This is a genomic window from Kitasatospora sp. NPDC058444, from assembly GCF_042721415.1.
Classification (GTDB): domain Bacteria; phylum Actinomycetota; class Actinomycetes; order Streptomycetales; family Streptomycetaceae; genus Kitasatospora.
The window spans coordinates 1-57,671 of sequence record NZ_JBHXLL010000054.1; the positions used below are offsets into that span (position 1 = coordinate 1).

A 57,671-nucleotide genomic window follows, 5' to 3' on the forward strand; every position below is an offset into this window, starting at 1 on the left:
CCCATCCGCATATCTCACACACCATCGGATACAGCCGTCGCAACGAGCCCGTCTGGCAAACCGGGACGGTTCACCCTGACGAGCTGAAGTCAGTAGGCCTGGTCAGGGGACTGGTTGCGAGCCCTCCGGGGCTGATCACCACCCGAGGGTAAAGCACCAGGTCCAGGGGCGTGCACGGCTTGCTTTCGAGTGACCTGCTGCGGCGACTCGGCGGTAGTGCATCGTCGCAGGTCAGGCTGCTTTGGGTCTGGTGCCCCGGCGGGGGGGACGCTGTTCTCGTCGCAGGGCTGGTGGCGGTGCCGTTGTCTCTAGCACACAAGGCCCGTTATTGGTGCAAATTGTGAGGAATGCGATGTCGATCGTTCACGCCCAACTAGCTTGCGGCGTGTTCAGGTTGCGATACGCGGTTCGGGAGTGTGCGGTGCGGGTGAGGGTCGATGTGATGCCGGATGCGCCGAGTGTGCGGTGGGAGGACGTGCACGGGGCGGCGCGGGGTGTGGTGTACGGGTTGCTCAGCGGGGAGGATGAGGCGCTTGCGCGGGCCTTGCACGACGGGGGGTGGCAGGGGAAGCCGTTGAAGCCGGTGGGGGTGGCCGGGCCGTTGTTTCTGGGGGCGCCGCGCAAGAAGGGCGTGTACACCACGTCGCGTGACGGGTCGGTCTGGTTCGGGTCCCCAGTGCCGGAGATCGCGTCGGTGCTGGTGCGTGCGTTGGCCGGGACGGAGGAACTGGCCTGGGGGAAAACGCGGTTGTGGGTGCGCGGAATCACCGTGGACGCGGACGCCGTGCGGCCGGCGGGGAAGGGGCCGGTGGAGCTGGAGACCGTGACGCCGGTCGTGCTCAAGCACGAGGATCGGAACCTGCTGCCGGGCGACGAGCACTACCTCGACCGCTTGCAGCACAACCTGGCGCACAAGGCGGACCTGCTGGGTTTGCCAGCCCCTCGCGGTTTGCGGGTTCTGGAGGCGGGCCCTCGGCGGCGGTTCACGGTGCGCGGGGCGCCGCGGATCGGGGCCCGGGTGCGGGTGGCGATGGAGGCCGACGGCCGGTTCGTGAACGCGATCCGCTCCTGGGGCCTGGGCCTGGACACGATCCAGGGGTTCGGGTGGGTGCGGTGACCGCACTCCTCGCGACCGGCCATCCGTTGCAGCGGGCGGGTGCCTGGGCCGCGGTGGTCATCGCCGAGCGCGACGACCCGCGCCGGGTGAGTGCGGCCGACCTCGACTCCGTCTCGTCCGTCCTGGTGGACGACGTGCTCGCGGCCGCGACGGCGCCCAAGGACAGCAGCCGCTACGACTGGTGGAAGGTGCTGTTCGCGCTCTACCCGAACTCGAAGGCCACGCACAGCAAGCGGCCCTCCGACCCAAACGTGCTGAGGCCGGACATCGAAAGGTTCTTCGCCCGAGACTCTCGGGATTCCCCGGAGGCCGGCCCGATGCGGCCGCGCACATTCTGCAACGCCGGCACCCGCTGAGCGGACTTTTCGCTTATTGAGGCAAGGTTGTTCGACCGTACCCGCTGACATCCCGGATGCCGGCTGAGGCCGACGTCCTGACATGATCCGGGTGCCCGGTCGCCGCGTGGCGGCCGGGCACCCAAGATGGTCGTTCACGTGCCGTGGGTCAAGAGGTACGGTTGTTGGGACGGCGGCACTGCCGAGGTCGGCGTCGTTGTGCACCACTCCGACCCCGCCCCGCCGGACGCAGCTTCGCGGCACGCTCGAACCGAGCCCTCGAGCGCTTCAACTCGGCCACCCGACGCGGCGACCGCCGAGTGCGGCGCGGACGCCGCACGGACGTTTCCACTGCTGTGCCCGGTGGCAGACTCCTCTGTCGGCTGGCGTGGTTCTTGATGAGCTGAAGAGACCACTCCAACACGGTGCTCAGGGCTACTCCCGCGATCTTGATCGAAGTTTCTTCCTGCCAGGGCAACTCCATGAACTGCACTTCTATCCTCCACTGGATCGACAAGCTGGAGGGGCGTGGATCACGCGGCCAGGCTGACACCCGATCTGTGGCCCCCCACCCCGAAACGACCGGCCGCGTCGGTAGGCCCGGGAGCCCGGGGAACCAGCGGCACTTGGAGCCGGGTGACTCCACACGCGATGGCCAGTGGTAACGGCAGATCTTCGGTACCCAACCGCAAGGGGCACGCGGCATCCGGCAGAGGAACTCCTTGGGCCTCCAACTGTTGCCTCGATCCCAGAGCCACCTCAGGTTGCCGACACGCGCATAGGGGGTGAGTGGTTGCGGTCGCCGAATCTGCCGCTCGCGGTGTCACCTCGGATGCGCTGATGTTGATGGGGCTACACGGGCAAAGACCGCGTTCGGCAGAAGGCCCGCCAGCAGAAGCGCGACACAGCCAACAGCGGGTCGGCGAGCCCGAGAACGGATTCAGAGACGTTCACCTTGTCCTCCCTCCACGAAGCAGAGGTTCTTGACTGCGAGTCGCGCGCATCGCTGATGTTCTACGCGCTCAGGTCGGCACCAGTATCGGCGACTCAGCATGGGAGCGCTCTGAGGCTTGCTCGCCGCTGGGAGATAGCCGCTGCTCGCGGACCTGGCTAAAGCAACAGGTGAACGGCTGTGTACCGGACCGTCAGTGTGGTTGGTGAGCGGTGCTTTCTGGAACTAAGGTGCACCCGATCGTGGGACGAGCATCGCAAAGTGCGAGCGTGTGACGCCGACTTGAGAATGACGACTGACCGTATAGCTCGCTCCGAGGAACTATCCTTCGAACGATTGGGAGGCGGCGGCGCCGACTCAGCGCTTTGGTCGCGGAGTACTCGGTACTGGATCGGATGAGCGCCGACCAGCGGCGGCGTCCCCCAGGGGCTTCACCGCCGCTGGCCTCTCGACCGACAGTATGGCGCGCTCATTGCAAGCCCTGCAGGGCTGATGAAGACGAATCTTGCTGGCGCCACGATGGCACCGCACTGGTGTCGGCCCGCCAAGAATAGCGACTCTTGGTGAAGATCATTGACGTCGTATCCTTAAGGGCTGGTCAGTACCGCGCTGGACCATGGCTTCTGCGGCATCGCGTTGGAAGCGATGGTTGATCAGGACGGACGCAATGAAAGATGCCCCAGACCTGTCGCCAGCCTCCAGAGTCAGCTACATGCCGATGCGGTTGGTCGACCTCCAGGGCCGCCTGCCTGCTGTCGTGATCCCTCCGAGGCTTGGTGGCCGCCGGAGTTCGTCCATCCGGCCACCCTGGAGGATGCTGGTCCCGATACCTTCGAGGGGGCGGTTGGCATCTGAAGATGGGGCGTCAGATCCTGAGTGCTGGCGGGCTGCTCGTGCGATGCTGCTGCGGCAACTCGACGGTAGTGCATCGTCGCAGGTCGGAGAGCTTTGGGTTTGATGCCGGCATAGGTGGACACTGTTCGTGCTCCGGAACTGGCCGTGATGCCGAAGCCCTAGCACATGGAGCTAGATCTTGGTGCAAATTGCCACGAACGTTATGTCGATCGTTTGCTTCCAACTAGCTTGCTGAACACTCGGGCTGCGATCCGTAGGTAGGGAGAGTGCGGTGCGCGTGAAAGTTGATGTGACGCCGGATGCGTCAAGTGTGCGCTGGGAGGACGTGCACAGAGCGGCGCGGGGCGTGGTGTGCCGGTTGCTCAACGACCAGGATGGTGCGCTGGCTCGGGCCTTGCATAAACACGGGGGGCGGGGGCAGCTGCTGAAGCCGGTGGGAGTAAGCAGGACTCCGTCTCTGGGGACGGCGCGCAGGGACGGTGTGTATTCCACGTCGTGTGACGGGTCGGTGTGGTTCGGGTCGCCGGTGCCGGAGATCGCATCGGTGCTGGTGCGCGCGTCAGCCGAAACCGAGGAACTCATCTCGGATGACACGCGGTTGCGGGTGCGAGGCGTGATGGTGGACAAGGACGCGGTGTTGCCGGCGAGGGAGGGGCCGGTGGACCTGGAGACGGTGACGCCGGTCGTTCTGGAACACGAGGACCGGAACCTGCTGCCGGGCGGTGAGTATCGCCTTGACTGCTCGCAGCGTGACCTGGCGCACAAGGCGGACCTGCTTGCTGTGGCGGCCCCGCAGGGTCTGCGGGTGCTGGAGGCGGGTCCTCTGCGGCGGTTCACGGTTCGCAGGGTCAGGGTGCTGTGGATCGGGGCCCGGGTGCGGGTGGTGATGGAGGCCGCCGGACAGTTCGTTAAGGGGATCCGTTCCTGTGGTTGGGCCTGGACACGATTCAAGGTTTCGGGTGGGTGAGGTGAGCGCCCTCATCGTGACCAGCCATCCTCTGCAGCGTGCGGGCGCGTGGGCCGTGGCGGTCCTGGCGAAGCGTGCGGACCCGGGACGGGTGAGCGAGTCGGATCTCGATGCCGTCGCGTCCGTCCTGGCAGCGGACCTGGTAGCGGCGGCGACGGCATCCAAGGACAGTACCCGCTACGACTGGTGGAAGGTGCTGTTCGCCCTGTACCCGAACTCGAAGGCCACGCACAGCAAGCGACCTTCCGACCCGAACGTGCTGAGGCCGGACATCGAGAGCCTCTTCGTCCCGGACACTCCAGGCACGGCGACAGTGCGGCCCTGTACGTTCTGCGCTACCAGCACAACGGTGGTGTGGGCGAAGTCGAATCTCCCGCTGTTCGACACGAGCAAGGCCCTGAACGCCCTGCCGCCGGGCGTTCCTGGCTGGCCGGTGTGCCGGGGGTGCCGGATCGCGATGTGGGCGCTGCCCTACGGGTCATGGGTGACGGCCGGCTCGGCCACGGTGCTCTCCTCTGACGAGGCCGACACCGAAAGGGAGTTCGCCCGCCGCAATGTGCTGCGTGCCCGGCGCGTCATGCAGGCCGGCTTCACCGGGTTGCCCGCCGGGGCAAGGCCCGAACTCGTCGTCCTCGTCGCGCTGCGGGACGCGACCGACGGACTGTGCGCGACCACCCTGTTCAGCTTCAAGAACGACAACCAGGAACCCTGGTTGCGCGTCACTCGTATGCGGCGCGCCGTACCGGCCTTCCTTGCCACTGTCGACGGCAACGCGCTACTGCGCCGCGGCTGGCAGCTGCTGCGCCGCGCCCTGAACTGCGACGACGCTCAAGGGCGAACCACCACCAGCGGTGCGGGTGAGGCGGCGCGGCTGCTGTTCGAGGCCGAGGACGGGCGAAGCCGTCCGCTGCTCGGACAGTTGCACCGTCTGCTCGCGGACGCAGATGGCCCGTGGAGCCTCCGTGACCGCGAGGCGCTGGTCCGGCTCGCCTTCACCTACGCCGAGGAGGTCTTCGGAATGGAAACGGATCTCGAACCTGTGGCGACGCTGATCGCCGACTGGATCGCTCAGGGCAGCAGCCCGCGCGGGCGCCTGGCGGAGTACCGCAAGGCCGCGCTCAGCGACTACCAGCTCGGCGCACTCCTGGTGCAGGCCTACACGCGCTTGCAACTAAACGGGCACGAAACCCCGTTGGCGGGTCCCGAGCTGTGGAAGCCGCTGATCCAGCGCCAGCCGCGGGCCTGGGAACAGCGGATGCTCCTGTTCGCGCAGGTGTCGGTAATCCTCCAGCAGCGCGGGGTCCGGGTCAGCGGCAAGACGGCCGACTCGGAGCAGGAGCGCGAGATCAAGGCGCTGCTGGATCGGCCGGCCTTCGCCGAAGACCACGGCGACGAATACGACGGTTACTACGACTACGAGATGGAGCAGTCGTAAATGGCTTACCTGGCAGGCATGATGGTGCTCTCGGTGAACGCGGGCGCACCCAACAACGGGCGGGGCGAGGAGACCATGTCCCGCGTGAAGTTCGCGCGGATCAGGGGCCGCAAGCACCCGTACGTGTCCGCGCAGGCGGCGCGCCGCTGGATCCGGGAGACCATGGTCGAGCGCGGCTCGGTGCCGTCGCCCGTCACCAGGGTGGGCAAGGCCCAGGGCAAGGCGCAGAAGGCCAACACCCAGGCGGATCCGGTCCGTTACGCGGACGACGACCTGTTCGGCTACATGCGGGCCGGGTCGAAGAAGGACGACGCGGCGACCACCCTGCGGGACAGCCCGTTCATGCTCGGCACTCTGATGTCCGTCGAGCCCGTCTACCCGACCGAGGACTTCGGCGTCATGTCCCGTGGGGTGACCGAACCCGTCCTGCACGGCCACGAGTTCTACACCGCCGACCTCGCCGCGCCCTTCCTGCTCGACGTGCCGAGGATCGGCACCTTCACCCTGCCGGGAGCGGACGGGGTGGGCCGGCCGAACTACCTCACGCAGGAGCAGGCGCTTCAGGTGGCGGAGGCGGTCGAACTGGGCGCCGGCACCGCCGTGTTCCGCGACCAGCCGGCCGTGCGGCTGCCGCTGGAGGAGCGCCGGCGTCGGGCGGCGCTGCTGCCCGAGGCGATCGCGCACCTGAGCGGCGGCGCGAAGCAGGCCCTGCATTACGGGGACCGGGTGCCCGCCCTGATGGTCCTGGTCCCCTTCAAGGGCGGCATCAACCCGCTGGGCAACGTGATCGACAGCGACCCGGACACGGGCGTGCGGGTGCGCGGCGACGTCCTGGTCCAGGAGCTCGAAGCATGGGAGGGGGAGTGGGAGGCGCCGGTTCGGGTCGGCTGGCGGCCCGGCTTCCGTGACCAGGCGCGCGAGGACTTCGAGAAGCAGTGCGCGCGGGAGCTGGGCGAGGGCAGCATCGTCATCGACCACCCCCGCACCGTCCTGCTCCGGCTTGCGGACGACCTGCGGTCGGGCCGGCTGGACGGCTGGTTCGACGACCCGGAGCCGCGATGAGCCCGGTGCCACCGGGAGGTCCGGTGCGGGCTGTGCCACCGGGCGGGCCGGTCCGGGCCCTGCGGGCGACCTTTCGCGCGCCCGTCGCATCCTTCCGGGACCCACTGTTCCCCGGCCTCACCCGCATCCTCCCGGTGCCGCCGCCCTCCACCGTCCGCGGCATGCTCGCCGCCGCCACCGGCGCGTACACCGAACCCTTCGTCTTCGGCATGGCGGCCTGGGCGGACGGCCACGGCATCGACACCGAGACCTACCACCCCATCGCCGCCGACGGCAGCAACCCGGCCGCCGGCGGCCGGGTCCGGGCCGGCAAGGGCGGCGCGACGGCCAAGGACCGGCCCTTCCTCGCCGACGTCCACCTGACCTTGTGGCTGCCCGAACCGGAGTCGGGACTGGAGGGCAGCCGGTTCGCCAGGGCGCTGCGCCGCCCGCGCCACGCGCTGCGCCTGGGCCGCTCCCAGGACCTCGTCCACCTCACCGGACTCGCCGAGGTCCTCCTCGAACCCGCCGAGCGGGCGGTCGTCGGGCACGCGCTCGCGCCCGCCGACGGCCACGGTGTGCGGTCCGCCCACACCCACCGCCTCGCCGACACCGTCTCCACCGACCGCCTCACCACCACCTGGTCCGACTACCTGTGGTGCGACGAAGCCGCCGGGGCGGCCCCGGTCCGCGGCGCCTACCGCGAAGCACCCACCGGCAACGACCACCCGCACAAGGACACCCAAGCCGTATGGCTCCTGACCCCCTGACCCCGCCACTGACCCCACCACGACGGCGCGCCCTCACCGACCTGCGGGCCAAGTCCCGCCCCCGCCACGACCCCGAACGCCTCACCACCCACCTGCGCACCGTCCACGCCGCGGTCGCCCAGCTGGAAGCCCGCATCGGAGCCACCGGCGTCATGGCCACCGAACCGCTGTTCTGGACCCTCGTCCGGATCGCGGCCCTGCTGCACGACGCGGGGAAGATCGCCGAACTGTTCCAGCGGCAGCTCGAACCCGGGGGCACCCCCTGGGGCGAGCGCCACGAGGTCCTCTCCCTCGCCTACGTCGACCTGCTGGCTCCCACAGCGGGGTTGAGCGGTGAGGAGCGTCTGCTGGTCGCCACGCTGGTCGCCAGCCACCACCGGCCGCTCCACTCGGCGTCCTCCGTCGGCGGCGGCAAGCCCGCGCTGTCCCGCCAGTACAACGAACAGACCCGCTGGGACGAGGCGTTCGGCCACCTGCACGGCCCGGACGGCCGACGGCCACAGGTCCCGCGCGGCCTGCACCAGGAACTGCTGGCCTGGCTGGCCGGCTTCCTCGGCACGGAACCGGCGCCACCGGGACCGAAGGAACCGGGCCTCGCCGAGCGGGCCCGGCTGCTCCTCCACGACGTGTTGGCCGCCTGGAGGCTCCCCGTGAAGGCCCACCGGGGCCTGCTCGCCGTCCTGGCGCAGGGCGCGCTCACCCTGGCCGACCACGCCGGCTCGGCCCACGTGGACCTCCAGACCCACATGCCGCTGCCGACCGACTACCTCGCCCGGCTCCCGTACCCGCCGCACCGCCACCAGCACGACGCAGGCGCGACCGTGGGCCACCTCGTCCTCGTCGCACCCACCGGCAGCGGCAAGACCGAAGCCGGACTCGCTTGGGCTGCACGGCAGTTGGAGACCATGTCCGGCCTGCCGCGGCTCGTGTGGACCCTGCCCTACCGGGCCTCCCTCAACGCCGCCCGCCGCCGCTTCCAGAAGACCCTCCACCCGGCCGCCGGGGAGCGCGAACCCGACATCGGCCTGCTCCACGGCGCCCTCGCCCGTACCCTCCTCACGGAGGCGCTGGAGGACGACTGCTGTAGCCCGACCCAGGACGACGCCCGCAAGGCCCGCGCCCGGGCCAACGCCATGCGGCTGTTCACCCAACGCGTGCGCGTCGCCACACCGCACCAGCTCCTCGCCGCCGCCATCGCCGGACCCACCCACTCCTCCGCCCTCCTCGAACAGGCCAACTCCCTCTTCGTCCTGGACGAACTCCACGCCTACGACCCGGAGACCTTCGGCCGGCTCTGCGCGTCGATGCGGCTGTGGGAACAACTCGGCAGCAGGATCGCCGTGTTGTCCGCCACCCTCGCCCCGCCGCTGCTCGCCATCGTCGACGAGAGCCTCCAGCAGCCGGTCACCTGCCACCGGGCCGCGCCCGGAACGGCGCCCGTGCGGCACCGCCTCGTCGTGGACGAGCGTCCGCTGAAGGACGCGGAGAGCATCGGGCGGCTGGAGGGGGGGTTGGAGGAGGGCCACAGCGTCCTCGTGGTCGTGAACACCGTTGCCACCGCCCAGGCCCTCTTCACCGCCCTCGCCGACCATGCCCGGCAGCACCGCCCCGATGACCAGGACGCCGCGCTGCTGCTCCACTCACGCTTCAGGAACAAGGACCGCGACGCGATCGAGGACCGGCTACTGAGGCGTCACCCGGAGCGCCGACCAGACGAACTGCGGTGCCGGGGAGGACTGGTCGTGGCCACCCAGGCGGTCGAGGTCTCGCTCCAGCTCGACTTCGACCGGGGCGCGGTCGAGAACGCCCCCGTCGAGGCCGTCGCGCAGCGCGCCGGACGCGTCAACCGGCGAGGCCTGCACCCGGACGGGGCGGTCGAGTTCCGGGTCCACCGCACGGAGAGCCATCGCCCGTACGACCAGGGTGCCGTGGACGCCGCCTGGTCGGCCCTGACCACCCTGGTCGCCGAGGGCGTCACCACCCTCAGCGAAGAGGACATCGACCGGCTCCTCGCCCTCGCCTACGACACCGACTGGGGCCGTCGCTGGGAGGACCGGGCGCGACAGGCCCGCGACGGGTTCACCGCGGAGTTCCTCACCTTCACCGACCCGTTCCACGACCGCACCGAGCACGCGAGGTCCCTCGGTGAACGCTTCGACACCGTCGAGGTGCTCCTGGAGGAGGACGCCGAAGAGTACCGGCAGCTCGCGGTCGGCAAGGACGCGGACCCGCTGCTCGCCGCCGGTCTGCTCATCCCGCTGCGTTTCGGACAGCTGAAGACCTACAACGCCCGTTTCGACCGCGCGCTCGGCGTCCACCGCATCAACGGCCGGTACGACTCCGTCCTGGGCCTCCGCCCACCCGCAGAGCCGGAGACCATCCTGTGAAACCCATCCCCATCGACCCCATCCGGGACGACCACGGCCTCGGCGGCGTCCACATCAAGTACCTCCGGCACTGCCCGCGCCAACTCTGGCTCTACATGCGGGGCTACCGGCCGGAGGGCGGCAGCGACCTCGTCGCGTTCGGGGAGGTCGTGAGCGAGACGACGTTCACGCGCCGCCGGGACGTCGACCTCGGCGAAGCCCGCATCGACTGGGTCACCGCCGGCGCCGTCGTCCACGAAACCAAGTCCTCCCGCACCCCGTCGCCCGCCCACGACGCCCAGGTCCGCCACTACTGCCTGCTCCTCGAACGCCGAGGCGTCAACGTGCGCGGTGGCATCGTGCACTACCCGCTCATCCGCCGCACCACCGACGTCCCCTGGAACGAGGAGGCGAGGGAAGCGGCCGAGACCGCCGAGGACGAAGCCCGTGCCGTGATCGCCCTGGGCGCAGCCCCTGAACGCCAGACCCGCGCCGCCTGCCGGGGCTGCTCCTACCTTGACTACTGCTGGGGAACCTGATGCCCGCCGCCGGCCGTACCTACTGGCTCACCGAACCCTGCCGCATCCGCCGCGAAGACAACAGCATCCGCATCGAGCGGGCCGACGGCAGTCCCGTCCACCTGCCCATCACCGACATCCGGGACCTGGTCACCTTCGACCACGTCGACCTCAACACCTCCGTGATGTCCCTCCTCAGCCGGCACGGCGTCACCGTCCACGTCCTCGACCACTACGGCAACCACGCCGGACACTTCGCACCGGCGGGGGCCATGTCCTCCGCCGCCGTCGTCCGCCGACAGGTCGAGATCACCGGAGACCCGGAGCAGCGCCTGCCCATCGCCCGAGCCCTCGTCCTCGCCACCGCCGAGAACCTCCGCTGGGCCCTGGAGTCCGATCTCCTCGATCCGGCACTCGAAACGCTGCGTGCCGCCCTGCCCGACTGCCACGACACCGACGAACTCATGGGTCAGGAAGGCAACTTCCGCCGCACCGCGTGGGCTGTGCTCGACACCCGCCTCCCAACTTGGCTTCGGCTCAACGGACGCAGCCGACGGCCACCCACCAACGCTGGCAACGCCTTCATCAGCTACCTCAACTCCTTCGTCTACGCCCGCGTCCTCACCGCCCTGCGCAGCACCCCGCTCCACCCCGCGATCGGCTTCCTGCACAGCGACACCGACCGCCGCCGCAACACCCTCGCCCTCGACCTCGCCGAACCCTTCAAACCCCTGTTCGCCGAACGGCTGCTGCGGCGGGCCGCAAGCCAGAAGCACCTCAAGCCCGGCGACTTCGAGACGGAGGTCGGCCGCGCCGCACTGAGTACGGATGGCCGCAAGAAGATCGCCGCCCTCGTCCGGGACGAACTGGCGACGACCGTGTACCACCGCACGCTCAAGAGGCAGGTCAGCTACGAGGAACTCATCCACCTCGAAGCGCTCAAGCTCGTCCGGCTGTGCCTGGAGGGCACGCCCTACAAGCCCTTCCGGCCCTGGTGGTAGCGGCTGATGTTCGTCATCCTGGTCTACGACACCGCCGCCGAATGCAACCCGAGAGTCCTCAAAACCTGCCGCAAGTACCTGCACTGGACGCAGCGCAGCGTTTTCCAGGGCGAACTCACCGCCGCCCAGTACCGCGCCCTCACCAGCGCGCTCAACAACGTGATCGACCCCACCTACGACAGCATCGTCACCTACACCGCCCGCTCCCCGGACATGATCGCCGCTACGACGCTCGGCGCCACCCTCGGCGGGCCGGGCGACATCCTGTGACCAGCGCCGCTGCAGTACTGACCAGTCGCTGCATTTCCACGACCCATGGCAGCGCTTGCAGGCTTTCTGACCTGGGACTTTACCCTCGGGTCGTGATCAGCCCTGGAGGGCTTGCAACCCGGCTACGTGGACCAGGCGGCGTCCGACCTGATCGCGGCGTCGTGATCAGCCCTGGAGGGCTTGCAACGAGACGACTGAGTAGACAGCTGAGCAGCCCCCAGACGTCGTGATCAGCCCTGGAGGGCTTGCAACCCTCCCGCCCCATGTCCCTGCCTGCCCTCATCGTTGCGTCGTGATCAGCCCTGGAGGGCTTGCAACCTCCAGGAGCTGACGGGCCCACCGCTCCTTGTCGGTGTCGTGATCAGCCCTGGAGGGCTTGCAACGTGAGACTGCCACCCACACGGTGCGCCGCGGCGCGTCGTGATCAGCCCTGGAGGGCTTGCAACATGGCGAAGTACCAGAGCAACGGCGCGACCGGCAGCGCGTCGTGATCAGCCCTGGAGGGCTTGCAACTCTCGGACGCCCTGCGCCGCATCCCGCTGCACGGCGCGTCGTGATCAGCCCTGGAGGGCTTGCAACTCTACGACACGGCGCTGCCGGTGCTGGGCGCGGACCAGTCGTGATCAGCCCTGGAGGGCTTGCAACGGGCGATGCGCGCCGCGTACGGGACGCCCTCGTCCGGTCGTGATCAGCCCTGGAGGGCTTGCAACGCGTTGCGCGAGGAGAGGATCTGCTGCCAGTTGGCGTCGTGATCAGCCCTGGAGGGCTTGCAACGCCCCCCTCGCCAGGGCCTGCTCCGTGCTCGGGGTAGTCGTGATCAGCCCTGCAGGGCTTGCAACGCCTCGACCAGGCGCCGCTCGTGATCGGCGAGGGTGCCGTGATCAGCCCTTGAGGGCTTGCAACAGGCACACGCCTACCGCCTCGCAGCGGACTTCCACGTCGTGATCAGCCCGGAGGGCGTGCAGCCAGATGGGGAGCTGCGCCGCCGTCAGCTCGGTGACTGGCCGAGCGAGTTCGCCGGTCGGAGGCGGCCCCGCAGGGAGCCGCCTCCGACCGGTGGAGTGCTCAAGCGATCAGCACGGGAACGTCCCGCTGTACAGCGAGTGCCCGTACGACGACGTACCCGAGCCGAACCCGTAGATGCCGTCGTCGCTCCAGACGGCTTCGCGGAAGCCGTTGAGGCAGGTCGACGCCGGGGCGAGGGCGAAGCCCTCCAGGTTGTCGACGGGCATGACGGCCGGGTTGCCGTAGGTCACGTCCGGGACGATGGCGCCGGCGGCGTTGACCTTCAGGAGGGTGTGGGTCTCGCCGCAGGTGTTGTCGCAGGTGGCGATGATGCGCTGGGTTCCGGCGTCGAAGGTCACGTCCATCACGGAGGCCTTGCCGGTGGCGATGGTGCCGAAGGTGGTGAAGCTGCCGTCGGAGTTGAGGCCGTAGACGTGGAGGGTGCCGTCCCACTCCAGGCCGGCGAAGTACAGGCCCGCGCCGTGCAGCGGGTAGTTCGCCGGGTTGTAGGGGGCGCCGGTGAGCGGGTCGGTCCAGCCGTTGGCGGTGAGCCAGGTGTCGGGGACGTAGCCGACGCCCTCGAAGCCCAGGTTGGCGTCGTCCTTGCTGCCGGTGTCGAGCTGGGGGAACTGCGAGGTCATGTCCCACTGGTGGATCGGGGTGAGGGTCGATCCGGTCGCCGCCGGGTCGAACTCCATGATGGTGTCCTTGGGGGCGGTGTTGTTGGTGTTGTCGCGCTCGGAGGTCACGTAGACGTGGCCGTTGCCGCCGACGGTCAGCCCTTCGGAGTCGGGTTGGCCGGTGCCGCCGGCGAAGCGGATCTGCTTGCCGGTGGCGCTCCAGGACGGGTCGGGGATCCACTTGCCGTTGCTCTTGACCAGCTTGTACAGCCAGTTCTTGTTCTTGGCCGCCCACAGCACCGACGGGTTTGCCGGGTCGAAGGCGAGGCCGCTGAGGTCGCGGCCTTCGGGGCCGGTGGAGGTGGTGAAGGCGCAGACGTTGTCGGCGATGGTGACGTCCAGCCCGCCGGGCCAGGCCAGGGTGCCGGCCGGGGTGGAGCCGGTGCCGCTGGGTGCCTCGGGTGCGCAGCCGCTGGTGAGGGCGCCGCCGCCGCCGAGCAGTCGGCCGGTCTGGCCGCCACCGCCGGTGCCGGAGCAGGAGTTCGCGCTGCCGGGGGTCGCGGTGGTGGAGGTCCGGAACCAGCCGGTGCCGTTGGCGCAGCGTTCGTCGGAGGGCTTGGCGCCGTCGGTGGCCCAGGTCACCGAGTCGACGGTGGTGCCGTTGCCGTCGAGGAGGAAGACCGCGTCGTTGTCGCCCAGTCCGAGGGTGGAGTCGAAGGTGACGTAGCCGCCCGCGGGGATGCTGGTCGCGCTGGGCGAGGAGGACGAGATCGGGACCGGGGTGTGGGTGGTGTCGGCGTCGACGTACTTCCACGACGCGATGCTGACGGCGCTGGTTCCGCCGTTGTACAGCTCCACGGTGTCCGCGCCGTTCGAGGTGACCTCGTTGATGCGGACCCGGCTCGCGGCCGGTGTCGAGGACGGGCAGCCGGAGGCGTTGGCGGCGCCGAAGGTGGTGGCGGTGGTGGTGGTCACCCACGCCCCGGTGCCGTCTCCGCCGCAGCGCGCCATCGCGGGCTTGGCCCCGCCGGTGGCCCACTCGACGCGGTCGACGACGGTGCCGTCGGAGGTGTAGATCACCAGCTTGTCGGAGTCACCGAGCCCCTTGGGTGAGTTGAAGGTGACGAAGCCGCCGGCCGGGATGGTGGTGGAGGACGGGCTGAAGGCCTGCGGGGAGAAGGCGTCGTCGGACATCTTCCAGCCGCTGATGCTCACTGCGGTCGAGCCGGTGTTGTACAGCTCCACCGTGTCGTTGTTCGACGAGGTGACCTCGTTGATCCGGATGTTCTGGTAGCCGGCCGGGTCCGCGGCGGCCGCGGGCTGCGCGGCGAGCAGCCCGGTGGCGACCAGTCCTGAGAGCGTCAGTGCGGCGGCGCATACGGAGGCGACGCCGGCGCGCGAGTGTGAGGAGGTAGTCACGAGGCCGAACTCTGATGACACAACGTGGAAATGGCGTGCACTCAGGGTGAACGACGTCTGCTGGCCACCCGAACGCCAGGCGTACGGCGGCACCCGGGCCCTGGGCGCGGGGCCGTCCGGGTGCCCTCTTACCATCGTTTGGCGTTCCTCGACGGAGCCGCTGCCCGTCCGGCGGCGTCCCCGCCGTCCAGCGCGCCATCCCGCACCCCGTACGACACGACGGCCCCACCGCCCGGCGACGGAGCCGTTCACCGAGGAGGAACGTTCATGCAAGCCCGGAAGATCGGCGCGGCCGCCGCCACAGCGGTGGCCGTCCTGGCGGCCCGCGACCTCGTGCAGAAGCGGCACGCGCTGCTCCGGAACTTCCCGGTGGTCGGGCACGCCCGGTACCTGCTGGAGAGGATCGGGCCCGAGCTGCGGCAGTACATCGTGACCTCCAACGAGGAGGAGCGCCCGTTCAGCCGTGACCAGCGTTCGTGGATCTACGCCTCGGCGAAGGAGGAGAACAACTACTTCGGGTTCGGGACGGAGGTCGACGTCGAGCACGTGCAGGGGCACGCCTACCTGAAGCAGCGCACGTTCGCCGGCCCGCTGCCCGACGCCCACGACCCGCAGGCCGCGCTGCCCTCGGCCAAGGTGCTGGGCGGTCCCCGCGGGCGCGCCAAGGCGTTCCGGCCGGCGAGCGTGGTGAACATCTCGGCGATGAGCTTCGGCTCGCTCTCCGGCGCGGCCGTCACGGCGCTCAACAAGGGGGCGGCGCTGGCGGGCACGATGCACAACACCGGCGAGGGTGGCCTCTCGCCGTACCACCGCAACGGCGGTGACCTCGTCCTCCAGCTCGGCACCGCGTACTTCGGCTGCCGCAACGCGGACGGCAGCTTCAACCTCGACAAGCTCAAGGAGGTGGTCGCCGGCGCGCCGGTCAAGGCGATAGAGATCAAGCTCTCCCAGGGCGCCAAGCCGGGGCTGGGCGGGATGCTGCCGGGTGCGAAGGTGACGCCCGAGATCGCCGCGATCCGCGGCATCCCGGTCGGCGTGGACTGCGCCTCCCCGTCGCGGCACACCGCGTTCGGCGACGTCGACTCGATGCTCGACTTCGTCGAGCTGCTGGCCACCGAGACCGGGCTGCCGGTCGGGGTCAAGAGCGCGGTGGGGGAGGCGGGCTTCTGGCAGGAGCTGGCCACGCTGATGGCGCGCGGTGACCGCGGGGTCGACTTCGTGACGATCGACGGCGGGGAGGGCGGCACGGGGGCGGCGCCGCGGATGTTCGCCGACTCGGTGTCGCTGCCGTTCCGGATGGGCTTCTCCCGGGTCTACGGCACCTTCGCCGAGCTGGGGCTGACCGACGACCTGACCTTCATCGGCTCCGGCAAGCTCGGCCTGCCCGAGAACGCCGCCGTCGCCTTCGCCCTGGGCGTCGACATGATCAACGTGGCCCGTGAGGCGATGCTGTCGATCGGCTGCATCCAGGCGCAGAAGTGCCACACCGACAAGTGCCCCACCGGCATCGCCACCCAGAACCCGTGGCTGGCCCGCGGCGTCGACCCGGCGTCGAAGGCCGACCGGGCCGCCGCCTACCTGCGCACCCTGCGCAGGGAGCTGATGAAGGTCTCGTCGGCCGTCGGCGTCGCCCACCCGGGGCTCATCACGGCCGACGACTTCGAGATCATGAACGGCGACTACGAGGCCCGCACCCTGGCCGGTGTGTACGGCTACAAGGACGGCTGGGGCGAGCTCGGCCCGCACCTCGCCGAGGAGATCACGGCGCTGCTCACCGGCAAGCCGAGCGTCTGAGAACGTGTCGGGTGATCGGTTGATCACCCGTTTTGCCGAGGCCGTCGGCGAGGCGGCGGGCCGCTCCGGTCCCCACGGGACCGTGCGGTTCCACCGCCTCGCCGACCTGCCCGGGTGACGGCCGGCGCGCGGTCCGGAGGCGAACGGATGGACGGGGGAAGAAGATCCAGGCTCTTGCCCCGGCTGAATTAGTCATCTTAACTATGCCTTCGTAGGCGTTGATCCACTGCACGTCGTCATCGTCGGCTTCACCGGCACCCCGTGTGCTGCCCTGGTTCGCCCATGCCCCAAAAGGATTCTGGCTGCCCGTCACCTGTGAAGGTCCGCGCGCGGTCGAAGCGATCCGATCGGGGTGCCGATCCAGGCGATCCGGCCCCGAAGCACCGGGGTCGTCGGCCGCTGCCCTCACCGCACCGCCACAGCGCCGTCGACCCCTGCGATGACCCGCCCTCAGGAAAGGTCTGGCCTTGTCGGAGACGCACGAGACCCGCTCCACCACCACCGGCCAGGCGGATGCGCCCCCCGCGCGGGAGGCCGGGACCCCGGAGGCCCAGACCCCGGAGGCGGTCGGGGCCGAGCTCCCGGAGGCGGTCTGGGCCGGGCTTCCGGAGCCGACGCCGGGACAGCAGCGGCTCTGGGTGCTGTCACAGCTGGACGGTGCCGACGGTGCCGACGGGGCCGCGTACAACGAGACCCTGGCCTTCACCCTGCGCGGAACGCTGGACCGGGCGGTGCTCGCCCGCGCGCTCGACGAACTGGTCTCCCGGCACGAGGCCCTGCGCACCCGGCTGGTCGCCACCGCGGGCGGTGTCCGCCAGCTGATCGGTCCGCCCGACTCCGGCTACACCCTCGCGACGGACGACCTGACCGGGCTCCCGGACGCCGCGGCGCGCGTCGCCGCCCGGCAGCGCGCGGAGGCCGACACGCCCTTCGACCTGGGCCGCGGCCCGCTGGCGCGCGGCCGCCTGATCGTCCTGGCCGAGCGGCACCACGTACTGCTGCTGACCCTGCACCACGCGGTCTTCGACGGCTGGTCGATGGAGGTGATGCTGCGTGAACTCGGGGCGCTGTACGCGGCGTTCCGTGACGGCTCGGACTCCCCGCTGCCGCCGCTGCCCCTGCAGTACGCCGACTACAGCCGCCGGCAGCGGGAGTGGGCGGCCGGGGACGAACCGGCGGCGCAGGCCGCGCACTGGAGGGAAGCCCTCGCCGGCGTGCCGTCCCTGCTCGAACTGCCCACCGACCGCCCCCGTCCGCCGGAACAGGACCACCGCGGCGGCCGGGTGCCGGTCTCCATCGACCGGGAACTCGGCACCGCCCTCAAGTCGCTCGCGCGGCAGCAGGGCGGAACCCTGTTCACGGCCGTCCTGGCCGGCTGGTCCGTGGTGCTGTCGCGGCTGACGGGACAGACCGACATCGTCGTCGGCGTACCGGCGTCGAACCGCCGCCGCGGCGCCTTCTCCGAGCTGATCGGATTCTTCGTCAACTCCCTCGCGGTGCGGGTCGACCTGGCGGACTCGCCGACCGGCTCGGCCGTGCTGAAGCAGGTGCGCGGTACGCTGCGGGCCGCCCTGAACCACCAGGACCTGCCGTTCGAGCAGGTGGTGGAGCTGGTCAATCCGCCGCGCAGCACCGCCCACACACCGCTGTTCCAGACCATGCTCGCCTGGCAGCCCTCCCGGAACGGCCTGCTGGAGCTGCCCGGGATCGCCGTCGAGCCGCTCGGCATCCCCTACGCCGGAGCCAAGTTCGACCTGGCCCTGTCGCTGGCGGAGGAGGACGACGGCCGGGTGGTGGGCCATCTGGACTACGCCGTCGCGCTGTTCGACCACTCGACGGCGGAGCGCTACGCGGGCTACCTGCGCCGGGTGCTGACCCAGCTGGTCGACCGGCCCGACCTGGGCGTGGACGAGCTGGAGCTGATGGACGAGGAGGAGCGGCGCCGGGTGCTGTCGGACTGGAGCGGCGCCGACCGTACCCGCGGGGACGTTCGCGCCGACGAGACCCACCGCGACGTTCGCGCCGACGAGCCGGCGGGGCTGGTCGAGCGCTTCCAGGCCCAGGTCCGCACCCGCCCCGCCGACCCGGCCCTGGTGCGGGAGGGGGAGCGGCTCGACTACGCCGAGCTCGACCGCCGCGCCAACCGGCTGGCACACGCGCTGATCGCCCGCGGCGTCGGCCCGGACCAGGTGGTCGGCCTGCACTGCGGGCGCTCGACCGAGCTGGTGGTGGGCCTCCTCGGCATCCTCAAGGCGGGCGCCGCCTACCTGCCGCTGGACCCGGGGCAGCCGGTCGAGCGGCTGGCCGCGATGGTCGAGAGCGCGGCACCGGCCCTGGTGCTCAGCGACGCCGAGGTCCCGCCCCCGGGCTGGCAGTCGGTGCGGGCGGTCGCGGCCGAGGCGCAGCGCGAGGACGCGCCGGGGATCACCGTCGGGCCGTCGCGGCTCGCCTACGTCATCCACACCTCCGGCTCCACCGGCCGTCCCAAGGGCGTGGCGGTGACCCACGGCAGCGTCCTCAACCTCTTCGACACCTGGCAGGCGCGCTTCGGCACGACCCCGGGCGAGGCGGCCTCCGCCTGGTCGAGCATCGGATTCGACGCCTCGATCCACGAGCTGCTGCTGCCGCTCACCACCGGCGCCGTGCTGCACCTGGTCCCCGACGAGCTGCGCGGCGACCCGGAGGAACTGCTGGGCTGGATGCGCGAGCACCGCGTCGTCCAGGCCTTCCTGCCGCCGTCCTACGTCAAGTGGATCGGCGAGGACCCGCAGGCGCGCCTGGACGGGCTGGTGCTCCGTCAGCTGCTGACCGGGGTGGAGCCCGTCCCGGAGAACACGCTGTACCGCGTCGAGCGGGCGCTGCCCGGCCTGCGCGTCTGCTACGGCTACGGGCCCACCGAGGCCACCCTGTACAGCACCGCCTACACCGACCCGCGGCCGCTGGACCGGCCGTGCCCGATCGGCCGCCCGCTGGACCACACCCGCCTCTACCTGCTCGACGGTCGGCTGCGGCCGGTGCCGACCGGGGTGACCGGCGAGGTCTACCTCGGCGGGGCGAGCCTGGCCCGGGGCTACCTGCACCGTCCGGACCTGACCGCCGAGCGCTTCGTCGAGGACCCCTTCCTGCCCGGCGAACGCCTCTACCGCACCGGGGACCTGGCCCGCTGGCTTCCGGACGGCAACGCCCAGTACCTCGGCCGCGGCGACGACCAGGTCAAGCTGCGCGGCTTCCGGATCGAGCCGGGGGAGGTCGAGGCCGCGCTGCTGGCCCTGCCCGGCGTGCGGGAGGCGGCGGTGCTGGCCGACCGCGACGCCACGGGCGAACTGCGCCTGGTGGCGGGCCTGGGCCGGGGCGACGCGCAGCCGCGCCCGGCGCACGAGTGGCGCGCCGCCCTGACACGGCGGCTGCCGGACTACATGATCCCCGCGCTCTTCGTGGAACTGCCGCACCTGCCGCTCAACCGCAGCGGCAAGCTGGACCGCGCCGCACTGCTGGACGCGGCCCGCGCCGCGACCCGCACGCAGGTCAACACGGCGAGCCCGCGGGACCACGTGGAGATGGCCCTGCACACCATCTGGCGGCGGGTGCTGCTCCACCCCGGCATCGGGATATCCGACAACTTCTTCGACCTGGGCGGTACCTCGATATCCGCCATCAAGGTGGCCGTGGCCGTCCGCGAGGAGTTCGGCGAGACCCTGCCGATCCGCGACCTCGTGCAGAACCCGACCATCGAGGCCCTGGCCGAACGGCTCCGGGCGGGGGCGTCGGGCGGGCCGGACGGCAACCTGGTCGAGTTCCGCGCGGGGGACGGGCGGCAGCGGGTGGTCTGCGTCCACCCGGCGGGCGGGACCGCCTTCTGCTACCTGTCGCTGGCCGCGGCGCTGCCCGAGCGGGTCGGCGTCCTCGGGGTGCAGTCGCCCGGGCTCAACGCCGGGGAGACACCGCTGCCCACGGTCGAGGCCATGGCGGAGCACTACCTGGCGCTGGTCGACCCCCGGCCGGAGGAGACGCTGGTGCTGTGCGGGCTCTCCTACGGCGGCCTGGTCGCCCACGAGATGGGGCGCCGACTGGCCCTGGCCGGGCACACCCGGCTCAGCGTGGTGCTGCTCGACACCCACGGAACCGAGGACGCGGAGCAGCTCGCCTCGATCGAGCCGGTGCCGATGGCCGAGTTCCGCGACAAGCTCGTCAGGTTCAACGGGATGTACCCGGGGATCGAGGACGAGCAGATCGACCGGTACTTCCGCATCTACAACCACAACCGGATGACCGCCCGCGACTACCGGGCGCCGGCCTCTCCGGCCCGGCTGGTACTGGTCGAAGCCGCCGGGGACGGCACTGGGGACGGGCCGAGGGACCAGAGGGAGCAGGAGGAGCGGCAGGCGCGGGAGGTGCGCGCGTTCTGGCAGCGGCGCGCCGGCGGCGGCCTGCTGGTCGAGCCGGTCGCCGGTGGCCACTGGGACCTGCTGGAGAGCGCGGCGGTGCCCCGGATCGCGGAGCTGATCGCGGCCGAACTGGACCGGTTCCCGGCCTCCCCGCCGCCGGCGCCGGTGGCGCCCGTACCCGGACAACAGTCCGCCGCCTCCGCCGCCTCCGCCGCCTCCGCCGCCTCTGCCGCTTCCGCCGCTTCCGCCGCCTCCGCCGGGGAGGCCTGATGCGTGCCGAGAGCGCCGCCCCCGGCACGCGCGCGGCCGCCGGCCTCGCCCGGGCCGTGCACGAGCAGGCCCTGCGCACCCCCCGTGCCGTCGCGCTGGTCGACGGTGACGTCCGGCTGGACTACGCCGCCCTGGACACCGCCGCCGCGGCGGTGGCCCACGGGCTGCGCCGGTCCGGCGTCCGCCCCGGTCAGGCGGTGGCGGTCTGCCTGCCGCGCTCCTGGCAGCTGGTCTGCGTCATGCTGGGCGTCCTGCGGCTCGGCGCCCTGGTCGTCCCGCTGGACGCGCAGAGCCCGCCGGAACGCCGGCGCCACATCCTGACGGACTCGGCCGGCGTGGCACTGGTCCACGGCGGTACGGCACCTGACGACCTGCCGGGGCACGTCCGCCCGCTGGAGGCGGCGGCGCTGCTCGCGGCCGGCCCGGGCGATCCGGAGGCGGTCTTCACCGGGGCACCGGTCTCCTTCCTCTTCTACACCTCGGGCACGACGGGCCGCCCCAAGGGCGTCGAGGTGCGGGACGCCGGCATCCTGCGGCTGGCGAGCCCGGGGTACATCCGCGTCGAGGAGGGAGCCCGCTACTCCTGCCTGTCCAATCCGGCCTTCGACGCCCTCAGCTTCGAGGTCTGGGTGCCGCTGCTGACCGGCGGCTGCTGCGTCGTCCTCGGTGACGAGGACGTCCAGACCCCGCACCGGCTGGCCGCCGCGCTGCTGCGGGAGCGCATCGACACGGCCTTCGTCACGGTGGCCCTGTTCAACGCGGTGGTGGACACGGAGCCGTCCTGCTTCGCCGGGGTCCGACAGCTGCTGGTCGGCGGCGAGCAGCTCAACGCCCGGCTGATCCGCCGCTGGTACCGGTACAACGCGGGCGCCCCGACCCGGCTGCACAACGTCTACGGCCCCACCGAGGCCACCACCTTCGCGCTGTGCCACCCGATCCCGCGCGACTTCGCCGGGGACCTGGTCCCGATCGGGCGGGTGCTGCCGCAGACCGGGGCCGTGCTGGTGGTCCCGGACGGCGGCCGGGCCGCGGCGCCCGGGGAGGTGGCCGAGCTCCACCTGTCCGGTGCCGGTCTCGCGGCCGGCTACCGCAACCTGCCCGAGGAGACGCAGCGCCGGTTCGTCCGGCTGCCCTGGTACGACGACGGCCGCACGACGCACTACCGCACCGGCGACCTGGTGCGCGCCGACGCCGACGGCCTGATCGAGTACGTCGGACGCGCAGACCGCCAGGTGAAGGTCCGGGGCTTCCGGATCGAACCCGGCGAGCTGGAGCGGCAGATCGTCGCGCACCCGGCGGTGCGGCAGGCGTACGTGTGCACCCGCCGGGCCGGGGAGCACGGCCCGAACGAGCTGCTGGCGTACGTCGTGCTCGGGGAGGACGTCCCGTTCGAGGAGTTCGACCGCCATCTGGCCGCCGGGCTGCCGGGCTACATGCGGCCCCACCACATCCACCGCGTGGACGCGCTGCCGCTGAACGCCAACGGCAAGGTCGACCAGGCCGCCCTGCTGCGCCGCGACGACCCGCCCTGGCGCCGGGCGGAGGGCGGCGACCGTCCGGGCGCCGAGGCCACCACCGCGCGGCAGCGTGAGGTACTCGCCCTGGCGGCCGAGGTGCTCGGGGTGCCGGACCTGCGGCTGGACGACCGCTGGATCGCCTCCGGCGGGGACTCGCTCAAGGCGCTGCGGCTGCGCTTCGAGGTGCGTCGGCGCTGGGGCTGCGAACTGCCCCAGGCCCGGGTGCTGACCGGGGACGTGGCCGGGATCGCCCGGGCCGTGGCGGAGGCCGGATCCGCCGCCGACTCGCCCTACCCGGTCCCGCCCGCGCCGACCCGGGCACGTTCGGCGGCCGCCACCAGCGAGCAGCAGCGCCTGTGGCTGCTGCAGCAGCGGGCGCCGCGCTCCCGGGCCTACGCGGTGGAGCTGGCCTTCCGGCTGGACGGCGCCGTCGACACCGACGCGTTGCGTGCTTCGCTGCGGGACCTGGTGCGGCGCCACGCGGCCCTGCGCACCGCCTTCGAGGCCGTGCCCGAGGGGCTGCGCCAGCTGGTCGGGGACCCGTACGACCCGTGGACCGAGCCCGGCCCGGAGGCGGTGGGGACGGAGAACGACGGCGAGGAAGGTGCGCGCGCTGAGGCGGAACGTTTCTTCGCCGCGCCGTTCGACCTGGCACGCCCCCGGATGCTGCGCGCCCGCTGGCTGCCGCAGGACGGCGGAGGGGTGCTGCTGCTCCATCTGCACCACATCGCCGTCGACGGCTGGTCGCTCAACGTCCTGCTGGCGGACCTGTCCTCCGGCTACCGGCAGGCGCACGACGGCGCCGCCAACGGTGCCGCCCCCAACGGCGCCGCCGTCGAGGCCGCGCGGCGGGCCGACACCGCCCCCGTGCCCACCCCGCTGGACTACGCCGCCTGGCAGAGCGACTGGTTCGCCAGCCCCGCCTACCTGGCCCAGCGCGCCGAACTGCGGGCCCACTACGAGCGGTCGGACGAGGCGGTGGACCACGACCCCGGCGACCCGGCCGTCGGTCCGGCCGTCGGTCCCGCCGGTGCCCCGACCGGTGCCCGGCCCTTCCCGGCGGCCCGCCTGCTGCACACCTCGCTGGACGTCGTGCGGCGCGCCGCCGTGGACCGGATCTGCGCCGAACTGGGCATGACCCGCTTCGAGTTGCTGCTCGGCGTCTTCGCCTGGAGCCTCTACGGGGTGACCGGCGGGACCAGGCCGCGGATCGCCGCGCCGGTGGCCAACCGGCCGGTCCAGGAGTTCGAGGGCAGCGTCGGCATGTTCGCCAACACCGTGCTGCTGCCGCAGGCCGTCGCGCCCCGCGAGGACCTGCGCGGCCAGCTGCTGCGCCTGAGCGCCGCAGCGCGGCAGGTGCTGGAGCGCCAGGACGTGGCGCTGGCCGACGTCCTGGCCGATCGGGAGCCGGCCGGCGGCCACTCCCCGTTCGACTACCTGTTCGTCCTGGAGAACACCGACTTCGGTGCGCTGGCCCTGCCCGGCTGCGCCGCCCGCCCGCTGTGGTGGGCCCCGGCCGAGGCCAAGTGCCCGATGACGCTGTCCGTGGTCGAGCACGAGGGCGGTCTCGACTTCCTGTGGGAGTACGCCGAGGACCGCTTCGACGCCGACGAGGTCGCGGCCATGGCGGGCCTGTTCCGGCGGGGGCTGGACCTGCTCGCCGAGGGCGGGACGGCGACCCCGGCCGAGCTCGTGGCACCGTACCGTCGCGGACTGCCGCACCCCGGTCGCGGTGCCCCGACGGCGCCGACCTGGACGACGGTGGCCGAGGGCTTCGCCCGGCAGGTCGCCCGCACACCCGACGCACCGGCCCTGGTGTCCGACGGCCGGACGGTGAGCTACGCCGAGCTCGACGCCCGCGCTGCCGCGCTCGCCGCCGAGCTGCGGGCCCGCCACCGGCTGCCGGAGGGGGAGGCCGATTCCTGCTGCGTCGCGCTGCACCTGGGGCCGTCGGTCGAGCACGTGGTGGCGCTGCTGGCGCTGGCCCGGCTCAACGTGACCATCGTGCCGCTCGACCCGTCCTATCCGCCGGCCCTGCGCCGACAGGTGCTGGACCAGGTGGAGCCGCTGTGCGTGCTGCTGCCCCCGGCCGGTGACCCGGAGTTCGACGCCGTCGACCCGGGCCGCCTCGCGCGCCACCCGGTGGTGCTGTCACCCGCCGTTCCGGAGACCGCACTCGCCGCCGCCCCGGCGCACAGCGGCGCCCGCCCGCTCTACACCCTGTTCACCTCGGGCTCCACCGGCGTCCCCAAGGGCGTGCAGGTCTCCGACCGCACCCTGGGCAACCTGCTGCAGTGGCAGGCGGAGTCGGGGGGACTGGCGGGCCCGGTGGTCACCCAGCAGTTCTCCATGCTCTCCTTCGACGTGTCCTTCCAGGAGGTCTTCGGGACGCTCTGCGCCGGCGGCTGCCTGCACCTGGTCCGGCCCGGCTGGCGGCAGGACGCCCCCGCGCTGCTGGAGCAGCTGGAGACGGCCGGGGTGGAGCGCGTCTTCATGCCGTACGTGGCCCTCCAGCTCCTCGCCGAGCACGCCGTCCACCTGGGCCGCTACCCCTCGCGGCTGCGGGAGGTGGTCACCGCCGGCGAGCAGCTGGTGTGCACCGAGGCGATCCGCCGCTGGTTCGCGGGCCTGCCGGGCGCCCGGCTGTTCAACCACTACGGCCCGACCGAGACGCACGTGGTGAGCAGCCTCTGCCTGGACGGCGACCCGTCCGGCTGGCCGGAGCGCCCCGCCATCGGCCGGCCGGTGGCCAACGCGGTGCTCACGGTGGTCGACGAGGCCGACGAGGCCGTTCCCCCCGGCCGCGCCGGCACCCTGCTGATCGGCGGCCCGATGGTGGCGCGCTGCTACCTGGGGGACCAGGCGCTCAACGACGCGCGCTTCGTCGAGCTGCCCGGCCTCGGCCTGTGCTACCGCAGCGGCGACCGGGCCCGCTTCGACCGGCAGGGCCGGCTGCACTTCCTGGGCCGGGACGACGACCAGATCAAGCTCAGCGGACACCGGCTGGAACTGGGCCAGGTCGAGGCGGCCCTGCTGCGGCACCCGGAGGTCGTCAACGCCGTGGTGGTCCGCGACGGCGAGGAACTGGTGGCCTGCCTCCAGTGCCGCGGGGAGGCGCCCACGGCCGAGGAGTTCACCGCGCACCTGACGCCGCTGCTGCCCGGCCACGTCCGGATCGCCCGCTTCCGGGTGGTGGCGGAGCTGCCCAGGACCCCCAGCGGCAAGCTGGACCGCCGGCGCGCGCTGCGCTCCGCCGGGCGGGACCTGCGCCGGCTGACGGCTTCGCGCACCGGCCTGTCGGCGCGCGAGGCCCTGCTGACCGAGGTGTTCGAGGAGGTCACCGGCCTGGTGATCGACCCGGGGCAGACCTTCTTCGAGGCCGGAGCCTCCAGCCTGGGTCTGATGCGCTTCCAGCTCCGCTGCACCACCGAAGCGGGCCTGCGCTTCACCGTCGCCGACCTGTTCGAGCACGTCACCGTACGGGCGCTGGCCGGCTTCCTGGACCGGTCGGCGACGGCCACGGAGGACCGGGACCGACCTACCGCCACCACGGCTGCTGCCTCCGGCCCGATCGCGGTGGGCGAGCCGATCGCGATGGACGAGCCGATCGCGGTCGTCGGCATGGCGGTACGGCTGCCGGGCGCGTCCGATCTCGCCGCGTTCTGGCGGATGGTCACCACGGGCGGCACCGGCATCGAGCACTTCGACGCCGCCGACGGCCTGGTCGGGGCGCGCAGCCAGTTGGACGGCCCACTGGAGTTCGACCCGGACCACTTCGGCATCAGCCGGCAGGAGGCCCGGCTGATGGACCCCCAGCAGCGGCACCTGCTGATGAGCTGCGTCGAGGCACTGGCACACGCCGGGATCGCCGACCCGTCGGGGGCCCGCGTCGGCCTGGTCGCCGGAGCCGGTGAGAGCACCTACTTCCAGTCCATGCTCCGCGAGGCCGATCCCGAACGCCTGCCCGACGGCTTCCAGTTGGCGCTGCACCACGACAAGGACTTCCTCGCCACCAAGGCGGCCTACCACCTGGGGCTGACCGGCCCCGCCTTCACCACCCAGGCGGCCTGCGCCAGTTCGCTGGTGGCCGTCCACGTCGCCGCCGGGATGTTGCGCCAGGGCGATGCCGAGGTGATGCTGGCGGGCGGAGTCCTGGTCGACCCGACCCTCACCGGCGGATACCGCTACCAGCCGCAGCACATCTTCTCCGTGGACGGCCGCTGCCGGCCCTTCAGCGACGACGCGAGCGGCACCATAGGCGCGAGCGGTGTCGGCATGGTGGTGCTCAAGCCGCTGCGGCTGGCGCGGCGCGACGGCGACACCGTCTACGCCCTGATCACCGGCACGGCCTTGAACAACGACGGCTCCGACAAGCTGGGTTACAGCGCCCCCTCGCTCGCCGGGCAACGCGAGGTGATCCGCGCCGCCCTGCGCCGCAGCGGCCGCACCGGCGCCGACATCGGCTACGTCGAGGCCCATGGCACCGCCACCCGGCTCGGCGACCCGGTCGAGGTCGGCGCCCTGCGCCAGGCCTACGACCTGGACCGGTCCGGCCACTGCGCGCTGTCCTCGGTCAAGAGCCAGATAGGCCACCTGGGCGCGGCCGCCGGCGTGGTCGGGCTGGTCCGGGCCGCGCTCGCCGTCCACCACGGCGTGATCCCGCCCAACGCCGGCTTCCGCGCCCTCAACCCGCAGCTCGGCGCCGACCCCACGCCGTTCCACGTCCCCACCGAGGCCCGGCCCTGGCCCGCCGACCGGGACCGGATCGCGGCGGTGAGCAGCTTCGGGATCGGCGGCACCAACGCCCACGCGGTCCTGGAGGCCGACCGGTCGGCACCGGGGACGACGGGCGGAGCGGGCCTGACGGGTGGCGCGGGCCCGACGGGTGGCGAAGTGGCGCCCGACATCGCCGTGTCGCCCTGCCTGCTGCTGTCCAGCAGCAGCGAAGCGGGTCTGCGCGCCGACGCCGCCCGGATCGCGGACTACCTGGAGGCCCGGCCCGCCGCCTATCCCCAGGTGCTGCGCCACCTCCAGGCCGGCCGTCCGGCTCGTCGCCGGCGGCTGGCGGCGGTCTGCCCCGACGCCTCCGCCGCCGTGGCCTGGCTGCGCGGCGCGGGCCGGATCACGGATACGGGAGCGGGGGAGGCCGGTACCGGGGCACCGGTCCCGAGCGAAGGCCTCAGCGCCGAGGAGGCGGCCGCGGCCTGGCTGTCCGGCGAGCGGATCGACTGGCCCGCCGGTCCGGCCCAGGCCCCGTGGGACTTCCCGCCGCCCGCCTTCGAGCTGGCGGAGTTCGACTTCCCGCGCGCCACGACGGCCCCGGCCCCGGCCCTGGCCCCGCCCTCGGCCGGCCGGGCCGCCGCCGAGGTTCCGCGGCGCCTGCCGGAGGACGCCTGGCTGCACCAGCCGCACTGGGCCCGGCTGCGCCGGGCGGGCTCGGCGATCGGTGCGCGCACCTCCCGGCTGCTGGTGCTGCTCACGGACGGGCCGGCGCCCCCGGAGGCCGTCCGCGCCTTCGAGGCCGCCTACGCCCGGGTGGTGCGGGTCCGCGCCGGCGAGGCGTTCGTCCGGCGGGGCGAGGACGGCTACGAGGTCGACCCGGCCGACCCCGCCTCGCTCGGTCGGCTGCTCGACGCGCTGGCGGGCACGGGTGCGGGCGAGGACGGCATCGACTGGCTGCACGCGCTGCCGCTGGGCATCGGCGGCCCGGTCGGCCGGGACAGCCTGGACCGGGCCCGCTGGGCCTGTCTGGACACCCCGGCCGCACTGCTGCGGGCCCTGGCCGACGCCGATGGGGCGCTTCGGCTGAGGCCGTGGTGGCTGTCGTACGGGGCGAGGCCGGTGGACGGCCCGGTGGAGCGGCCGGAGGCGGGCCTGCTGGCGGGTGCCGTCGAGGTGGCACCCCAGGAGGGAGCCGAGGCGGGCCACTGGGTCGACCTCCCCAACGCGGAGCCCGCCCACTGGGCCGCGCCGCTGGCGGCACTGCTGGCCGAGGCCGCGGCCGCGGCGGACGCGCCCGCCCTTCCACGCCGGCTGGCCCTGCGCCGCGGCCACTGGTGGGAGCCGGTCGCCCTGCCGGTGACCACGGCCGGTCCGGGCCCCGTCGACCTGCCCGACCGGGGCGTGCACCTGGTCCTGGGCGGCACCGGTGGGATCGGCCGCGGCATCGCCGCCTGGCTGCTGGAGAACGGCGCCGCCCGGGTCCTGCTGCTGGCCAGGAGCCCGCGGCTGCCGGAGGAGCTGACGCCCTGGGCCGACCGGGTCGAGCTGGTCGAGGCCGATCTCGCCGAGTCGGCACCCGAGGAGGTCATGGCCCGTATCGGCCGGCGAACCGACCGGCTCGACGGAGTGATCCACGCCGTCGGGGTGGCGAGCGGCGGCCTGATCGCCCGGCGCGACGCCGGGGCGATGGGGCGTGCGTCCGCCGCCAAGCTGCACGGCGCCCTGCTGATCGAGCGGGTCATCGAGCGCTACCGGCCGTCGGTGGCGGTCTACTGCTCGTCGATGTCGGCGGAGCTCGGCGGCGTCGGCCAGTTCGACTACGCGGCCGCCAACAGCCTGCTCGACGGCTTCGCCCAGTACCGCTCCGGCGTCGACGAGAGCACGGTGCGGCTCGGCGTGAACTGGGACGTGTGGAGCGAGACCGGCATGGCGCTGCGCGCTCCGGGGGCCGACGCCCGCCACCGGGCGCACCTGTCGGTCGGGCTGACGGTGGCCGAGGGCAAGCGGGTGTTCGCGCGGGCCATGGGACTCCAGCTGCCGCAGGTGCTGGTCTCCACCACGGACCTCCACGAATCCCGCGTCTTCTACTCGGCGCCCCCCGGCGCCCGGGCTCTCGTGCCGCCCGCTCCTGCCGTGGCCACCGGGACCGCCCCGGCCACTGGGACCGCTGTTCCCGCCGACGCGGCGGGCGGGAGCGCGGCCGTCCTGCTCCACGACTGGCTGTGCGACTGGCTGGACCTCGACCACATCGATCCCGACGCCCCGCTCTACGACCTGGGCGTCGACTCGCTGACCCTGCTCGACCTGATCGGCGTGGTGAAACGTCACTTCGAGGTGGAGCTGGAACTGACACGGTTCAGCCACCGGGTCTGTCTCACCGAGATCCTGACCCGGCTGGCCGAGGCGACACCCGCCACGGCCGCCGGTGCGGAGGGCGTGGTCCCGGAGGTCTGGCAGCAAGGCACCGGACCCGACGTGCTGTGTCTGGTGCACCCGGTCGGCGGCGACATCCAGGCCTACCGCTCCCTGGTGTCGGCCCTGGGCCCCCGGCTGACCGTCTGCCTGATCGCCGATCCCGCGCTGGAACGGCCCGGGACCGCGGACTGGACGCTGGCCGAGCGGGCACGCCGCTACGCCGCGGCCCTGCGGGCGTGTTTCACGGACGGCACCCGGCGGCTGCACCTGGCCGGCTGGTCCTTCGGCGCCTGGGCGGTGATGGGGATGGCCGCGGAGGCGGAGGCGATGGGCCGGCCGGTCCACGGCGTCCACCTGATCGATCCGCCGCCGCCCGGCTCCGGCGCGCTCTTCCGGGAGTACGACGACACCCAGCTCCAGGCGGTGTTCGCGCACGAGCTCGGCCGGCGCGGGTCCGAGCCGGCCGGTCCCGAGGCCCACGGCTACGCCGAACGCCTGGTCCGGTGCTGCCGGGCCAACCTGCGGAGCATGGCCGAGTACCGGATGCCGCTGCTGAGCGCCACGCCCAGCCGGCTGTGGCTGGCCGAGCGGCCGGTGGAGGGCCTGCCCTCGCCGGGGTCACCGGAGCGGCAGCGGGAGCTGTGGCGCCCGTACCTCCCGGGACCCAGCACCTGGCACCGGCTCGACACGACGCACTACGGCATCGTCCGCCCGCCCCATGTGCACGCGGTGGCGGCGGCGATCGCCGCGGCGTCCGAGGACCCGCCCGGGGAGTGCGCCGACCGCCCCCGGACGTGATCCCACGCCGCCCCCGTCGCCCGGTCCGCACGATCCCCACGGCCGTCCCGCACCGACGCCCCGTCCGACCTCCGCCGCCGTCCGACCATCGGAGACCACCCCCGTGAACCCCTACCAGGCACTACCGGCGCGCTCCTTCTGGCGCTCCGCCGTGGCCGAGCCGGACCCGCTCGCCATCGACGACCTGTGGACGCCCGCGTTCGCGATCGGGCCGGACGAGCCGGTCCTCACCGCAGGGTCCTGCTTCGCCGCGCACATCGGCCGCGCCCTGCTGGAGCGGGGCATGAACTGGTACGACGCGGAGCCGGCCCCGCCCGGGCTGACCGAGGAGGAGCGTCGGGCCCGCCACTACGGGGTGTTCTCCTTCCGCACCGGGAACATCTACACCGCCGCGGTGCTCCGGCAGTGGCTCTCCTGGGCCTTCGGTCGCACGACCCCGCCCACCGAGGCCTGGCTGGAGGACGGCCGGTACCACGACCCCTGCCGCCCGTCCGTCGAACCCGGCGGCCACGCCTCGGCCGAGGAGATGCTGGCGGCCCGGGAAACGACCCTCGCCGCCATCCGCGAAGCCGTCTCGGACGCCGGCTGCCTGGTCTTCACCCTGGGGCTGACCGAGGCGTGGCGGGACCGCGCGACCGGCACCGTCCTCCCGTCCTGCCCCGGCACCGTGCGGGGCACCTTCGACCCGGACCGCCACGTCTTCCACCAGTTCACCTTCGACGAGGTCCGCCGCGACCTGACGGACGCCGTGGCGCTGGCCCGCGAGGCCAACCCGCGGCTGCGGGTCCTGCTGACCGTCTCCCCGCACCCGCTGACCGCCACCGCGACCGGCGGCCACGCGCTCACCGCCAACACCTACTCCAAGTCGCTGCTGCGGACGGTGGCCGGGCAGCTGACCCAGGACCTCGACGGCGTCGACTACTTCCCGGCGTACGAGCTCATCACCGGCCTCCCGTTCCGGAGCCGGTTCTACGCGCCGAACCTGCGTGAAGTGACCTCCGAGGGCGTCGAGTTCGTCATGCGCCACTTCATGGCCGGGCTGTCGCGGCCCACGGCCGGCCCGCGACCGCTCCGCAGCGGCACGCCGGCCGACGGGCCGAAGGGGGTGGACACCTGTGACGACGCCGTCCTCGACTACTACCGCCCCCGCTAGGTTCCTGCTGCTCGGCGACTCGCACGCCGGCCCGATCGGACGCGCCGCGAAGGCCGCCCGGATCCCCTTCCAGGGCGGCCCGATCGGTGCCGGACGCGAGTTCACCGACGACTTCTTCGCACCGCGCGAGCACGACGTGGTGTTCCACAAGGCCGAGGCCGACGCGCACTACCGGAGCTTCCTGGCCGACCTGGAGGTGGACGGCCTCGGGAGCCTCGCCGTCCCGCTGGTGTCCACCTTCGGCCTCAGCTCGCACTTCGTCGCCACCCGGGAGAACTGGCACCTCCACCGCGATCGCCACGGCGGGTTCGCCCCCGGCTTCCTGACCGGGCCGCTGTTCGACGCCATCGTCCGCGCCACCGTCCGCGACGCCCTGGCCTTCTACCGCCACGCCCTCCGCCTCGGCCTGCGGGTGCTGGCCGTGCTGCCGCCGCAGCGGGTACCGGAACAGTCCGACCCGGAAGTGTTCACGGCCGCGCAGGAATCAGTCCGCGGCGCGCTCGACGCGCTCGGCGTCGAGCTCGTCGACCTCCGGGCCCGCACCACCGGACCGGACGGCTTCCAGCGCCCCGAGTTCTGCGAGGCCGACGACGCCATCCACGGCAACCTGGCCTTCGGCCGGCTGGTCCTCGCGGACCTGCTGGCCCGCGGGCTCTGACGACACCGAACCCCCACCCACAGGAGCAGGTCATGGAGCAGTACGAGCTGGACGCCGTCAGGGCCGTCACCACCAGGCCCGCCAGGGAGTACCGGACCATCACGGTCGACCCGGTCACCCCGGTGATCGGCGCCGAGGTCTCCGGCGTCGACCTCTCGAAGGAGCTGCCGGACGACCAACTGGCCGAACTGAAGCAGGCGTTCCTCGACCACCACGTCCTGGTCCTGCGCGACCAGCAGCTGACGGACGAGGACCACAAGCGCTTCGCCGGGCACTTCGGCGAACTGCGCCCGGTCAACCCGCCGCCGGTCGACGCCGATCCGTACGTCCTGGAGATCAGCACCGGCGCCGAGGCGGACAACGTCGCCGGCAACGGCTGGCACGCCGACGGCACCGCCGACGCCGAACCCTCGCTCGGGTCGATGCTCTACATCACCCGCGTGCCGGAACCGGGCAGCGGCGGCGACACCCTGTTCGCCAACATGCACCTGGCGTACGAGATGCTGTCCCCGACGATGCGCGGGCTGCTCGACGGCCTGACCGCGGTACACGACGGCCTCGTCGCCTTCCAGGGCTACACCCCGCCCGAGGGGTACGTGATCCCCAAGAGCGAGCACCCCCTGGTGGTGCGCCACCCCGAGACCGACCGCAGGATCCTCTACGTCAACAAGGCCTACACCGCGCGCATCCCCCAGCTGTCGCCCGACGAGAGCCGGGCCCTGCTCGACCTGCTCTGCGCGCTGCCCGCCCAGCGGCCCCTGCTGACCTGCCGCATCCGCTGGGCCCCGAACACACTGGTGTTCTGGGACAACCGCTGCGTCCAGCACCACGCCACGTACGACTACTACCCGCACACCCGCTACGGCCGCCGGGTCGCCATCAACGGTGGGCCGCTCAAGGGCTGAGCCGGCCCGGCACCCGGCACCCGGCCCGGACCCGACCGGGTGCCGGGTCCGGGTCCGGGCCGGGTCAGGCCGCGTCCGCGCGGGCCAGGCAGGCGGCGAGGCCGTCGGCCAGCCGCGCCCAGGCGGCGCGCTCGCCCTGCTCGTCCCGCGGGTCGGCATGCACCCGCACCACCGCGCGGACCCGGGCGGACGGCCAGGTCGCCGCGTAGGCGTCCGGGTCCGCCGCCGCGTACGCGGCCGCCACGGCGGCCGCGTTGGCCAGGGCGTTGGCGTCGGCATGGGCCCGCACGTTGGCCGCGGTGTTGAGCTCCGCGTAGGTCTCGCCGTACCGGGCGGCCTCGGCCGCGTCGTAGCCGTTGGCCAGCGCGTAGGAGCCGGCGGCGGAAGCGGCCGTGGCGTGGGCCTCGGCGTACGGGTACGCGTGGTGGAAGAGCTCCCGCAACTCCGGTTCGAGCGCCGCCCGCCAGGTGCTCTCGTCGATCCGACCGCCGTCCAGGGCGCTCCCGTGCAAGGCCAGTACGCCCTGCTGCGGCGCGACGGACCCGCCGCGCCGTGCACCCGCCTCGGCCAGCATCGGGCCGACGGCGGCGCAGTACCAGTCATGGACCACGCGGAAGGGCACCCGGCCGTCCAGCCGCTCCACCTCCCGGCGCACCCGTCGTTCCCAGGCCCTCGCCGCGTCGGCGCCGCCCAAGCCGTCGGACAGCACCTCCGACACCTGCGCCAGCCAGGGCGGCACGGCGGCGCCGGGGGAGGACTGGAAGGCCGGGTGGGGCTCGGGTGAGGTCATCTGCTTCGCTCCAGAGGGGGCTGGTCTCCGAATCCTGAACCGGCGAAGTCCGGTGGAGCGGTGGGGAGATGGAGCTCCATCGGGCCGGCCGGTGAGGAAATCGTACCGGTGCGCACAAGACGGGGAGGGGTGACGGTGAGCAACCGGCGAGCAACCGGCGTGCGAGGGGGCGCGGGTGCCGGGAAGCTGCCGGTGGAGCTGCCGCAGCCTCCCGGGAGGGCGGCCATAGCCTGGGCGCCCGGCGCGCAGGACCGAACTGACGCGCCGCCCCAACGGCGGTCCCCCGTGGCCGGCCGTCTCCGTCCGGAAGGATCCGAAGACCCGTCATGACCACTCTCCGTACCCGGGTTGCCGCCCTGGCGGCCGTCGCCGCCGTCGGGTTCGCCACCCTCACCGCCGGGACCGCCCACGCCGCCCCGGCGGCGCCGTCCCCGGTCGCCCGCGCGAGCGCCGAGGCGCCGGCCGCCGCGGCCGCGGCGCTGTCCACGCCCACCCGCATCCCGGGCAACACCTCGATCTCCCGCAACCAGGCCTGGTACTCGCCGGACGGCCGGGTCATGTTCGCCATGCAGGGCGACGGCAACGTGGTGCTCTACCGCGACAACAAGCCGGTCTGGGTGGCCCCCGGCGCCATGCCCGACGGCAACGTGCTGGTCATGCAGGGCGACGGCAACCTCGTGGTGTACTCCGCCGCCAACACGCCGCTGTGGAACAGCCAGACGGGCGGCCGCTGGGGTGCCGAGCTGGACATCTACAACGAGGGCGTGATCGCGGTCGCCCTGAACGGCAAGGTCCTGTGGACCTCCGCCCCGTCCACCCCGGCGCCCCTCCCGAGCTGCCCGCCGTGGGGCCCGCCGGTCCCCGGCCAGATCGTCTGGCCGTGGTGCCCGACCTGGCCGTTCCCCGCGTGACGCCCTGAGCGCCCCGGTGGCCCCGGGTCCTCGCCCGGACGGGACGAGGACCCGGGGCCACGGCACCCGTGCGGCGGAGGCGTCAGTCAAGGGCCTCCATGTCCAGAACCGGTGGTGACCACGGTGCGGCGACGAGGCCGCCCGGTTGGATCCCGTACCGGCGCAGGCGCTCGGCCTTCTCCTCCATCCCCTGGGAAGCGAGGAGCTCGACGGCCCGGCCCAGCGCCGCCGGGTGCCCGGCCTCGGCCTGCCGCAGGAGCCAATCCTCGGCCGCGTGGGGCCCCGACTCGCGGCGCAGCAGGTGGATCGCCCGGTCCATCGGATCGGGCACGTCGGAGATCACCTCTCCCGGAGCCCCCATCTTCCGTTCGAGCAGGGCGGCGATCGCCCAGACGGAGAGGTGCCTGCCGGTGTGCGCCGCCCGGGCCGTCGCCCGGACCGCGCGCTGGTACTCCCGCAGTGCTTCCGCGTGGCGCCCCCGCGTCTCCAGCCACTGTGCGACACCGGACATCGCGTCGGGGTGGCCCTGCTCGGCGGCGCGGAGGTCGAACGCGTACGCCTCGACGAACCGACCCGCCTTCTTCAGCCAACCGGCGAGGTGCCGCAACTGGAAGGTGTCGTCCGGGTCGAGAGCTCCGAGGAGATGGGCGATCCCCTCGTCGTGCCGCTCGACGTGCCACAGGACACGGGAGATCGTCCTGGTGGGGTCGAGCGCATCCGAGGCGGCCCTCCCGTGCAGCCAGTCGAGGGCGGGTTCGACGAGCGACTGCTCCGCCAGCCAGTCCAGTTCGGGGGAATCCATCTCGGACTCGGCGGTGAAGACGTGGCGGAGGAGGTCGTCGATTCGTCGTTCCTCCCGCCTCTCGGCGAGGAAGGCCGTGATCCACGACAGGTCGGGATCCGATCCGACCGTGATCGCCTTCCGCAGGAGGGCGTGGCCGTCGTCGGTGAACCCGTGGTGGAGCAGCCACCTTCCGGCTGCCCGCGCGAACGGGCCTTCGTTCTCGGCGGCCTGCCGCCGGACCCATGCGGCGGCGCTCTGCGGGCCGCGCGTGTCGGCCATGAGGTCGGCGAGCATCAGCAGGGCCGACACGGACCCGCCCGTGACCGCGTCCGCCAGGTAGGGGAGGGCCGCATCCGTCTCGCCCTGAGCGATCAGGACCCTCGCCCGCGCCTCCCGGGAGTGATCGTCGCCCAGCTTGACCCCCATCTCCCGGACATGCGCGGCTTCGTCCTCCGCTTCGGCGTCCTCGAGTCCCCTCGCGACCTCGCGGATGGACGGGATGTCCCCTCGGTACGCGGCCGTGACGTAGTGGTCCACGGCTTCCTGGCGGCAGCCGGTCTCGGCGAGGAGCTCGGCGACGGCGCGGGCCGCGGCACCGTCCCCGTTGTCGACCGCCTCGGCGTGGAGCCTGACCGCCGGGCCGTAGAGGAAGCGGTCCGCGGCCTCCGCGGCGAGCGCCGGGCGGTCGGCCTCGGGCGCGTGCAGCACGAGGGCGTCCCAGAGGGAGGCCGTGCCGGCGCTGTCCGCCCGTTGGGCCCGGCCGGACTGCTCCAGGTAGTCGGCGAGCCGGTAGCGCGGCCGCTCGGGAGCCGCGTCCCCCGGGCGCGGTCGAATCCGGGCGAGCGGGCCGGGCGCTCCCAGGCACGGGGCCGTGGCATAGGCGAGTGCCGTGCCGAACCAGTCGTCCGCGACCGAGTCCCACTGGTGGTCCGTCAGGTAGCCCGGTACGGCGCGTTCCAGCAACTCCTCGGGAATCGGTGATCCGAGGCCGAGGCGGCGGGCGTCGATGGCCGCGTCCATCAGGGCCCGCGCCGCGGGCCGGGCATGGCGGTAGCGTTCCAGGATGACCGGGGCGCCGGCCAAGTACTGGGTGATCATGCCGGATTCGGCGCGTTCCAGTGCTCGCCGGAGCCGGGAGTCGCCGGCCGCCTCGGCCCGCAGCCTGGTCAGATCGGACTCGTTGAACGCGTCCGGAACCTCGATGTCGTGGCCGCGGAGCAGAGCGCGGGCCTGGGCGTGGGGATCCTGGCCGAGCGCGCCCGGCGGACGTGTGAGCTCGTCCCATTCCTTGGGCCAGATCGTCCCCAGGACCAGGACCGGGGCGGCGCCCTCCCGGCGCAGCAGCGCCCGCAAGGCGGCGGCGACCCGGGAACCGACACCGTTCGGCGGCGTCAGCAGGTACTGCTGAAGGTCGTTCAGCCAGATCACCGTGCGCGGCGGCACGTGCGGCAGATCGGCCAGCAGCGCCTCGGCCGGGCTGGGCGAGATCGGATGCCACAGACGCCATCCGGGCGGGAGCCCGTGGATCAGCTCCCAGCAGGAACGGGTCTTGCCCGTCGACGAGTCACCGACCAGGACGGCGAGGCCGCTGCGCCCCGCCACCGCCCGCGCGGCGACCTCGGCCAGGACGAGATCGTGCTCCCGCTCGACGTAGGCCGGCAGTGCGGGAACGATCTCGTCCGTCGACGGGGCGATGGCGCGGTGGACCTCCAGTTCGAACGGGTCCGTGAGCCGGTCGATGTGCCGCGTCAGCGGTCCCGGGGCTCCTCCGGGGACGGGCTCCTCCGTCTCCAGCAGGCCCGGTCCCGCGGTCCTGGGGCCCAGCAGGGAGAGCACGTCGGTCACACTGAGCAGTGCCGGGAAGGCCTGCCGGACGTCCCTGTCGGCGTCCAGCATGGACCTGAGCTGGTCGGCGTGCCAGATCACGAACCCCTTGACCGCCAGGCCGACGCCGGATCGTGCGACCTCCGCCAGCCTTCCCGTCACATAGGCGTCGAGCCGGTCGATCCCGCCGGTTCGGGCGGAGGAGGACAGTTCGACGTTGCTGACGAAGACGAGGTACTCGGGGAGGCGGGTGCGGGTGTTCCTCGCGGCGGCGTCGGCCCAGCCGTCGATCTCCTTGCGGATCTCCTCCTTCAGCCACAGCCCGTTGGCCTGGGCGGTCGACTTCGGCTTCACCTGAAACTTCGCCTGCAGGACGGTGAAACCCGTCCAGACCTCGGACGTCGAATCGACCCCGGCGGATGAGATCCCGGAGGACGCGGTCCCGGAGGATGTCGCCGACCAGCGGATCGTTCCCTCGAAGGTCGCTTCCCGGCCACCGTCGGGCCCGTCGCCGAAAGCCTGGACACCCGGCCCGAGGACCCTCCGGGCAAGCGCCACCACCATCTGTTCGAAAGCGCGGGACCCGAGGCGGGTCAGGTCGTAGTCGGGCACGTCGACATCCTGGCAGAGCCCGCTGACAGCCACTGGGTGCGGGGCCTGTGCATCGGCTCAATTCCCTTTCCCCGCAAGGGAGTAAACGCCGGCGGCGTCGTTCCGCGAGTTTTGGTCGTACATCTTGTGCGATGTCATGATCCGGCTCACACTTCCGATTTGCGAACACGTGTGCACCGCCGTGTGAGCGCCCTTCGCCCTTGCGTCTGCCGGGATCCCCGGCGGTCGGAGGGATGTTCCGTTTCACGTTCCCCCTGAGAAGAGGACGGATCGCCGCGTTCGCGCGGTCCGCCGACTCCCGCGCCGCCGGCCGTCACGACACCCCCACGTCGCTGAGCGGCCCGGCGGCTGCCGCCGTCATCGCGCCCGAGCCCGAGCACCGGGGCAAGGGCAAGGACCACGAGGTGCGGTTCGCCGCACCCGCCGGGTCGTCCGTACCACCTCCCCACGCGAAGGAGCTTCGGATGAAGCACCCGCGCACCCCCACCCCCTGGCGCAGGCCGTTCGCCGCCGTCGCGGCGGCCGCCCTCGTCCTGGTCGGCGCGGCCTGGAACGCGAGCCCGGCCGGCGCGTCCGCCCCGTCGTCCCGTGGCGCCGGCGGCGCCGCGTCCGGCACCGACCCGATCACCCTGGCCGTCAACGGTGGCGGACCGGGCCTGGTCCGGGTGAGCAGCGACCCGTTCACCAGCGCCGGCAGCCAGTTCGCCACCGAGGTGGAGCCCGACACCTTCGCCTACGGCGGCACGATCGTCTCCGCCGCCCAGGTGGGGCGGTTCACCGACGGCGGGGCGGCCGGCCTCGGCTGGAGCACCTCGCTGGACGGCGGCTTCAGCTGGCAGAGCGGCATGCTGCCCGGCCTCACCACCCACCAGGGCGGCGGCAGTTGGGCCCGCGCGTCGGACCCCGCGGTCGCCTACGACGCCAGGCACGGCACCTGGATGGTGGCCGGCCTGGTCATCGACTCGGGGCGCAATCCGGTGGGTGTGACCGTCAGCCGCTCCGCCGACGGCCTGCACTGGCAGGACCCGGTGCGGGCGGTCGGCCACGACGGCCAGGCCTACGACAAGGAGTGGATCGTCTGCGACAACACTCCGACCAGCCCGTACTTCGGCACCTGCTACGTCGAGGTCGACGTCCCGTCCTCGGACAACCTGATGATCATGTCCGCCTCCCGGGACGGCGGTGCCACCTGGTCCGCGCCGACCGGCCCGTCCGGCGTCAACCTGGGCCTCGGCGGCCAGCCGCTGGTGCGGCCCGACGGGACGGTCGTGGTCCCGTTCTCGACCGACACCACCTCGATCCGCTCCTTCAGCTCCACCGACGGCGGCAGGTCCTGGAGCTCCACGGTCCTGGTCGCCGACGTCGTCGCGCACGAGGTCGCGGGCGGGCTGCGCGACGGTGAGGGCCTGCCCTCGGCGGAGATCGACGCCGAGGGCAGGGTCTACGTCGCCTGGCAGGACTGCCGCTTCCGGACCGGCTGCGCGGCCAACGACATCGTCTACGCGAGCTCGGCCGACGGCAGTACCTGGTCGGCCGTGACCCGGGTGCCGATCGACCCCACCACCAGCGGGGTCGACCACTTCATCCCCGGCCTCGGCGTCGACAGCACCACCGCCGGTCGCACCGCCAAGCTCGGGCTGTACTACTACTTCTACCCGAACGCGGACTGCACCGCCGACACCTGCCGGTTGGAGGTCGGCTTCGTCTCCTCCACCGACGGGGGCGCCACCTGGACCGCGCCGCGGACCGTCGCCGGCCCGATGTCGCTGTCCCGGATCGCCGCCACGAGCGGGGGCGGCATGGTCGGCGACTACCTCTCGACGTCGGTCCTCCACGGCAGTGCCGTGGCCGTCTTCGCGGTCGGCCGGACGCCGACCGGCGGCCAGGCCTTCGACGAGGCCATGTACGCCGTCGCGGGCGGCCTCCCCGTCCGGGCGGGCACCGTTCCCTCCAGTACCGGGCCGGTCGTCGTCACCGCACCCGGCCAGGAGCGGCACCGTTCGCCGGTGACGCGCTGGTGACCGGCCGCTGACCGGTCGGGCCCGTCCTCCCGTCCCACCCGAGGGGAGGACGGGCCCGACCTACAGCGGCAGCTCGACCACCACGGGCCGGTGGTCCGAGATCGGCGTCCTGGGCGCCCGCACCGAAGCCGCCTGGTGCGGTTCGAGCCCGGCCGCGAGGACGTGGTCGAGCTGCACCAGCGGGCGGTGCGACGGAAAGGTCCGGACCCGGGCGATCCGGTGCCAGTCGGACCGGTCCGCCGGCCCGCGCCGGGACTTCGGGGTCCTCGACGAGGAGAGGAGCCCGGCCGCGCCGAGCGCGGCCACGGGAACCGCGCCGAACATGTTGAAGTCGCCCAGCAGGACGTGCGGCCGGGGCAGGTCGGCGATCCAGCCGTGCACGGCGAGGAGTTGACGGACGTTCCACCCCGGGACGAACGACAGGTGCAGCGCCACCGCGGTGAACGGGCCGCGCCGCCCTTCCAGCACGGCGGCCAGTGCGGCGCGAGGATGGTCGCGGATCACCGTGAGGCCCGCCCGCCCGCCCGGCCGCGCGCAGCGGCACGGCGACGGGAGGCTCGCCGAACCGCCGGGCCCGCCAGCTCAGGACCGGCAGTCGGGACAGCAGCGCGATGCCGTGCGAGGGAACCTCTCCGTGGTGCCCCACGCCCTGCGGGCCGTACACCCGGAGCCCGGGTTCGGACCGGTCGCGGACCCAGGTCCGGCCCGGCAGGGACCGGGCGTGGACGGCCGAGGCGTAGCGCCAGTGCGCGGCGCCGGTGGCCTCGGCGACCGCCCGTGCCTGGTCCACCCGGCCCGAGCGCTCCTGGAAGCGGTCGAGCTCCTGGAGCGCCACCACGTCGGCGTCCAGGGACACGACGGCGTCCACGAGCGGGTGGATGGGGGCGGTGCCGGAGGCCGCCGTCGGCGGCCGGCCGTCGTCCGGCAGCCGCTGCCCGTGCAGGACGTTGAAGGTCGCGAGGCGTACCGGTGCGGAGCCGATCATGGTGGGACGGTACCGCGGCGGGTCGGCCTCGGTGCCGGGAGGCCTGTCGGCTCAGCCGTCCTCCTCCGGTTGTTCGGTGGTCCGGGCCCAGGCGGTGCGGCGCTGGGACTCGTGTTCCTGGGCGAGGCGGCGCAGGAGGGCGAGGACCGGTTCGAGGAGCAGGACGACGATGGCGGCGTGTTCGACGAGCCGCGCGCGGTCCTCGATGTCCTCCAGCTGGTCGAGGTCGAGCCGTGCGGCGGTGGCGGCGACCTCGGCGTAGGGGAGGAGGTCCTGGGTGCGGTAGCTGACGCCGAGGCGGTCGAGGTCCATCAGGCTTGCGGCGAGGGCCCGGCGGTGCGGCGAGTCCGCGGAGACGTCCCAGCCCATGGCGTCGAGCAGTTCGTCGACCCGGTGGGTCTGTTCGTCCACCGCGTCCGTCTCGGCGGCGTCGACGGGTGTGGGCAGGGCGTAGTGGACGACCCCGAGCGTGGCGAGCGGGTCGAGGGGCTGGTCGATCGCGGCGAGGACGTCGCGGGTGGCGGCGATGGAGAGGCCGCCGCGGGCGGTCAGGGCGCGGATCAGCCGCAGGCGCTGGACGTGTTCGTCGCCGTAGAGGGTGAGCGTGGCGCCGAGCGGCTGCCCGGGCGGCAGCAGGCCCTCGCGTACGTAGTACTTGATGGTGGCGACCGGTGTCCCGGACTGCCGGCTCAGGTCGGAGATCTTCATGCGCGCTCTCGCTCGGACTCGGTGTCTGTGATCAGTCTCGCAGGCCGTCGAATGGACTCCCTCCACTGATAGTGCCACTATCAAGCTAGATAGTGAAGGTTCCAAGCAGGCTGTCGACCAGCTGAAACGCTCGGAACCCGCTGTACGTCCCTGCCTTCAGCGCCGTCACGGCGCGCTACCGCAACCGGAGCACCATGCCAGCCCCCAGCCCCACCGGAACCGGGCGCCACGCCGCGACCCCCGCCTCGCCTCGGAGCCTCGGGAGGAGCGATGTCTGAGCCGAGCCGTGTCATGGGCGTGAGCGCCCGCGGACTGCTGAGCAGGAAGAGCCTGTGGCTGCCGTCGGCGGTGATCGTCGGCGTGCTGTCCTTCGTCCTGTCCCTGCTCTACCTGGGCGCCAACAACGACCCGGTCGGTTCGACCAAGGACATGCCGATCGCGCTGGTCAACGCGGACCGCGGCGTCCAGGTGGCCGGTCAGCGGATCGACATGGGTGCGCAGATCGTCGCGCAGGTCACCGGATCCGAGGACCTGAAGGGCAAGGTCGCCTGGAAGCAGGTCGACCGGGCCGCCGCCGACGAGCTCCTGAGCAAGGACAAGGTGTTCGGGGCGCTCGTCATCCCGGACGACTTCTCCGCCTCGGTCGCCGCGCTCGCCGGACCGGCCCAGCAGGATCCGCACCCCCCGACCATCACGGTGCTGACCAACCCCGCGGCCGGAAGCTTCGGCTCCTCCATGGCGACGGAGATCAACCGCAAGGTCGTCCAGGCCACCTCCGTCCAGGTCGGCCACCAGCTCACCGAGCAGCTCGCGAAGCAGCAGGCCGCGCAGCAGGCCGCGGCCCAGGCGGGCCGGCCCGCGGCGGACGCCTCCGCCGCCCACCAGGCCGCGCCGGGCGCCGCGGCCCAGCTGATGGTCACCGACCCGATCAAGGCCGTGGTCCAGGAGGGCCACCCGCTCGGCCACCACAGCGGCCTGGGCCTGAGCGCCTTCTTCTACACCCTCGTCCTGGTCCTGGGCGGCATGCTCGGCGCGAACGTGATCCACACCCAGGTGGACACCTCGCTCGGCTACATCTCCAGTGAGAAGGGTCCGTTCCGCAGCACGGCACCCGCCCAGCACATCAGCCGGACCCGCCACTTCGTGGTCTCCTCGGTGATCATGGTCGCCGTCTCCGCGCTGACCTCGGCCCTCGCGATGGCCGCGGCCGTCGGCGTCATCGGCATCGACGCCTCCCACCTGCCCATGCTCTGGCTCTTCGGGACCTGCGCGACGGCCGCGATGGGCATCACGGCGCTGGCGCTGCTCGCCGCCTTCGGCACCCCGGGCCCGATCATGTCCATGCTGGTGCTGATCGGCCTGGCGATCCCCTCCGCCGGGGCCACCATCCCGCTGCAGGCACTGCCGGACTTCTACCGGTTCCTGGCCGACTTCGAGCCCTTCCGCCAGGTGGTCGACGGAGTCCGCTCCATCCTCTACTTCGGCGCGCAGGCCGACGCCGGGCTCGGCCGGGCCTGGGCCATGGTCGGCCTCGGCTTCGTGATCTCCGTCGCCCTCGGCCTCGCCGTCACCCGCCTCTACGACCGCAAGGGGCTGCACCGCAGCCCCTCCCACGCGCCGCAGCCGGCCCCGGCGGCCGCCTGACCCGCCCGTGACGGGTCCGGGTCCGGCCCGCAGAGGGCCTGACCCGGACCCGCGCCACGACGGCCGGTCCGCCGGGCGCCGTCCCGGACGGCCACCGGCTGCGGACCGGCAACCAGACGAACCAGCACCACCGAGAGAACCGTCATGCTCCAGGACGCGCCCGCACCCCCGCTCCCGTCGGCCCCGCCCGTACGGCCGCTCGACCGCATGTACCGCATCATCGGGCTCTGGAAGGAGCAACTGGCGCCCGCCCTCAAGGAGCACGGGCTCACCGTCGCCCACTTCCACGTCCTCGCCGTCCTGCGCCAGGCCGGGCCCTTCCACTGCCTGACCACCGGACAACTGGCCGCCGGCGAGAGGGTCACCGGCTCCGGTATGACGGCCCGCGCGAACCAGCTGGAACGCAAGGGGCTGATCGCCCGCGAACGCGACCAGCGGGACCGCCGCATCATCCACCTCAGGCTCACCGAACGCGGCCTGCACCTCGTCGACCAGGTCATCGCCCGGCACCACCTGATGGAACAGCGGTTGATGGCCGGGCTCGACGAGGCGGAGCACCGCGCCCTCGCCGGGCTGCTCACCAGGCTGGAGCACTTCCTGGAAGGCGACGACGGCGCGCCCCGGACCGACCCCGATCCCGCCCGGGTCCGCTGACCGCACCCGCCAGGGGAGCTGCCGCCGCTGCGGTGGCGCACCGACTGGCTCGGGCCCCTGGAAGGTTTCCCTTCCAGGGGCCCGAGCCCGTGGTGGCGCGTCCGCGCCCAGGACTGTCCCCACAGCGCACGGTCACGCTCATCGGGCCCCGGGCGGCGTCGCAGTGCGCTGCCGGGCAACCGGCGATGCGCTGCCACGCCGTTCGCGCGCCCGCTGCCGCCTAGGTTGCGTCGAGTGGCCCGATCCGGGCCGCGATCAGTCAGTGGAAAGGCAACAGCCCATGCAGTTCGGGATATTCAGCGTCGGTGACGTGACGGTCGATCCGACCACGGGACGGGCGCCGAGCGAGCGCGAGCGGATCAAGGCGATGCTGGCGATCGCGCTCAAGGCCGAGGAGGTCGGCCTGGACGTCTTCGCGATGGGCGAGCACCACAACCCGCCGTTCGTCCCGTCCTCGCCGACGACCATGCTGGGCTGGATCGCCGCCAGGACCGAGCGGATCGTCCTGTCCACCGCGACCACGCTGATCACCACCAACGACCCGGTGAAGATCGCCGAGGACTACGCGATGCTCCAGCACGTCGCCGACGGCCGCGTCGACCTGATGCTCGGGCGCGGCAACACCGGCCCGGTCTACCCGTGGTTCGGCCAGGACATCCGCCAGGGCATCCCGCTCGCGGTGGAGAACTACGCGCTGCTGCACCGCCTGTGGCGCGAGGACGTGGTCGACTGGGAGGGCCGCTTCCGCACCCCGCTGCAGGCCTTCACGGCCACGCCCCGTCCGCTGGACGGCGTGCCGCCGTTCGTCTGGCACGGCTCGATCCGCAGCCCCGAGATCGCCGAGCAGGCCGCCTACTACGGTGACGGCTTCTTCCACAACAACATCTTCTGGCCCCAGGAGCACACCCGGCGGATGGTCGAGCTCTACCGCGAGCGCTACGCCCACCACGGCCACGGCACCCCCGAGCAGGCGATCGTCGGCCTCGGCGGGCAGGTGTTCATGCGGAAGAACTCCCAGGACGCGGTGCGCGAGTTCCGTCCGTACTTCGACAACGCGCCGGTGTACGGGCACGGGCCCTCGCTGGAGGAGTTCACCGAGCAGACCCCGCTGACCGTGGGCAGCCCCCAGGAGGTCATCGAGCGCACCCTCGGCTTCCGCGAGGCCGTCGGCGACTACCAGCGCCAGCTGTTCCTGATGGACCACGCCGGCCTGCCGCTGAAGACGGTGCTGGAGCAGCTCGACATCCTCGGCGAGGAGGTCGTGCCCGTGCTCCGCGAGGAGTTCGCCAAGGGCCGGCCCGCGACCGTCCCCGACGCCCCCACCCACGCCACGCTCCGGGACACCGTCCCCGCCGCCTCCTGACCGGAACGGAATCCCCCATGGAACCGACCTCGCCGATCACCCTCGCCGTGATCTCGGGCGGCCTCAGCCTGCCCTCCTCCACCCGCCTGCTGGCGGACCGCCTCGCCGAGGCCGCCTCCGCCCACCTGGGCCGCACCGGCCGGGAAGTCCAGGTGCGGATGCACGAACTGCGCCCGCTGGCCACCCCCATCGCCCACCACCTGCTCTCCGGCTTCCCCTCGCAGGCACTGGGCGACGTCCTGGAGGAGGTGAGCACGGCGGACGCGCTGATCGCCGTGTCCCCGATCTTCTCCGCCTCCTACAGCGGCCTGTTCAAGTCGTTCTTCGACCTGCTCGACCCCGGCGCCCTCGCCGGCAAGCCGGTGCTGATCGGCGCGACCGGCGGCACCGCGCGCCACTCCCTGGCCCTGGAGCACGCGCTGCGCCCGCTCTTCGCCTACCAGCGCGCCCTGGTCGCCCCGACCGCCGTCTTCGCGGCCTCCGAGGACTGGGGCGGGGCCGGGGACGCGCGCACCGACAGCCTGCCGGCGCGGATCGAACGGGCCGGGGAGGAGCTCGCGGCGCTGACCCTCGCGGCCCTGGCGAATCCGCGGCCCGCCGACCGGCCGGCGGTGACGCCCTCCGCGCTCGGCTTCCACTGACCCCGCGCGGATCCTCGCCGCCGCGTCGGCGTGGCGTCGCGCCCGTTCGCGCTCGACTCCCGTGGTCGCTCCGCTCCCGCCATCACCTCCGCGATGGCGGGAGCGTCCGCGTTCCGGGGCCGGCCCCGGCGAGTTGCAGGGGGTGGGGGAGCGGCTGACACTCGCAAGCAGGAGCGGTGGCGCCGACGGGTCGGCCGCCGCGCCCGCCCCGGGAGATGAGAACGGTCATGGCGTACGAGCCGGAGAGCCCCTTCAGGTCGCCCATCGTGGGTGACCTCAACCTGTCCCCGCCCACCACCGTGGTCCGTGAGGCCATCGGGCTCCGCGACGCCGCGGTGCCCGTGGAGACCGGGGCCGACCCGGACCGGCAGGTGCCGATGCTGATCGAGCTGAACCTGCGCTTTCCCGGCGGACTGCAGGCCGTCCGCGACGAGTTCTACGCGCTCTGGGAGCACTACGCGGGGCGGTCGAGCGGGTGGTGGCCGGTGGAGGTCACCTCGGGGAGCCATGTGCAGCCCGAGGTGCCGCAGGGGCTCGCGCTGGTCGCGCCGAAGCTGTACCAGACCGTCCTCTCCCGGGGGGACCTCCGCTCGCTGGTGGAGGACGACCGGCAGGCCGCCGCCCGGACCGGGCGGCCGCCCACCATCTTCCGGGTGTGGCCGGACTACCCGCTGGATCCCCAGATCGACCGCTCGGCGCCCACCGTGAAGGCCAACGCCGCCTGGCGCGCCTACGACGCGCGCGGCAGCGGGATCGTGTGGGCGGTCATCGACAGCGGGATCGACGCGGCCCACCCGCACTTCTCCCGGCTGGAGCTGGCGGCCGAGGGGCGGGGCGAGGACCTGCCGCAGGGGCGGACCACCCGGCTGCACCGCGACTTCAGCTTCCTGGTGAACCCGGACGACCCGGTGGCGCAGCCGCCCGGTGGGGCGCCGGGCCAGAACGCGGCGTTCGTGGACGACTGCGGGCACGGCACGCACGTCGCGGGCATCATCGCGGGCTGCACCCCGGACGGCATGACGCCGCGGGTGGCGACGCCGGACGAGCCCGTGGACGGCGGGTTCGTCGCCAGGGCGGGCGCGGACCGGCTGTCCGGGATGGCACCGGACTGCGAACTGGTCAGCATCAAGGTCATGCGGCTCAGCCGCCAGGGCACCTATGTGACCTCCTCCAGCGCGGTCATCCGCGCGCTGACGTATCTGCGGACCGAGGTCAACGTGGACCCGGCGGTGCTGCGCGTGCACGGTGTCAACATGAGCCTGGGCTGCGTGTGGGAGCCCAAGCAGTACGCCGCGGGCCAGTCGCCGCTCTGCCAGGCCGTGGGCCAGGTGGTCGCCTCGGGCGTGGTCGTGGTGATCTCGGCCGGCAACTCCGGCGCCCGGACGGACAGCGCCGACACCTCGGCCATCATGGGCTCGATCACCGAACCGGCCCACACCGAGGACTGCATCGCGGTCGGCTCCACCCACCGGGAGGCACCGCACGCGTTCGGTGTCACCTGGACGTCGGGGAAGGGCCCGACGCTCGACGGCCGGATGAAACCGGACGTCGTGGCGCCCGGCGAGTGGATCGCCTCGGCGGCCAGCGGCAAGGTGCGGGACTCCGCCGGGCTGAAGTTGGTCCCGGGGGACCCGGTGCCGGAGAGCCTGCTGACGTACGCCGAGCTGTCCGGCACCTCGATGGCGGCGCCGCACGTGTCCGGGGTGATCGCGGCCTTCCTGTCCGCCCGCCCGGAGTTCATCGGCCGGCCCCGGGAGGTCAAGAGCCTGCTCACCGCCTCCGCCACCGACCTCGGCCGGGAGCGGTACGCGCAGGGGGCGGGCCTGGTGGACCTGATGCGGATGCTGGCGAACGTGTGACGAGCGGACGAACCGAGGAACGAACGAACGGACGAACGGCCACCCCGAAAGGTCAGGTGTGATGAGGCCACTGCCGACGACCAATGAGCCCGTGTGGGACCTCACCTTCGACGAGAAGGGGGTGCTGACCGCGCCGGCGGAAGGCGACTTCCTCGACGAGGTGACGGCCGGGGGCGTCACGGACCTGTTCGTGTTCAGCCACGGGTGGGGCGTGGCCGAACAGAGCGCCCGCGAGCTCTACGACGCGATGTTCCCGCTGATCCGGGCGGCCGCGAGCGGAGCGGCGAACCTCGGCACGGTGGGGTTCGCGGGCGTCTACTGGCCCGCGCTCTGGTTCCCGCCCACGCCGGCGACCCCGCCGGCGGCGGTCGCCTCGCCCCAGGCCGGGGAGGGCGCCCTGCTGGACCTCAGTGCCGGAACGGCCGCCGTCTCCGGGGCGGACATCGCCGCGTCGCTGGCCAAGGGCTTCGCCGACCCCGAGCAGCAGCAGACGGTGACGGAGGTCGGCCGGCGCATCGACGAGGCGGTGGCGGCGGCCGGTGCGGGCGAGACCGACGCGGCCAAGGAGCAACGACTGGCGGGGATCCACGAGTTGATCCGGTCGCTGGTGCCGCCGCCCGGGCCCGACGGCGAGTTCGAGGACGCGGGCGAGACCGCGCTGCTCCTGGACACCGATCCGAAGACCTCCTACCAGGCCGCCGCCGAGGCCTTCGGCAGCGCGCCGCCCGGCTCCTCCACGCAGGGCATCGGGGACTGGTTCCGGAACGCCGTGAACGGCGCGAAGGACGTGCTGCGGGTGCTCTCGTACTCGGTCATGAAGGCCCGGGCCGGTGACATCGGCCGGGCCGGCCTGGGACCGCTGCTGGCCGCCCTGCACGGCCGCTCGCCCGGCCTGCGGGTGCACCTCATCGGCCACAGCTTCGGTGCCCGGCTGGTCTCCTTCTCCCTGGCCGGCGTCGGCGCGCCCGGCGACAGCCCGGTCACCTCGCTGCTGCTGATCCAGGGGGCGTTCTCGCACTGGTCCTTCGCGCACGCCCAGGACAATCCGTTCGGCAGCGCGGGTGCGCTGAACGCCTTCACCGACCGGGTGCACGGCCCGCTGGTCGCCACCTTCAGCGTCCACGACTGGGCCGTCGGCATCTGGTACCCGAAGGCGTCCTTCCTGGCCCGCCAGGACTCCGAGGCCGAGGAGGCCGGGCGCTGGGACGGCATGGGGGCGGACGGGTACCAGGCCGTGGCGCCGGCCGGGGACCGGGTGATGCCGGCCGAGGGCGGCATCGACTACGCCTTCGCGCCCGGGACCTTCTACCGGGTGAACGCCTCCGCCGTCATCAACGACGTGGACGGCCAGCCGTTCGCCGGCGCGCACTCCGACATCCGCAAGCCCCAGGTCGCCATGCTCGCGGCGGCCGTCGCCGCGGCGCACGGGTAGGGCGGATCCGGAGCGGCCGGGGAAGCCGCGGGACGCCACTGCCCGGCCCGCTCGTACGGAGCGGACCGGGCAGCGGCGTTCGGCCGGGTGCGGTGGAGCGGAGCCGGTCAGCCGTCCGTCTCGTCGGAGCGGCCGTGGCCGAGGCGGCGCAGGTCGAAGGACCAGATGCCACGGCCGAAGGTGGCGGCGTAGAGCCTGCCGTCGGGGCCGGTCTTCAGCTGCTGCACCGCGGCGGTGGGCAGGTTGCGGCCGAGGACGCGCCAGTCGCTGGTGCCGGGGGCGCGGTAGAAGGCGGCGAGGTCGCTGCCGAGGGCGAGGCCGCCGTTGGGCAGGATCTTCACCGAGGTGGCGGGGACGTCGGGCAGGTTGGCCGAGACGTCCGTCCAGCCGGCTCCGCCGTCCCGGGTCTCGAAGAGGTGGCCGACGCCGGCGCCGGGGCCCTCGGTCCAGGTCCGGGAGAAGCCGTTGAAGGCGACGAGGACGTGCCGGGCGTCGTTCTCGTCGACCGCGAAGGAGGAGATGTAGCGGTTGGGCAGGGTGCCGTCCACCGGCAGGTCGAGCTGGTGCCAGCCGGTGCCGTCGGCCTTGCCGACCGCGATGCCGCGGCTGAAGCCGACGTTGTTGCAGGGGCCGCACCAGCCCGCGTACACCGTGCCGTCGTCCGTCGCCACCGCGGTGGCGACGTGGCCGGCGCCCAGGTCGTAGGCGTCGGCCCACTCGCTGCCGCTGCGGATCGCGTAGCCCTTGTGCTGCACCCAGACGTGCCGGCCGCCGGCGATCCAGGTGTTGACGTCCTTCGGGTCGGCGGTGATCGGCGCGATGAAGCGGGCCGAGCTGGTGTCCTTGTCCGGCGGGGCGACCTCGTAGGAGGTGGCCTTGGCCGGGTCGGTCTTCCAGACGCCGCTGTTGACGGCGCAGTTCTGGGTGACCCAGACGTCGAGGTAGACGTACTCCTCGGCGATGTTGCAGCCGTTGTCCGGGTCGACGAGGGTGTCGGCGCCGTCGCCGCCGAAGTTGGACCCCATCACCTTGTCGTGGGCGCGCAGGATGGACTCGCCGTTGTCCTGGAGGCCGCCGCTGACGATCACACCCCGGCCCGAGCGGTCCGCCGGGTCCTTGCCGACACCGACCGAGTAGTACTGCAGGGTGTCCATGGTGCCGTCGGCCAGCGACTTCCAGTCCGTGGCGTGGCCGGAGGCGTCGGCCGCGCCGTCGACCGGACGGCTGTAGATGCCGCCGTCGTTGCCCACGTACACGCTGGTCCTGCCCTGGTACGTGCCGAAGGCGACGGCGTGCTGGTCGGAGTGGGTGGTCTGCGAGCAGTCACCGGTCTGCTTGGCCGGGTCGATGCTCCAGCAGGGGAAGCCGAAGTTCCAGTACGGGCCCGGGACGGTCCAGGTGGAGCCGCCGTCCTTCGTCTCCAGGACCTCCTCCAGGCCCGCGTAGACGTGGTCCGGGTCGGCCGGGTCGACCTGGAGGGACTGGTTGTACCAGGCCTGGATGCCGGGCTGGTACCCCTCGTCCTGGAGTGCGGAGCCGGAGTTCTTGAGCTTGTCCTTGTCCGCGATCAGGGTCCACGGCCCGAACGGGGAGCCGGACCTGGAGACGTAGATGCCCTTGAGTCCGGTGTCGGGGTCGGTCGCCATGACCTCCGGGGACTGGTCGATGGCGTAGTAGCGCGAGCCGTCGGCCGAGGCGGCGAAGGTCACGTTGCCGACGTTCGCGGCGTCGGTGGGCAGGTCGCCGAGCGAGCCGACACGCTGCCAGGTGCCGTCCGCGGCCTTGCCGTAGAAGCCGTTGTAGCTGTCGCCGCCGCGCCAGCCGACGGCGAGGACGACCTTGCCCGGGTCCTTGGGGTCGATCGCGATGTCGTTGGCGATGTTCTTGTACGGCGCGGCCGGGTCGCCGGCCTTCGAACCGCCGGGCAGGTACTCGGGGTTGGGCGCGAACTCCAGGGTCCACGGGCCGGACAGGTCCGTCGTGGAGTGGCTCCACACGCCCCGGCTGGTGGCCGCCCACACCTTGCCGCCGCCGAAGCGCAGCGCGTGGATGATGGTCGACTCCAGCTCGTTCCCGCCGACCCGGTTGCCGGGCTGGAACTCGCCGCGCCGGGGGTCCGGGAGCACGTACACGCCGGTGCCGACGTACGAGGTCGCGCCGGTGTTGGACTCGCCGGTGGCGTACCAGAGCCGGCCGCCGCCGTCGAGGTTCAGGGTGCCCGTCGAGAGGGACGGGAGCCGGTCCGAGATGGACTGCCAGTGGCCGCCGCCGGTGCGGGAGCGGAAGACGCCGCCGTTGGCGCCGCCCGCGTACACGTAGCCGTCCCGGTCGGCGGCGATCCCGGTGATCCGGCCGGTCACGTAGCCGGCGCCGCCGCTGGAGTTGGAGTTGACGTCCCGGTAGCGCGGGTCGTCGGAGTCGTAGGGCTTGTCGGTGACGTGGTCCCAGCTGCCGGCGGTGTGCGGCATCGACTGCAGCTGGGCCCAGGCCGCGCCGTAGGCGCCGGGCGCGACCACGCCGGGGGCGGTGCGGGCCTCGGTGTACTGCGCGGTGCCCTCGGCGGAGTTCTCCGCCTCGTCGCCCTCGTCCTCCCCGGGCGCCTGGGACTTGGCGGTGAACGCCGGGCCGGCGGCTGCCTGGGTCTTGACCTTCTCGGCGTGCTTCCGGCCGATCTCGGCCTGGTGCCGGGCCTGGTGCGGGCGCTGCCCGGGCGGGTCGGCGGGCGCGGCGAGCGCCTGGGTGGTGGCCAGGCCCAGCGCGGTCAGTGTGACGGTGCTCAGCAGCAGCTTGTTGCGTCGCCCCTTGGGCACGTGGAGTCCTCCCCGTGAAGTGCCGGCGGCGCGGGTCGCGCGTTCCGGCGGAGACAGGCGAAGCCTTGCGGGTACGCCGTGGCCGAGGAAGGGCAACGCGCATAACGACTTATTAAAACTATTACTGTTCAAGATGGTTGCATTCACCGAATAGTGGGTCGGCGATCCGCATTCCCGTAATTGGTCCAGACCTAATTGGTCCAGACCTATTGACTCCCCTTGCCGCCCCTCCTACGATCCGGACCGGCACAGCCCCACATGTTTCCCCACCTCACCCAGAGCCGGGCGTCACGCCCCCACGCGTCGGTCATGTCCATGACGCTCGGCGGAAAGGGAGCACAGCCATGATTCGTCGGAGGACGCGCAATCCACGCCCGTCGGGCGGATTCCGCCCGGAGCGGGCGGCCGTGGACCGTGCGGTACGGCTGCACCGGACCGGCCGCGCCGAACACGGGTCGACCGTCCTGAAGCGCTTCCTCGCCGGAGTGAGCGCCGCGGCCGTCATCGGCGCCGGCATCGCCGTGGCCGGCACCGTCACCGCCGGGGCCGCCACCCCCAACCTGGTGGCCAACCCCGGTTTCGAGAACGGGCTTTCCGACTGGACCTGTTCCGGCGGCGCGGGCGCGGCGGTGAGCAGCCCGGTCCACTCCGGCGCCTCCGCGCTCAAGGCCACGCCGACCGGCCAGGACACCGCCCAGTGCACCCAGACCATCAGCGTGCAGCCCAACTCCCAGTACACGCTGAGCGCCTACGTCCAGGGCAGCTACGTCTACCTGGGTGCCACCGGCACGGGCCTCAGCAACGCCTCCACCTGGACGGCGAGCAGCGCCTCGTACGGCCAGCTCAGCGTCGGCTTCACCACCGGGGCGAACACCACCTCGGTGACCGTCTTCCTGCACGGCTGGTACGGGCAGCCCGCGTTCTACGCGGACGACGTGTCGCTCGCCGGCCCCGGGGGCAGCAGCCCCTCGCCGACCGCCACCACGCCGACCACCGCACCTCCGACGACCACCGCGCCTCCGACGACGACGCCGACCGGCACTCCGCCCACCAGCACTCCGTCGACCACGGCGCCGCCGACCACCACACCGCCGGGCGAGACCTGCCCCACGAAGCCCAAGCCGTCGGGCAAGGTCCTCCAGGGCTACTGGGAGAACTGGGACGGCGCCCTGAACGGCGTCCACCCCGGCATGGGCTGGGTGCCCATCACGGACAGCCGGATGGCCGCCCACGGCTACAACGTCATCAACGCCGCCTTCCCGGTGATCCTCTCGGACGGCACCGTCCTGTGGCAGGACGGCATGGACGCCAACGTCAAGGTCTCGACCCCCGCCGAGATGTGCCAGGCCAAGGCGGCCGGGGCGACGATCCTGATGTCGATCGGCGGCGCCGCCGCGGGCATCGACCTGAGCTCCAGCACCGTCGCCGACCGGTTCGTGGCGACCGTCGTGCCGATCCTCAAGAAGTACAACTTCGACGGGATCGACATCGACATCGAGACCGGCCTGTCCGGGAGCGGCAACATCAACACGCTCTCCGCCTCCCAGGCCAACCTGATCCGCATCATCGACGGCGTGCTGGCCCAGATGCCCGCGGGCTTCGGCCTGACGATGGCCCCGGAGACCGCGTACGTCACCGGCGGAAGCGTCAACTACGGTTCGATCTGGGGCGCTTACCTCCCGATCGTCAAGAAGTACGCCGACAACGGGCAGCTGTGGTGGCTGAACATGCAGTACTACAACGGCAGCATGTACGGCTGCTCCGGCGACTCCTACCAGGCCGGCACCGTACAGGGCTTCACCGCGCAGACCACCTGCCTGAACAACGGCCTGACCATCCAGGGCACCACCATCAGGGTGCCCTACGACAAGCAGGTCCCCGGCCTGCCCGCCCAGCCCGGCGCGGGCGGCGGCTACATGGACCCGGGCCTGGTCGGCCAGTCGTGGAACGCCTTCGGCGGTGCGCTGAAGGGGCTCATGACGTGGTCGGTCAACTGGGACGGCTCGAAGGGCTGGTCCTTCGGCGACAACGTCAAGCGCCTCCAGGGGCGTTGAGCACCGACCGCCGGAGCTCCCGCTGACGGCTCGCGCCCCGGTGCGCCGGGGCGCGAGCCGTCAGCGGGTCGGTACTCAGTACCGGGTCGTGACGGTGACGCCGCTGAACGCCGTCTTGCCGTAGAGGCTGATGTAGCGGTAGCCGGCCGTCGTGTTCGTGACGGTGATGCTCTGCGAGCCGGTGCTCCTGGTGGACGAGGCGGTGTAGGCGGTGCTCGAGGCCCAGGTGTCGGCGTTGTAGTAGAGGTAGGCGGTACCGGTGCCGCCGGTCGTGGTGACGTCGAGGGTCACGGTGCCGGCAGGCATGTAGATGTACAGCTCGTCCTGCTCGCCCGCGGCGGCGGACCGGCCGGTGCGGAAGCAGTTGCGGTCCATGGCCCGCGGGTCGGCCCCGGTGCAGGCGGTGGGATCGGCGGGGGTGGTGACGGTGACGGGCTTGGCGGTGGTGGCGGTCTTGCCGTTGCTGTCGGTGACGGTCAGGGTGACGGTGTAGGTGCCCGGCGTGGTGTACGTCTTCCACGGCGCGCTCTCCGTGGAGCCGGTGCCGTCCCCGAAGTTCCAGGCCCGGGAGGTGATGGTGCCCTTGCCGCCGGTCTCCGTGGAGCGGTCGGTCAGCTGCGCGGTGAGGCCGGAGACGGCGGCGTCGAAGGCGGCGGTCGGCGTGCCCGGGGTGAGGCAGGTGTCGGTGGCGCAGGTGTCGAGCCAGGTGTTGAAGCCGGCGTCGTAGCGGGTGCCGATGGCGTTGTAGTAGGCGTAGCCCTGGGCGTAGTTGCCGGTGCGGAAGTAGTAGAGCATGCCCTGGAGGACGCTCGGGTACCGTTCGACCATGTGGCGGGCGGCGAGGTAGCCCCAGTGGTAGGTGCGGACGAGGTCGCTGTTGCGGTAGGTGCTCTGGAGCAGGGTGCTGAGCGGGTAGGTGTGCTTGGGGGCCTGGGCAACCGCGTTGGTGTCGGTGACGCCGCGGTAGGTGTAGGAGACGTACTCGGCGATGCCTTCGATCCACCACAGGTCGGGGACGCTGGTCTGCTGGTCGAAGTCGCCCTTGAGGTCGTAGCGGGCGTCGAGGACGTGGGCGTACTCGTGGTTGAGGTTCCAGATCCGGGCGGTGAAGCCGTTGGCGGTCGGGTGCCGGTACATGATGGTGACGGGCTGGTTGGCCGGGTCGGTCGGTGTCCCGGTGAGGGTGATGCCGCCGTTGTTGGTGTCGGCGCCGTAGATCGCTCCGGCGTAGGTCTGGTAGGCGGCCCTGTCGGCGAAGACCACGAGCTGCACGGACGACTCGTACTGGCCGGGGATGGGGCCGTTGTCGCGGACGAGGTTGTGGAAGAACGCGTCCTCGCCCTTGAGGTCGGCGCAGACGGCGGCGAGTTCGGCCGGGGTGAGGTCCTGGGCCCGGATGGTGAGGGTGGGGTTGCAGGTGTGGCTGACCGGGAGTGCGGCCTTGATGAGCCGTTGGTTCAGGTCGCAGATGCCGTAGGTGGAGCACTGGTCCGGGTCGAGGAAGTCGGCCATGGCGGCGGTGGAGACCCACAGAGGAGCGGTCGGGCCGGTGATCGACGATCCGTCGAGGAGGGCCTTGACCAACGGCCGCACCTTGCTCTGGAAGGCCGGGTACTTGACGAAGCGGGTGAGCACGCGGCCGGCGTTGGCGTCCAGGGCCGCGTTGTCGGTGCCGAGCAGGTCGCGGTGCTTGAGGGTGAAGTCGTTGAGAGTGTCGATGATGCTCGGGTCGGCGGTGACCGCGGCGAGGAAGTCCGGGTTCTTGTCGTGGCCCCGGTCCAGCGGGGTCAAGACGCTGTTGACGAAGGTGACCATGTTCCTGGAGGTGTTGTACGAGCTGTCGTAGCCGTTCAGCACCTGCTTGTAGGTGTTCAGGTAGCGGGCCTGCAGCTTGGCGCTGTCGGTGAGGATGACGACGTCGTTCGCGACCTCGCCGTTCGCGTCGGTCACGTCGGTGAAGTGCGGGCCGGCGGCGAACGCGTCGATGCCGCGTGCCACGGTCTCGGTGAGCGTGCCGTCGAAGCCCGGGATGTGCGCGGGGTCGTTGGACTGCACGTAGTAGCCCGCGCGCAGGAACAGGACGAGCTGCCACATGCTCGTCGAGTTGTCACCGGGGTAGGTGGTGGCGGCGCCGCGGAAGGCGTCGGCGATCGTCGCCATCTGGCTCTGGCGGAACACGGCCGATGCTTCCGAGCCGGTTGTGTAGAACAGCGAGCCGATGCACTTGGGCGTCGAGGCCTTGACGTAGGAGACGAGGGCGGCCCCGGACCGGCCGCTGAAGTCGGTCGGGGTGCAGGACTGGGTGGCGGCCGGGGCCGTCGCGAAGGCACGCGGTGCGGCCTCGGGCGCCGTGGCCTCGGACGAGGCCGGGGGGCTGAGCGGCGGGAGCTGGGCGGGGGTGAGCCGGTGTGCTTGCGGTGTGCCGGGGGCGGCGGGGTCCGGGGTGGTGCCACCGGTCATCGGCAGGAGGTCGTCGGCGGCCTGGCGGAGGTGGGGGGTGGTCGTGGCCGCGGGGGCGGCGGCCTGGCTGGGCGCGGCGGCCAGTCCGAGGAGGGTGGTGGCTGTGGCGACCGAGGCCAGCAGCCTGGACACGCGGGTGAGCGGACGCAACGTCATTCCTTTGTGGGGGAGGGCGGACGGGGGGCACCGCAGGCGGGGGAGGGGGAGGCGGCCGGGGTGCGCGCCGCATGCTCTCACGGCACCCGGCCGCTTCAATAGGGTGTGACATGGCATGAGATGATCTTCGGGCGTGTCATGGCCGGAACCCGACAACGTCTGGCGCGTTCCGGGCGGCGGCGCCGGCGGCGCCGGCGGCCCGAAGGAGGTGTCTGCCCTGTTCCGTCAGGACGGGTCCCCGGCCGAGGTGGCCGACGTGCCGCGGAGGAGCCCGGGTCGCCGGTTGTTCGGCGTTTTGTTCAATGACCGAGGGCCGAACCAGAACAACCCCGGTGCGCTACACCGGTAGCGCACGCCACACCCGTGCCGTGCGTGGGGCCAGGACCGTGGGTCGCCACAGCGCCGAACGCCGGGAGATTCCACCAGATGACGACGCTCTGCATCGCGAACAACCGCACCGAGGAGATGGTCGGGGACCTCACCGGGGCGACGCCGCTGGAGCTGCGGTACGCCGGGTGCGGGGCGCAGCGGATGCTCTGGTGGGCCGAGGACGGTGACGTCCTGGTGCTGCCCTGGGGTCCGGACCCGGCGTTCCTGGCGTACGTCACCGGGCTGACCGGGGTGCGGGCCGACAGCCTGACCTTCGTGGTGCCGCCGCCGGGCGACCAGGGCGAG

33 protein-coding genes, 1 pseudogene and 1 CRISPR repeat array (1 of these 35 running past the window's edge) are annotated in these 57,671 nt (G+C 72.6%); of the genes and pseudogenes, 27 read left to right on the plus strand and 7 right to left on the minus strand.

Annotated features, from left to right (window positions below; all coding sequences use genetic code 11):
* The first annotated feature begins 352 nt into the window (after window positions 1-352).
* From cas6 to cas2, 10 genes are all read left to right on the plus strand, one after another.
* A complete protein-coding gene (gene cas6 / locus ACFWP2_RS35145; protein ID WP_380459287.1) occupies window positions 353-1,117 on the plus strand; it encodes a CRISPR-associated endoribonuclease Cas6 in 765 nt (254 codons plus the stop codon).
* Window positions 1,114-1,473 (plus strand): hypothetical protein, encoded by a 360-nt coding sequence (locus tag ACFWP2_RS35150; RefSeq protein WP_380459289.1) that lies wholly within the window; start codon window positions 1,114-1,116, stop codon window positions 1,471-1,473. The genes cas6 and ACFWP2_RS35150 overlap by 4 nt, the downstream gene beginning before the upstream one ends.
* A 2,312-nt stretch (window positions 1,474-3,785) precedes the next feature.
* Window positions 3,786-4,226, plus strand: a complete 441-nt coding sequence (locus ACFWP2_RS35155) for a hypothetical protein (protein WP_380459292.1) — start codon at window positions 3,786-3,788, stop codon at window positions 4,224-4,226.
* A gap of 1 nt (window position 4,227) precedes the next feature.
* A complete protein-coding gene (locus ACFWP2_RS35160; protein WP_380459295.1) occupies window positions 4,228-5,661 on the plus strand; it encodes a hypothetical protein in 1,434 nt (477 codons plus the stop codon).
* Window positions 5,662-6,723: a type I-B CRISPR-associated protein Cas7/Cst2/DevR gene (gene cas7i / locus ACFWP2_RS35165; RefSeq protein WP_380459298.1), complete on the plus strand. Its 1,062-nt coding sequence runs from the start codon at window positions 5,662-5,664 to the stop codon at window positions 6,721-6,723.
* Complete coding sequence (gene cas5, locus ACFWP2_RS35170; RefSeq protein ID WP_380459300.1) at window positions 6,720-7,472, plus strand: CRISPR-associated protein Cas5; 753 nt, start codon at window positions 6,720-6,722, stop codon at window positions 7,470-7,472. The genes cas7i and cas5 overlap by 4 nt, the downstream gene beginning before the upstream one ends.
* Window positions 7,454-9,859, plus strand: coding sequence for a CRISPR-associated helicase Cas3' (cas3, locus tag ACFWP2_RS35175; RefSeq protein WP_380459303.1), 2,406 nt, complete (start codon window positions 7,454-7,456; stop codon window positions 9,857-9,859). Before cas5 ends, cas3 begins: the two co-directional genes overlap by 19 nt.
* Window positions 9,856-10,377 carry a CRISPR-associated protein Cas4 gene (locus ACFWP2_RS35180; protein ID WP_380459306.1) on the plus strand — a complete coding sequence of 174 codons (522 nt, stop codon included), beginning with the start codon at window positions 9,856-9,858 and terminating at the stop codon, window positions 10,375-10,377. Before cas3 ends, ACFWP2_RS35180 begins: the two co-directional genes overlap by 4 nt.
* Window positions 10,377-11,357, plus strand: a complete 981-nt coding sequence (cas1b, locus tag ACFWP2_RS35185) for a type I-B CRISPR-associated endonuclease Cas1b (RefSeq protein WP_380459308.1) — start codon at window positions 10,377-10,379, stop codon at window positions 11,355-11,357. Before ACFWP2_RS35180 ends, cas1b begins: the two co-directional genes overlap by 1 nt.
* 6 nt (window positions 11,358-11,363) lie before the next feature.
* Entirely contained in the window at window positions 11,364-11,627 is a 264-nt protein-coding gene (cas2, locus tag ACFWP2_RS35190) for a CRISPR-associated endonuclease Cas2 (protein WP_380459311.1), read from the plus strand.
* Between the two features lie 89 nt (window positions 11,628-11,716).
* Window positions 11,717-12,594: direct repeats of the CRISPR family, unit length 29 nt; unit sequence GTCGTGATCAGCCCTGGAGGGCTTGCAAC.
* Between the two features lie 106 nt (window positions 12,595-12,700).
* Here the strand turns inward: cas2 and ACFWP2_RS35195 are convergent.
* Window positions 12,701-14,671 (minus strand): lamin tail domain-containing protein, encoded by a 1,971-nt coding sequence (locus tag ACFWP2_RS35195; RefSeq protein ID WP_380459313.1) that lies wholly within the window; start codon window positions 14,669-14,671, stop codon window positions 12,701-12,703.
* A gap of 267 nt (window positions 14,672-14,938) precedes the next feature.
* Here ACFWP2_RS35195 and ACFWP2_RS35200 point away from each other — a divergent pair, with 267 nt between their 5' ends.
* The 6 genes from ACFWP2_RS35200 (at window position 14,939) to ACFWP2_RS35225 (ending at window position 33,288) form a co-directional block, all read left to right on the plus strand.
* The gene (locus ACFWP2_RS35200) at window positions 14,939-16,465 is read left to right on the plus strand and encodes an FMN-binding glutamate synthase family protein (protein ID WP_380459316.1); all 1,527 of its coding nucleotides are present in this window, start codon (window positions 14,939-14,941) and stop codon (window positions 16,463-16,465) included.
* Between the two features lie 467 nt (window positions 16,466-16,932).
* Window positions 16,933-21,120 (plus strand): amino acid adenylation domain-containing protein, encoded by a 4,188-nt coding sequence (locus ACFWP2_RS35205; RefSeq protein ID WP_380459319.1) that lies wholly within the window; start codon window positions 16,933-16,935, stop codon window positions 21,118-21,120.
* Window positions 21,120-30,572, plus strand: coding sequence for an amino acid adenylation domain-containing protein (locus ACFWP2_RS35210; protein WP_380459322.1), 9,453 nt, complete (start codon window positions 21,120-21,122; stop codon window positions 30,570-30,572). The genes ACFWP2_RS35205 and ACFWP2_RS35210 overlap by 1 nt, the downstream gene beginning before the upstream one ends.
* A gap of 103 nt (window positions 30,573-30,675) precedes the next feature.
* Window positions 30,676-31,725, plus strand: a complete 1,050-nt coding sequence (locus ACFWP2_RS35215; RefSeq protein WP_380459325.1) for a GSCFA domain-containing protein — start codon at window positions 30,676-30,678, stop codon at window positions 31,723-31,725.
* Entirely contained in the window at window positions 31,688-32,383 is a 696-nt protein-coding gene (locus ACFWP2_RS35220; protein ID WP_380459327.1) for a hypothetical protein, read from the plus strand. The genes ACFWP2_RS35215 and ACFWP2_RS35220 overlap by 38 nt, the downstream gene beginning before the upstream one ends.
* A gap of 32 nt (window positions 32,384-32,415) precedes the next feature.
* Window positions 32,416-33,288: a TauD/TfdA dioxygenase family protein gene (locus ACFWP2_RS35225; protein WP_380459329.1), complete on the plus strand. Its 873-nt coding sequence runs from the start codon at window positions 32,416-32,418 to the stop codon at window positions 33,286-33,288.
* 64 nt (window positions 33,289-33,352) lie between these two features.
* Here ACFWP2_RS35225 and ACFWP2_RS35230 read toward each other — a convergent pair whose 3' ends face one another.
* On the minus strand, window positions 33,353-34,078 hold the full coding sequence (locus ACFWP2_RS35230) for a SpcZ (protein WP_380459332.1): 726 nt from the start codon (window positions 34,076-34,078) through the stop codon (window positions 33,353-33,355).
* 326 nt (window positions 34,079-34,404) lie between these two features.
* On the opposite strand from ACFWP2_RS35230, the gene ACFWP2_RS35235 reads away from it, so the two are divergent.
* Entirely contained in the window at window positions 34,405-34,989 is a 585-nt protein-coding gene (locus ACFWP2_RS35235) for a hypothetical protein (protein ID WP_380459334.1), read from the plus strand.
* Window positions 34,990-35,071: 82 nt separating this feature from the next.
* Here the strand turns inward: ACFWP2_RS35235 and ACFWP2_RS35240 are convergent, their stop codons facing one another.
* A complete protein-coding gene (locus ACFWP2_RS35240) occupies window positions 35,072-37,951 on the minus strand; it encodes a hypothetical protein (RefSeq protein WP_380459337.1) in 2,880 nt (959 codons plus the stop codon).
* A gap of 722 nt (window positions 37,952-38,673) precedes the next feature.
* Between ACFWP2_RS35240 and ACFWP2_RS35245 the strand changes: the two genes are divergently transcribed.
* Window positions 38,674-40,230, plus strand: a complete 1,557-nt coding sequence (locus tag ACFWP2_RS35245) for a sialidase family protein (RefSeq protein ID WP_380459340.1) — start codon at window positions 38,674-38,676, stop codon at window positions 40,228-40,230.
* Here ACFWP2_RS35245 and ACFWP2_RS35250 read toward each other — a convergent pair.
* Both ACFWP2_RS35250 and ACFWP2_RS35255 read right to left on the minus strand, forming a co-directional pair.
* Window positions 40,181-41,215, minus strand: a complete 1,035-nt coding sequence (locus ACFWP2_RS35250; RefSeq protein WP_380459342.1) for an endonuclease/exonuclease/phosphatase family protein — start codon at window positions 41,213-41,215, stop codon at window positions 40,181-40,183. The genes ACFWP2_RS35245 and ACFWP2_RS35250 overlap by 50 nt on opposite strands.
* Before the next feature lie 51 nt (window positions 41,216-41,266).
* On the minus strand, window positions 41,267-41,923 hold the full coding sequence (locus tag ACFWP2_RS35255) for a MerR family transcriptional regulator (RefSeq protein ID WP_380459345.1): 657 nt from the start codon (window positions 41,921-41,923) through the stop codon (window positions 41,267-41,269).
* 270 nt (window positions 41,924-42,193) lie between these two features.
* Between ACFWP2_RS35255 and ACFWP2_RS35260 the strand changes: the two genes are divergently transcribed.
* The 6 genes from ACFWP2_RS35260 (at window position 42,194) to ACFWP2_RS35285 (ending at window position 49,516) form a co-directional block, all read left to right on the plus strand.
* Complete coding sequence (locus ACFWP2_RS35260; protein WP_380459347.1) at window positions 42,194-43,567, plus strand: DUF3533 domain-containing protein; 1,374 nt, start codon at window positions 42,194-42,196, stop codon at window positions 43,565-43,567.
* A gap of 144 nt (window positions 43,568-43,711) precedes the next feature.
* On the plus strand, window positions 43,712-44,221 hold the full coding sequence (locus ACFWP2_RS35265; RefSeq protein ID WP_380459350.1) for a MarR family winged helix-turn-helix transcriptional regulator: 510 nt from the start codon (window positions 43,712-43,714) through the stop codon (window positions 44,219-44,221).
* A 280-nt stretch (window positions 44,222-44,501) separates the two neighbouring features.
* On the plus strand, window positions 44,502-45,584 hold the full coding sequence (locus ACFWP2_RS35270; RefSeq protein WP_380459352.1) for an LLM class flavin-dependent oxidoreductase: 1,083 nt from the start codon (window positions 44,502-44,504) through the stop codon (window positions 45,582-45,584).
* A gap of 17 nt (window positions 45,585-45,601) precedes the next feature.
* Complete coding sequence (locus tag ACFWP2_RS35275) at window positions 45,602-46,225, plus strand: FMN reductase (RefSeq protein ID WP_380459355.1); 624 nt, start codon at window positions 45,602-45,604, stop codon at window positions 46,223-46,225.
* A 227-nt stretch (window positions 46,226-46,452) separates the two neighbouring features.
* On the plus strand, window positions 46,453-48,084 hold the full coding sequence (locus ACFWP2_RS35280; protein ID WP_380459358.1) for a S8 family peptidase: 1,632 nt from the start codon (window positions 46,453-46,455) through the stop codon (window positions 48,082-48,084).
* A 61-nt stretch (window positions 48,085-48,145) separates the two neighbouring features.
* Window positions 48,146-49,516 (plus strand): hypothetical protein, encoded by a 1,371-nt coding sequence (locus ACFWP2_RS35285; protein WP_380459361.1) that lies wholly within the window; start codon window positions 48,146-48,148, stop codon window positions 49,514-49,516.
* 107 nt (window positions 49,517-49,623) lie between these two features.
* Here the strand turns inward: ACFWP2_RS35285 and ACFWP2_RS35290 are convergent, their stop codons facing one another.
* A complete protein-coding gene (locus ACFWP2_RS35290; protein WP_380459363.1) occupies window positions 49,624-52,326 on the minus strand; it encodes a glycosyl hydrolase in 2,703 nt (900 codons plus the stop codon).
* Window positions 52,327-52,670: 344 nt separating this feature from the next.
* On the opposite strand from ACFWP2_RS35290, the pseudogene ACFWP2_RS35295 reads away from it, so the two are divergent.
* A pseudogene (locus ACFWP2_RS35295) lies at window positions 52,671-53,219 on the plus strand (carbohydrate binding domain-containing protein); the annotation flags it as partial.
* Window positions 53,220-53,261: 42 nt separating this feature from the next.
* Complete coding sequence (locus ACFWP2_RS35300) at window positions 53,262-54,380, plus strand: chitinase (RefSeq protein ID WP_380459373.1); 1,119 nt, start codon at window positions 53,262-53,264, stop codon at window positions 54,378-54,380.
* Between the two features lie 75 nt (window positions 54,381-54,455).
* On the opposite strand, the gene ACFWP2_RS35305 is transcribed toward ACFWP2_RS35300, so the two are convergent.
* The gene (locus ACFWP2_RS35305) at window positions 54,456-56,972 is read right to left on the minus strand and encodes a collagenase (RefSeq protein WP_380459365.1); all 2,517 of its coding nucleotides are present in this window, start codon (window positions 56,970-56,972) and stop codon (window positions 54,456-54,458) included.
* Between the two features lie 450 nt (window positions 56,973-57,422).
* Between ACFWP2_RS35305 and ACFWP2_RS35310 the strand changes: the two genes are divergently transcribed.
* A protein-coding gene (locus ACFWP2_RS35310; protein WP_380459368.1) for a peptide ligase PGM1-related protein crosses the window boundary here: on the plus strand, window positions 57,423-57,671 show its start. It continues 1,077 nt past the right edge of the window; 249 of the gene's 1,326 nt are visible here — the first part of the coding sequence; its start codon is at window positions 57,423-57,425; the stop codon falls past the right edge of the window.

What these genes read in the sequence shown, in the direction of transcription:
- cas1b (WP_380459308.1), top strand. Translation starts at nt 10,377, where the DNA reads ATGCCCGCCGCCGGCCGTACCTACTGGCTCACCGAACCCTGCCGCATC.
- cas3 (WP_380459303.1), top strand. Translation starts at nt 7,454, where the DNA reads ATGGCTCCTGACCCCCTGACCCCGCCACTGACCCCACCACGACGGCGC.
- cas5 (WP_380459300.1), top strand. Translation starts at nt 6,720, where the DNA reads ATGAGCCCGGTGCCACCGGGAGGTCCGGTGCGGGCTGTGCCACCGGGC.
- ACFWP2_RS35250 (WP_380459342.1), bottom strand. Translation starts at nt 41,215, where the DNA reads ATGATCGGCTCCGCACCGGTACGCCTCGCGACCTTCAACGTCCTGCAC.
- ACFWP2_RS35260 (WP_380459347.1), top strand. Translation starts at nt 42,194, where the DNA reads ATGTCTGAGCCGAGCCGTGTCATGGGCGTGAGCGCCCGCGGACTGCTG.
- cas2 (WP_380459311.1), top strand. Translation starts at nt 11,364, where the DNA reads ATGTTCGTCATCCTGGTCTACGACACCGCCGCCGAATGCAACCCGAGA.
- ACFWP2_RS35210 (WP_380459322.1), top strand. Translation starts at nt 21,120, where the DNA reads ATGCGTGCCGAGAGCGCCGCCCCCGGCACGCGCGCGGCCGCCGGCCTC.
- ACFWP2_RS35270 (WP_380459352.1), top strand. Translation starts at nt 44,502, where the DNA reads ATGCAGTTCGGGATATTCAGCGTCGGTGACGTGACGGTCGATCCGACC.
- ACFWP2_RS35265 (WP_380459350.1), top strand. Translation starts at nt 43,712, where the DNA reads ATGCTCCAGGACGCGCCCGCACCCCCGCTCCCGTCGGCCCCGCCCGTA.
- cas6 (WP_380459287.1), top strand. Translation starts at nt 353, where the DNA reads ATGTCGATCGTTCACGCCCAACTAGCTTGCGGCGTGTTCAGGTTGCGA.
- ACFWP2_RS35225 (WP_380459329.1), top strand. Translation starts at nt 32,416, where the DNA reads ATGGAGCAGTACGAGCTGGACGCCGTCAGGGCCGTCACCACCAGGCCC.
- ACFWP2_RS35200 (WP_380459316.1), top strand. Translation starts at nt 14,939, where the DNA reads ATGCAAGCCCGGAAGATCGGCGCGGCCGCCGCCACAGCGGTGGCCGTC.
- cas7i (WP_380459298.1), top strand. Translation starts at nt 5,662, where the DNA reads ATGGCTTACCTGGCAGGCATGATGGTGCTCTCGGTGAACGCGGGCGCA.
- ACFWP2_RS35230 (WP_380459332.1), bottom strand. Translation starts at nt 34,078, where the DNA reads ATGACCTCACCCGAGCCCCACCCGGCCTTCCAGTCCTCCCCCGGCGCC.
- ACFWP2_RS35285 (WP_380459361.1), top strand. Translation starts at nt 48,146, where the DNA reads ATGAGGCCACTGCCGACGACCAATGAGCCCGTGTGGGACCTCACCTTC.
- ACFWP2_RS35255 (WP_380459345.1), bottom strand. Translation starts at nt 41,923, where the DNA reads ATGAAGATCTCCGACCTGAGCCGGCAGTCCGGGACACCGGTCGCCACC.
- ACFWP2_RS35245 (WP_380459340.1), top strand. Translation starts at nt 38,674, where the DNA reads ATGAAGCACCCGCGCACCCCCACCCCCTGGCGCAGGCCGTTCGCCGCC.
- ACFWP2_RS35280 (WP_380459358.1), top strand. Translation starts at nt 46,453, where the DNA reads ATGGCGTACGAGCCGGAGAGCCCCTTCAGGTCGCCCATCGTGGGTGAC.
- ACFWP2_RS35275 (WP_380459355.1), top strand. Translation starts at nt 45,602, where the DNA reads ATGGAACCGACCTCGCCGATCACCCTCGCCGTGATCTCGGGCGGCCTC.
- ACFWP2_RS35235 (WP_380459334.1), top strand. Translation starts at nt 34,405, where the DNA reads ATGACCACTCTCCGTACCCGGGTTGCCGCCCTGGCGGCCGTCGCCGCC.